This is a genomic window from Streptomyces sp. CB01580, assembly GCF_001905795.1.
GTDB lineage: Bacteria > Actinomycetota > Actinomycetes > Streptomycetales > Streptomycetaceae > Streptomyces.
In genome coordinates this window covers 113,987-169,124 of record NZ_LIXJ01000011.1, presented here as the reverse complement: position 1 = coordinate 169,124, position 55,138 = coordinate 113,987, and the positions used below count along the sequence as shown (strand labels likewise).

The window sequence follows — 55,138 nt, the reverse complement described above, 5'->3', positions numbered from 1 at the left end:
GGAAACGGTACGGACCCACGACGCCTCCGAGCGCCTCCACAACCAGCTTCGCCCGGTCTTCACCGAACACCTCGCTCTCAGCGAGGCGGCGTACCGCGATGCGTGGGAGCGCTTCGAGTACCTGCGCATGATCGCCCAGCAGGACGATGCCGCCCGGTCTGCGACACGTGCTTCATCCGGAAGGAAGGAAGCTACAACCATTACGAGCCCGTCCCCGCCACGTGGCTCAAGCAGGAACTGGACCGCCACGGGGACCTGCACCCGCTACTCGAAACGGGTTTCCTCAACGGCAACGCCCAGCGCCTGCAGACCGCGAAGAACGCGGTCGACACCGAGTTCAACAGGCGCACCTCCGAGAAAAGCTGGCGGTAGGCCATGCACCCCACCTGCTTCACGTGGGCACCGCGCATCCATCTCAGCCGGTGACCAGCCGGGAACGAGCGGCGCGGCCAGGCAGGCCAAAGCGTTGGTGCTCCACTTCGCCCAGGCCCCAGTACAGCGGTAGCGCTACATTCCTCCCGCCACGCCCCAGCCATGCAGGAAGGCGGCGAGAGCGCGGCGCTGTTCTTCCTCGCGGGCGATCTGCTGCGCGAGCACGGCGCGGTCGACGCACGGATCGACAGCGGCGAGGACCAGGCGCCGCAGTTCGTCCGGCTCCAGCGCCTCAACCTCCCACTGCACCGGGCGTTGGGGGTCGAAGCCGTAGCGGGCGGCGAAGGCCGGCCATCTCGGGTCGCCGTGCTTGCCCTCGGCCGACAGCAGCTCGTACTCGATGGTCTGCTCGCGGGTCAGGAGCACCCGGCGGACCTCGCCCCAGCAGTCTGCGGTGCGCCGGACCCAGTCCCGTTCGATGTCCGCGCCGCTCGCATCGAAATCACCGCACCAGAGCAGCGTGGCGCGGCCCTGCCGGGTGGTGCGGCGGCGCACGGCGTCGGCATAGGACTAGGAGGCGAAGCCACGGACGGCCAAGACGTTGGCTGTGCCCCATCCGCAAACCGTGAGCTCTTCCCGAGGAAGTGCTCACGGTTCATACACCACCTGCCTCACCCCTCCCGGGGCACGCAGGTCACGTCATGGCTCATCCGGTCCGGACGCGCTGGGTCAGCGGATCTGCAGCGCGTACAGCGTCTGGTTGAGGTCCTCGATGTCGACGATCGTGGACCACTTGTTCATGGATATGGCCTCGTTGCCCAGCCACATCTCGATGTTGTTGTTGCCGGACGAGACACGCTTCACGTTCGGGAGGTTGGGGGTCACAACGCCCTTGTTGGCATAACACACAGTGCCCTCACCGCCATTGTATGTGACCTTCACGAAGTCGGTCCTATCGCCGCAGTCGGTCTGGTTGATCGCGGCGGCGGTGGAGGCGGGGAGAAGGCCCGTCAGGGCACCCGCCGCCACCACGGTGACGGCAAGACGCGAGAGAGAACGCTTCATAGAGTGGAAGTCCTTTTCCCAATGGAACGGCGCGCAGGACCACACCGACGGAGCAGCCCAACGGCCGTTTCTTGCAAGGTAATTACAGCGGGCTCATTAAATCAGAGGCCACTGTCAGGCCCCGGCCACGGGCGCGTCTCACACCTTGAGCAGAGGGTGCTGCCACGGGTGTGCATTCCGCTGTGATGTCCGTTCCTTCCAGTGGTTCGGACAGGCACTGGTCGGCTTCACGGAGGACGACTTCGGCGAGGGCGCCACGGGCCGCCGCTCTCGGGCAGGGCGGCGTGCCGTCCTCGCGATCTCACGTTGGGTGAGACCCCGCCGTATACGTGCCGAGGCCGGTCGGGTCAGGGTCGGCGTGGTGGGAGTTCCAGAAGCATGGCGTGGAAGAGCGGGGCGTCGGGCAGTCTGGGTCGTAGGTCGCCGAGGGTTTTCCAGCCCCATGTTGCGTAGAGTGCATGGACTTTGGGGTGGTTCTGGTCGACCAGAAGGGTGGCGCGTCGCTCGGGCCGTGGTGCGAGGTGGGCGTCGTGGAGTCGGCGGGCGGTGCCGGTCCTGCGCCAGGGCGTGCGGACCATGAGCTCGCTGAGTGCGTAGGTGCGGGTGCCGGTCTCGGTGACCATGTCGGTGGGGACGTCGGTGAGGAGGCCGCGCCACCAGACGGTGCCCGGGGGAAGTGGTGCTCCGTAGGCGTAGCCGACGGGCTGGTCGTTGTCGTATCCGATGGTGCAGGTCCAGCCGGGTCGGGTCGTCCAGTTGTCGAGGCCTTCGGCGAAGCGGTCGACGGCGCAGAAGGGGTCGGTTCGTGCCGGCTCGGCGTAGACGTCGGCGTAGATGTCCAGGAGAAGGGTGCGCAGGCCGGGGGTGTGGTGGGTGGTGTGGTGGCGGAGTTGTATGTCGGTCACGGCTGGGTGGTCCTCCTATGCGGCGGTGAGGGTGTGGCGGAGTGCGGTGAGCCGGGCGGTGTTGTTCTGGCTGCTGATAGGGGTGGTGTCGATCGTGGCCACGGTTGTGGTGGCCGTGTTGGTGTTGCCCTGGGCGAGTTGGAGTTCGGCGAGCTGGACGGTGCAGTAGGCGCGGCTGCGTCGAAGTTGGGGTTCGAGGAGTGTGAGGGCCTGGGTGGTGGCGGTCTCGGCGTCGATGAGGTGTCCCATGGCCTGGTGGGTGATGGCGGCGAGCCCGTGGAGTTCAGCCGCGGTGAGGAAGTTCAGCCAGCGCGGTGCGGGTTCGGCGGGGTCGATGCAGTCGTAGGCGTTCTGGGCGGCGAGGAGGGCGCGGGCGGCGGCCGGGTGGTTTCCGGTACGGGCGTGGCTGATGGCGAGGCGGGAGTGGAGGAGGGCGGCGTAGCGGGGGTTGTGGCGGGCTTGGCGGGTGGTGAGGGTGGTTTGGCTGATGCGGAGGGCTTCGGGGTGGTGGCCGTGGCGGCGGGCGTGGACGGCGAGGTCGGACCAGGCGCGGGCTTGTGCGAGGGGGTCGGTTGCGAGGGCGGCTCGTTGCAGGGCGACCTGGCCACGGCCGGCGGCAACACCCGGGCCGTCATCACCACCGAGATCCACCTCGGCGACGCCTACCGCTACGGCGGCGACATGGAGACCGCGGACGCGCTCTACCGCGGGGCCCTGGACGCCGCCCGGAGCCAGCACCCGGAACTCGTCGACTTCGCCCTCCAGCACTTCGGCAAGCACCTCATGGAGCAAGGCGACCTTGTGCTGGCGCGCGCCCGCCTGAAGGAAGCGCTGCGACTGCGGATCGCCAAGGGCGACACCGGGCTGATCGAATCCACCCAGGCCGCACTCGACCGCGTCGCCCTGCTGATCGGCCAGGCCAGCGCTGGTGCGGCTGGTGACGCAGAAGCGCCACGATCGCGGTTCCCCAGCGTAGCCGCTCGGTAGCCCCTGCTACGGAGGTGATCGAGCGGTCAAGTAAGGCGGCGATGCTTCACTGGTCGACGGGCCGTCAGAAGTCGTACGGCTTCTTGGTGCTCCAGTTCAGAACGTCGGCCTCGTTCCAGCTGAACTGCGGCTTCTCGCCCTTGGTGTCGACGGAGTAGAAGGGACCGTTGCGACCGTCCGCGCCGCGCAGCGCGATGGCGAACGACTGCGCCGTGTGGTTCTTCGAGCCGTAGTCGAAGAGGTTCACCGCGCTGTATGCCTTGTCTCCGGGCCGGAGCGTGATGTGCTTGTCGCCGCCCGGGTTGTCCTTCTTCGAGTGCGGCAGTGCGGCGCCGTCGACGTCCCCGTCGAGCTTCACGGCCGGGTACGAGGTGACCCAGCATGGCTTGCTGCCCTCGTTCGACGCGGTGACCAGCAGGTGATCGCCCTGCTGACCGGCGAACCGGTGTACTGCGGTGATCAGCATCTCGTCTCCGCGGCACTGCTGGACGCCGCCCGTTGTGCCCATGCTCGCGACCTTCTCCGTCCCGCCCGAGGTGGTCGCCGAGCGCGCCCCCTCCTCGGGGTCACCACCGCTGTTGGCCTGCTCCGCGCCGGCCTTGCCGTCCCCGTCGGACGCGGACCGGCTCTGCGCGGTACCAGCGGTGTGGTCGCCGCCCGCCGCCTTCGAGCCCTCGTCGGCGCCGCCGCAGGCGGTCAGGCCCAGCGCCAGCGCGGCGGTGACGGCGGCCAGGGCGGCGGAACGGGCAGTACGGCGGGCACGGTGCGTGGTCATGATGAAAGCTCCCCCATGGTCTGTCAGGACGCGGCACCTCCCCTGTTCCCGCAGGGCGACCGGCCACATCGGCTGTTGTGCTGCACCCCATGAGATGACGCCAGGGCAGGCATCGTTCACTCAGGTCTGTCCGCATTCGGTAACAAGGCAACTGGGCGCACGCACGCCGGTGTTCACCCCGCGCCCGACAGCGGCGCAGCGCCCCCGGCTACTGCGGCACAGGGAAGGCCACCAGGCGCCCTCGCCCCATGGGGCCACGGCCGCGTCGCTGAGGGGGGCGGCGGGCGGTGGGCGTCCGGCGCACGTGCGACCGGCGTCGCGCGACTGCAGCGTGGTCCCGGCGGGCCGGTGGACCGGCGGGCGCGGCTGTGGACGTCGCGTAGGCGGTGGCCGGGACGGTTTCGGCGTCCGCGATGTCGTGGCCCGCCGCGACCTTGGCGGCGTCGTAGTCGGCCAGGTCTAGTGCCGCTCCCGGCAACGTTTGCCCCGTCGCACCGCCCGGCACGCACGCTCGCGGCGTTGGCCGAAAGCCCACGTAGCCCTTCCCCAAGCTCTCGACTTCGTTCGAGCAGGGGAGACCCCATCCGAGGGCTTTCGGCCGCCTTGCGATCGCACGCACCGGACGCCGCTCCTTCCGGGCAAACCTTGCCGGTCACGGCACTAGGTGGTGGTGCAGCTCGCGGCCGACGGTGGCGCCGATGAGGGCGAGGGTCTTGGCGAAGGTGAGTACGCGGGGGGGCCGGACAGTTCGTAGGTCCTGCCCGCGTGGTCGTCGTCGGTGAGGGCGGCCACCGCGACGTCGGCGATGTCCTCCACGGCGACGAAGGGCTCACGGCCGTCCCGGCGGGGGTCGCGAGCTCGCCGCCGAGGCCGCTGGGAGGAGGAAATCCGGTGCGGAGAAGTCCTGCGAGAACCAGCAATCGGTGTGAGCCACCACGAACGCTTCCCGCCGGACGCCCGGTTGCAGCAGGCTCGTTCCCCCCACGGCCTTCGTACTGGCCAATTGCCTCTTTGGCCGGAGCACAGGATCAGATGAAGGCCGTGTTCACGTCCCCGGAATCCTCGTACGAGCGAGCGCGTTCGGGACATCGTTCGAGGTCAGACAGCTCAGACCCACGCTTGGAAGGTAGGACAAGCTCAGCGGTCGCGCCACCAGCGGGCCCCGGGGCCGAAGACGCCCCGGAGGGTGTTGGTGGCGCAGTGGATCTCCCCCTCGCCGACATGCACACCGATGAGGTCGTCCACGTAGCTCACCCGATAGCCGGTCCTGTGGAAGGCCGCGGTGATCGCCTCGGCGAAGACGTCCTTGCCGTCCACGACCGGGCCGTACGGCTTCGGGGCGACATATCGACCGTCGTTGAGCACGAGCCCGTTGGCTGTGCCGGGAATCTCTGCGACACCGTCCCGCATCGCCTCGAGTTGCTTCTGCTTGGCGTCCTTGGCCGGGCCGTCCTCCATGCCGCGGATCTCTGTATCCAGCATTCCGTAGTCGAGCGACCGGGCCGTGAAGAGGGCCGGGACGCGGATGATCTCGGCGTCGGTCAGACCGGCCTTCGCCCTGAGCACGGCGAGGTTGGTGTCGATCCGTTCGGCGGCCCGCTCGTTGGTGCCGGTGAACTGAGTGTCGGCGAGGAAGGCGTCGACGGTGCGCTGGTCGATGCGCAGGTCGTACGGCCACTCCAGCTTGGGCAGGCCACCGTGCAGGAGTTCGCCGCCATGGCCCTTCTTCTGGACATCACGCAGGAGGGCGAGACCGGCACGCGGGTCCGCGACCACGGCCCGCCAGCCGAGCCGGCTGCCGGGTACCGGAAGGAACTGCACGAACTCGTCGACGTGACCGATGGTCAGCCACGAGGTGTCCAGAGAAATCGGGTCCTGCATGCCCTGGGCGCGCAGGAAGGCGAGCATCTCCGGGGCGGGACCGGTCTTCCCCGGGGCCAGGCCGTCCCCGCCGATCACGACGCGGCCGTGCGGGTTGCCGGGGCTCGGCGGCACCGTTTCCAGGTTGCCCATCGAGTCGTAACTGCTGTTCTCGTTCACGTCGGGGACGTGGGTGATGTGGACGGCGGCCACGTCGTGTCCGGCCAACTCGGTGAAGGCGGTGCGGGCGGCGACGCGGCGGTCGTCGTTGGCCGAGGTGATGAGGACCCGCATACCGTGCGGGCGGCCGTCCGGACCGGGGATCGCGACGTAGCCCGGCTCGAAGATGTCCTGGGCCCAGGTGTCGCCCTTGGTGTCGAGGGCGCGCGAGGGAGACGTCACCCCGCCGTCGGGCAGTGCGGCGTCCAGCTCCCTGACGAAGGCCTCAGTATAGGTGTCGTCCTCGTCGGTCGCGGCTCGCAGCACCTCCTGAACCGGGGCGGTGTTGAGCTGGGTGAGCACTGGGGCCTGACGCAGCCCCAGGTGTGCCGACGCGCTGGCGCCGTCCGCGGTGACGGTGAGCGTGACGCTGGTGCGGCCGTCCCAGTCCGCGGCGTCCCTGATCACGTCGAGGCCCTCGACCCCGAGTTCCACGCCCCGCCGCAGCTCCTGCGCGGTCAGACGGGTCTGCGGGCCGACCGCCTCCCAGCCGAGCGGCGCCGAGCCGCCGGGCCGGTGCACGAAGAGCCGGATCCGATGGGCGTCCTTGGCCGGAATCGTGATCCGTCCGCTCGCGGAGGCAGGGGCACCGGCCCAGGGACGCGTGCGGAACCGGGCGAGGTCGGCCTCGTCGTCTTTCCCGTTGACGATGTCGTCAGCGGCGTCGTTGCAGGCCGCGAGGTCACGGTCGGTCTTGTTCTGGTCCCAGCGGTGGGCGCGGACCAGCTCCGCCCACTCCGCCTCGGCCTTCTCCCTATCGGGCTCCTTCTCCAGCTCGGCCTGCTTCTTGTACAGCGCATCGTCGTTGGCGGCCTCGCGGTCCACGGCCCGCTCGACCAGGGTGTGGGCCCGGTCCCGGCACGCGCCCGCGTCATCGTCGATGTTGGGGAGGAAGAGCAGGTCCGGGCCGGCTTCGGCGGGTTGCTCCGCCTGGAGACCGGCGAGCGGTGTGCCGACGGCCGTGGCGGGAAGGGCCAGACTGAGGAGGCCGGCGCTCACGGCACCGGTCAGCAGAATGCCGCGGGTGTGGTGTCTCATGGCACGCACGCTCACAGGGCGGTGTGTGATCCTTGTCAGGATCCTGTCGGCGGGAGGTCAGGGCAGCTTTGTCGACGTCGAGTGGTTCTGGCTCGGCTTCCTTGCAGGGGCCGCTTCGAGTGACGGTCGAGTGTCTCGGGACAGCTTCGGAAGTCGCCCGAAAATCGGCCGTCGACACAGTGGTTGGGCTGAAAGTCCGGGCCGTGGAAGAGGTCGTGCTCCGGTCGGAAGAACTGTTGGTCCCGGCAATCGCGGACATCGCGGTGCTGTCGGTGAACGTGAACATCGAGATAGTGCGCGTTGAAGCGCAGCGCACGACAGCCGGTGCCGCCTGCCTGGGGTTTGTGGGGCCTGATCGACCCGGATCCACAGCTCCTGCCTGCGGTTTCCCGCCGGCTCGCCGAGCGTCGGCCGACGTGTCGTGCTCCAGTTACGGGTTCGGCGGTTCCGGCGCCGCAACACCGCGTGCGCCCGCCGGACCTTCATGGGACAGATATCCGGCCTCACCCCGCAGGCACGGCCAGCGCGCTGAGCGGCTGCGCTCCACTGTCAAGACGAACGACGAGGGACGGAGGATCGGGAACGGGCTCAAGAGAGTTCGTCACGCGTTCACGGGTGGACAGCCCGCGCTGCTTGTGATGCGGAATGGGAAACGGGAAATAGTCGAAGCGCGGTCTGTCCGGACCTCGCCGTCCTCGACGCGGACGACCGCATCCAACAACGCTCCTGACCAGGCGCGAGAACAGCCGACCACCGGCACCAAGACCCGCGCCCGGGTTCTCCGCACGAACTCGGCATCGAACCCGAGGCATACAGCCCGAAACTCGACGTCGACTTCGCACCCCTTCGCGACCAGGACCTGGCAGCAGAAGCCGACTTCGGTCAAGCCGCCTGCCCCTGGCCGACACCCTGCGCGCCTCTCCCTGGCGACCTTCACGCCCGCCGCCGGTGCGCTGCAGCCCCTGCAATACCAGGACGCGCCGGAGCTGGACAAGGACGACGGCGTCGGGGAGGCCTGAGCGTCAGGAGCTGACAACGGCGGCGAGGTATTTCGCCTGGTGTGTGTCGGCCCGCTTCAGTCAGCGGCCCTGATCGATGACGTCGTGGAGGTACTGCACGGCGAGCCTCTCGCCGTCGCCCGCCTCCGGTAGCAGCGGGAGGGTGAGCCTGAAGACGGCGCCCGCGCCCGGCGCGCTGTGCGCCGTGACGGTGCCGCCATGAGCCTCCGCGAGTTTGCGCACAATCGACAGGCCGAGGCCGCTGCCGCCGGTCTGCCTGCTGCGGGACTTCTCGGCGCGCCAGAAACGCTCGAAGACGTGAGGGAGTTCATCCGGCGCGATGCCCACTCCCGTATCCGCCACGTCGATTCGTACGGAGCCCTCCGTCGCCCTGGCGCACAGGGCCACCGTGCCGCCGCGTGGCGTGTGCCGGATTGCGTTGGAGAGTAGATTGCCGGTCATCTGCCGCAGCCGGACCGGGTCCGCGTCCACGAGCGCGCCTCGTCGGCGGAGACGGTGAGCCGCACCCCGCTCGCATCCGCGTCGGCACGGTGCGCGTGTGCGGTCTGTGCCAGCACGTCCGTGACCGGCACCGGCACCTTCGACAACCGCAGCTCGCCCGCATCGGCCGCCGACAGATCACGCAGGTCGTCGATGATGTGCTGCAGCAGCAGGGCCTCCTCCAGCACGGAGGCCAGCAGTTCCCCGTCGTTGTCGACGACGCCGTCCTCCGCCGCCTCCAGCCAGCCCCGGATGTTGCTCAGCGGCGTGCGCAGCTCGTGCGCGACGTCGCTGACCATCGCCTTGCGGAGCCGCTCCAGTTCCGCGCGCCGTCCGGCCATCGTGTTGAAGGCGACCGACAGCCGGCCGATCTCATCGCCGCCGACCACCCGCACCAGGGCGATCAACCGGCTGCGGGCGCAGATGCTGGAGTACTTCCCCGCTCTGGAGAGGGCCTTCGGCTACAGCACATCCAAGACCGCGCCCATTTTGCTGGCCGGATACCAGACCCCGGCCGCTTTGCGCCGGATCGGCCGGGCCCGGCTGGCCACCTGGCTCAAGAACCACGGCGCCCGCACCCTGAACGTCGCCAAGAGCGCCGCCGACGCCGCTGTCACCGCCGCCGAGGCCCAGTTCACCGTCATCCCCGGGGAGAAGACCGCCGCGAAGATGGTCCACACCCTGGCCAGGGAGGTGATGGCCCTCGACGAGGAGATCGCCCAGACCAACGCCCTCATCGAGGGCCGGTTTCGCGAACATCCCGACGCCGAGGTGATCACCAGCATGCCCGGCATCGGCGACATGCTCGGCGCGGAGTTCATCGCCGCGACCGGCGGCGACATGACGGCCTTCGGCAGCCCCGACCGGCTCGCCGGCGTCGCCGGACTGCCCCCGTCGACGCAGGACGCCGAAGTCGTCGATGCTGTCCGCACCCACGACCATCCCGGCCATGATGCTGGCGACCTTGGCCGCCGGTGAGGCCCCTGCACCGTTCCTCGCACCGGTCAGTCTCACCTTCGCGGCCACCAGCCGCGGCAGACCGCACCGTTCGGCCAGCCGCATCACCGGGACCAGCCTGGCATGCGCGATCAGATTCGTGTCATCGAACACAGCGGAGACCGCTGCCGGAGTGTGGGAAACTTGCATCTACGAGGTGCCTTGCTGATTGTACGTGCTGGAAGCGTCAGAACTCCCATCATCGCAGGTCAGCAGGCACCTCTTCTCGTTCCACATCCACAGGACGCAAGTCACTCGGTGGATCGAGGCTAACGACCTCGCCCACGATTGACAGTGGGAGAAGGAGCGGCGTCTGGGGCCTTCGAATCCAAGGCAGAGGAGGGAGTCGACGCGGAACGTCGGCAACTGACGACAATGCCGGGGGCGGAGGTCCCGGACGCCGCGACGCCGCTGACAATCGTGGGCGAGGTCGTAAGGCTCCAGCGGGAACCGTCCGTATCCCGACAGATGGTCTGACCGTGCTGGAGATCGCCGTGCAAGTACTCCGCACTGCTTCCTGGACAACTGGTCCTGCGACCCTGCCGGACGGCCAGCGCAGGCACGAATGACTACCGCAAGGCCCAAAGAGTAAGAGCGCCGTCACCCACGGTGCCCGCTTCACGGAAAGTGAGCCAGAACCTGAGATTTGACGGCACGGTGCTCGCGTAGTTGCTCTGGTGCGATGATCACTTGGCGGCTTCGCAACCGCGGCACGCCATCCGGCGCGCCCGGCCGCACCGCAGTAGCGAACTGACGGAAGGAATTTGGCGTGCGCAGACTCGTCCACTACATCGCCACCACTCTCGATGGCTTCATCGCGGGTCCGGACGGCGCGGACCCCACCGGACCGAGCGGCTTCTGGCCCATACCGGAGGACTACATCCAGCACCTCGTGGCCGAGTACCCGGAGACGTTGCCCGTCCAGGCCCGGCAGGCACTGTCCGTCACGGCGGGGGGCACACACTTCGACACTGTGCTCGAGGGGCGGCGCAGCTACGAGGTCGGTCTTGCGGCCGGGATCACCGACGCCTATCCCCACCTGCGGCACCTGGTATTTTCCCGGACCCTGGCCGAGAGCCCGGACCCGGCCGTCGAACTGGTCGCCGATGACCCGGTGGCGACCGTGCGAGGGCTCAAGCAGCAGGACGGCAAGGACATCTGGCTGCTCGGCGGCGCCGAGCTGGCGGGCTCCCTGTACACCGAGATCGACACGCTGATCGTCAAGGTCGGACCGCTGACCATCGGCAACGGGATCCCTCTGTTCTCCCGCAAGGCCGCCTTCGAGCCGCGCACCTGGACCCTCACCGACCACACCGTCCTCAAAAGCGGCGCAGTGTTCCTCACCTACACGCGCGTCACCAGCTGAGCCCTCCGGGCGGGCGGCGCTGCGCGAGGCCGGGTGCGGCTCGACGTGCGACTCGAGCAGCCGGTACGCCTGCGCCCGGGAGATACCGAACTCCGCAGCGCAGTACGCCGCCCACGACGGATAACCGAGCGGGTCCCAAACCGGGCGGCATGCGCGACCTGGACCCGGGACGCGAGAACACCCACGGCGCGCCAGACATCCTCCAGCGCCTCCCGCAGCCCAGCCATCACCGCACGGGCCCGCGCCGCGCTCAACGGCGGCAGCACCGGCCCGGCATCACCCCGGTCGCGCCCACCCACACCTCCAGTGCGCGCCGCACCAGCGTGACGGCTATTCCCCGGCGAGGCCCTGACGGGCAGCGTCGATCGCGTCGTCCAAGGCGGCACGCACGGCCACGGGGGCGGACTCGGTGAAGGCGCTGTGTCGGCTCCCGTGGTGAGCCCCGGGGCCCGGGCGCGGCCGCCCCGTCTGATGTGCCGTCTCGGGAGATTGGTGCCGCGTCGGTGGACGTGCAGGGCTGGGTGTGGCCTCGCCGGGCGGAGAGTTGGGTGCACGGGAGTGAGATGACTGCGCACCGACGCTCCTGGGCGTGCCGCACGGCTGGCTCGGTGGTTCTGCCGCCGAAGGGCCCAGGACGATGCCGAACGGCGATGCGTAGCCGCGGATGACACGGTGCGGTGGGTGATTCCTGGCGTCCTGGCGTGGGGCGTGGGCGGGGTGATGCTGCGTCAGAGCCGGTGCCCTCGGGCTACTTCCCTGCGTGGCCTCGCTGCCGGGCGGTCCAGGCAGTGGAGTCCTGGCTGTAGCGGACCAGGAACTGGGCGAACTGGGTCCGATCTGCCGGTTCCCAGTGCGCGGTGATGTGTTCGAAGGTTTCGCGCTGTTCCGTGGCGAACCGGCGGCGCTCGGTTTCTCCGGCGTCGGTGAGTTCCAAGACAGTGCGCCGGCCATCCGCCTGGGAGGCGGCTCGGCGGAGCAGTCCGTCAGTGATGCAGGCGGCGATGGTGCGGCTGGCGACGGGCTGGGTGACGCCCATCTCGGCGGCGATGCCGCCGACCGTCATTTCCCCCGGCGCGTCGGCGACCACATTCAGGACGAGGTTGCGGGTGAGGTCCCCGCGCCCGTTGGAGGTGCGCCGCCGCAGTCGCGACAGCGCGGGCCCGATCTGGTCGAGAAGGGCGCCGCCGCCGGTTTCCGGGTCGCGCGGGGAGGTGTTCATGCGCCCATCCTAAAGGGTTTCACATCGACATGCATATACATGCCGTAAAGCATTTATATAGCTAGTGATATACATTGGAGGAGTCGGGGGTCGTACCCAGGAATGAGGCAAGCCATGTCCGTGACCGCTATCACCGGCGCCCGTGTCTTCGACGGCGAGAAGACACTGGGCGCACCCACCGTGCTCGTCGAGGACGGGCGGATCGCCCTCATCGGCGGCGACGTCCCGGACGGGGCCCAGGTCGTCGACGGCAGCGGGGCGACGCTGCTGCCGGGCCTGATCGACGCTCACGTGCACACCGGCCCCGGCGCGCTCGCGCTGGCGCTGCGCTTTGGGGTCACCACCGAGTTGGAGATGCAGGGCACCAACACCCGCGACAACCGGGCGCACATCACCAGCGACGACGCGCTCGCCGACGTGCGCTCGTCCGGGTTCGGCCTGACCCCGCCCGGTGGGCACCCGGAGGAGCTCTTCGACCGCCTGCCCGCCGATGCCCGCCCCGGGCCGCCGAAGGGTGGTGCGCCCGGCTCCCGCCCGGTCGGCAAGCCCCCCGTGCGGCCGTTCGTGACGACCCCTGAGGAGGCCGTCGCCTTCATCCCGCGACTGGTCGAGTCGGGCTCGGACTACATCAAGTTCATGGTCGACGACGGCAGTGTCGAGGGGCACCCGGGCCTGCCCATGCTCGACCAGGCCACCTTGAACGCGGGGGTCGCCGAGGCCAAGCGGCACGGCATGCTCACCGTCGCCCACGCCCTGACCGTGGATGCCACCCGCATGGCCGTCGAGGCGGGCATCGACGGCCTGGTCCACCTGTTCATGGACCAGCCCCACACCGACGAGATCACCGACCTGATCAAGGACGCCGGGGTGTTCGTCGTCCCCTGCACCGTCCTGAGCGCCTCCATGATGGGCATCACGGGCAGCGCCCTCGCCGACGACCCCCGCGTCGCCTCCCGGCTGGACGCCGACTGGGACGCGGCACTGCGCTCCAGCTTCGACCGCTACCCGCAGGGCCGGCTCGACGACGTCCTGACCAGCGTCAAGGCCCTACACGAGGCCGGCGTCGACGTGCTCGCCGGCACCGACGTCTCCATCGCCCACCCCTCCTTCGGGGGACTGGCGCACGGCGCGAGCGTCCACCACGAACTGCAGTACTTGGTCCAGGCCGGACTGACCCCCATCGATGCGCTGCGCGCGGCGACTAGCACCCCGGCCCGTCGCTTCTCCCTGACCGACCGCGGCCGGATCACCGAGGGCCTGCGCGCCGACCTCCTCCTCGTCGACGGCGACCCGACCATGAACATCACCGACACCCTGAACACGCGCGCCGTCTGGCGCCGCGGCACCCTCCTCACCGAAGCGACCGCCACGTGATGGGCGACAGCAGCCGGATCGACGTCCACGCGCATCTGCCGCGCGGGCAGGCGTGGAACACCCAGGACGCCCTCGGGCCGAGGCTGCGGCATCCGGTCAGTGGCCAGTGCCTTGAGGTGGGCGATACGCCAGGCCAGTACGGGCATCGCGCCAGCGCAGTGGGAGACGATCAGCCGCAGGTTGGGGAGTTCCACGGCGGCAGTCCTCCGGCCGGCACGGGTTCCGGTGCGGTGGGGTGGACGAACACGGGCAGGCCGCGTCGGGCCGCTTCCGTCAGGAGCGGCCTGACGAAGTCGTGTCCCAGGTAGTGCCGCTCCCGGCAACGTTTGCCGTGTCGCACCGGACCGCCGGGTCGGTGCCCCGGCCGGAGGCCCGGCCGGCTGTGACCGAGGCGCTGTCCCGGCTGCTGGGGCGGCCCGTGACGTGCAGGGAGGCCGGGTGGCCGCCCGGCCCGGACAGCGAGCAGGATGTGACGGACATGGGCCGGGCAGACATGGATCCCTCGCGGCGGAAGGTCCTCAAGGGCGGGATGTACACGGCGGCGCTGGTCGTACCCCGAGTCGTCCGCCTCGTCGCCGACGGCGTACAGGTCGCGCATCTCGGCGTCCACCGGGTCGCTCCGGTGCGGGCGAGCACCTGCAAGCGCGGACTGCGGATCCGTCCGACCAGTTCGACGGGCAGGTCCCGCAGCACCCACGCAAGGCGGATGACGTCGTAGCCGATGTCCATGACGATCGTGATGCCCGGATCGCCGGTCTGCCACTGGCCCACCGCGATGAGACGTTCCACCACTCCGCGCAGCTGGGCGGTTCCTTTCACCGAAGCAACAGCCCCGCCGGTCGAACCGGACGACGGCCGACTCGACCGCTGACAGTGACGATTGGTCATGGCAGCGCCTGAAGGCTCAAGGAGATGCCGTGCGCTTCCTGAGGGACACGCACGAAGCCGTCCCCGTGGCCGAAGGCGGCTCGTTTGCTGTGCGTCAGTTCAGCAGGGGCGGATCGAATAGATGGGATCCCACGTCACAGTCCCCGCCTGGTAGGCCGTGAAGGTCCACTGGAAGCTGCCGTCCTGGTTCAAGATGCCCTCACCCTGTTCCACGACGAAACCGGCATCGACCACGGCCTCGACGCCGGCCGCTACGCTCCTGCCATCCGGGGGAGGAACGAGTCAGGCTTCCAGGTAGTACCCGAGTTTCTCGTAACGGCGGGCCGAGATGCCCTCCCGCGTTCCCGCGAAGGCCAAGTTGGACGTTTTTTCGAAAGGATCTCCGAAGACAGTGATGAAATGGGTCAGACCGTCTTCTTCCGGGGGATTTTGGAAGTAGTGCGTGCGGCCACCGAGCCGAATTCGCGCGAAACCGGGAGCATTGAAGAGATGGCCCAGATCGTCAACGAACATATCCATTTTGTTCGCACCTGAGGGGTTACGTTCGGTGAACTCACGTGCGCCAGGGATGTCGTCCCAGTTGTCGATGTGCCAGACGACCAAGGGGTGGAGCAGCACCGGCTCGTAGATCGGCCAGTTCTCGTCAACAATCCTCGGTTCCTGCTCGGTGGTCTCGGTACCGGCGGGGATGTGCAGGAGGACGGGGGCGTCGAAATCGTCGAAGTCGCTGAACAGCACCAGGTGGCCGTCCTGCGGCAGATCAATGTCCAGGACGTCCCTGGGCAGTGCCGCACAGTCGATAGTGGCGAGGTGCGGATGGTCGCTGTCGGGCCACTCCATCCCCTCGGGCAGCCTGGGCAGGCCGCCCGCCATGGCCGCAGGCCGGACGCCTTCCTGCCACGACGACCCGTCGGCCTCGCACAGGCTGATTGAGGGGCGCAGATGTCGTAAGGCCTCTTCGACCACAGCCTCGGGAATGCCCTGTTTGCGCCCGAGTTCATGAATTCTTGTCCGAAGGTTCGCTTCCATGACCGGTACTGTGCCAGGCACCACTGACACAGCAGAGCGCCGCCCGCCGGGCGAAGAAAGAAGACCATCCGACTCTTGCAGCGAGCCCTCGCTCGCGGTCTTCCGCTGCCTCACCACCCCGGTCCCGGGCATCGCGACCTATGGCAACCGCGGCGTGACACACATGACCGCCGCCCTGAACCTGACCGCCGTTCCTCGGCCTGCTCAAGGCCCTGCGCGCGATCAGGCCCCGCGGGGCAGCGCGTCACCACGACCAGCCGCATGCTGGCCGGCCAGCGGATCAAAGAATCCAGCTGCCCGACGGTGATGATGACGGCAGGCGCAGCACCGAGGCCGGGAAGACCACCGCCCTGCTCCACGCCGGACGCGCCTGCAACCTCGCCCATACCCAAAGACGCCCGCTACCGGCCTCATCCGCGCCTCCCCTGGTACCGGTCGCGTACGTACTGCTCCCGCCCGTCGTGAGCACGAAAGCCCTGGCCATGGAGTTCGCCCGCTATCTCGGTATCCCCGTCCCTCCTGCGGCGCAGCTGGCTCTCCAACGTCGCCTTCAGCACCCCCGAACACCTCGTCCAGCGCATCCGGCGCGGCCTACGGCACATCCAGTACCGCAGTCACCTCATAGACGGCTGTCTCACCGAAATCGGCCTGACATCAGACCTGCCCGATCAGCGTCACGACACCACGAGTTCAATCTCAGTAACCACCCCGCAGCGTTACCAGCGATGCATGCCGTGCGACAGACAGGACCGACTGATCCTCGATGGCGCGCTCCGGATGGCCGATCTCGGCCCAGACCGCGTCGAGAGACAGGCCCAGGGTGTCGGCGATCACTGCGATGGCCGGGAAGGCGGGGTGAGTGGCAACCCGACCGTGCCCCCATTCTAATACCGGTAAAGTTAGACCGGGATAGTTATTGGACGTACGTGAGAGGCCCCCATGATTGAGATCCTGAACTCCGCGCGGCTTGAGCGGGCGAGGGACACCGGCACCCTGGTCGGAGACATCCTGCACACGCTGAAGCAGCGCAGCACGGTCGGGACGAACCTGCTGGACATCGACCAGTGGGCCAAGGAGATGATCAACGAGGCGGGCGCGCAGTCCTGCTACGTCGACTACGCGCCTTCCTTCGGGCGCGGCCCGTTCGGGCACTACATCTGCACGGCCGTCAACGACGGAGTGCTCCACGGGCGGCCCCACAACTACACGCTGGCAGACGGGGACCTACTGACCCTCGACCTGGCCGTCGCGAGGGGCGGGGTGGCCGCGGACGCCGCGATCAGTTTCCTGGTGGGCAAGGCCAGGCCAGCGGACAGCGTCGCGATGATCGAGACGACCGAACGTGCACTCGCCGCCGGCATCGTCGCCGCCAAGCCCGGGGCGCGCATCGGCGACCTCTCCCACGCCATCGGCACGGTCCTCAGCAAGGCGGGCTACCCGATCAACACCGAGTTCGGAGGCCATGGCATCGGCTCGACCATGCACCAGGACCCACACGTCGCGAACACCGGACGGCCCGGCCGCGGATACAAGCTGCGCCCCGGACTGCTACTCGCCCTGGAGCCCTGGGTCATGGCCGACACCGCCACACTCGTCACCGACGCCGACGGCTGGACGCTGCGCAGCGCGACGGGCTGCCGGACCGCACACAGCGAGCACACCATCGCCATCACCGACAACGGAGCCGAAATCCTCACCCTGCCCACGCAGGCACGGCCGTAAGAGAGCCCACCCCGCTGCCCCTACGGCCCGATGTCCTGCGCTTCGCGCACAGCACGGTCCTGCCCGGGGAGCGGCCGATGTCGCTGGACGAGCGGCTTCATGGGGCAGCCGCCCGGCCGGTGGTGGTGCCGGAGGCGGTGGTGGTGGATCGGGGGAAGGTGTTCCTGTCGAAGGCGTTCATGGGCACCTGCGAGGCGCTCGGGATCAGCGTGCAGGCCGCACCTGCGTTCGCGCCGACGGCCAAGGGCATCGTGGAACGGACCTTCGGGTCGATCAACACGTTGTTCTGCCAGCACCTGCCCGGGTGCACCGGCTCCGACGTCACCCGCCGCGGCAAGGACGTGGCACGCCAGGCGTGTTACAGCGTCGCCCAGGTGCAGGACCTCCTCGACGAATGGCTCGTGCACTACCACCACCGCGCCCATGAAGGGCTGCGGCATCCGGTGCTGCCGAAGGTCGCGCTGTCGCCGAACCAGATGTGGGCGGCGCTGGTCTCGGTCGCCGGGTACGTGCCGGTTCCCAGCAGGAGCGACTACCTGGAAGTGCTGCCGGTGCGGTGGCAGGCCGTCACCGAGCACGGCATCCGCCTGCACCACCGCACCTACGACCACGATCTCCTCGGCCCGCACCGAGGGCAGGACTCCGGTATGGCGGCCGGGGCGGAAAGCGGGAAGTCCACACCAACCCGGAGGATCGTCAGGGCCTGGTCGACGCCGAGCTCGCCGGCACGGGCCATGAACGGCGGCCACCGAGCGTGGCTCACCCCCGCCCCTCCACCACCCCCGACTCCCAGGCCCAAGCCGCGATCTCCACGCGGTTGCGGGCGGACAGCTTCGTCTGAACATTTCCGAGGTGGGTCTTCACCGTGCCCACCGAGATGGTCAGCTCGTCGGCGATCTCGGCGTTCGTCAGGCCTCGGGCGACCAGGCGCACCAGGTCCTTCTCCCGCTCGGAGAGCGCGGTGTGCGGCTCGCGCGGAGCGGGCGCGGCGCTGTTGAGCTGCCGCAGCAGTCGGACCGTGATCGCCGGGCTCACCAGGGCCTCGCCGGAGGCGGCCGCCCTGATGGCCTCGACGAGCAGGGCGGGGCCCGAGTCCTTGATGAGGAAGCCGGAGGCGCCTTGGGTCAGGGCGCGTTGTACGTACTCGTCGTCGTCGAACGTCGTGACCACCACGACCTTCGGTGGGTTCACCGTCCCGGGGCGCGTCAGTCTGCGCAGCGCCTCCAGGCCGTCCATGCGCGGCATGCGGATGTCCATCAGGACGACGTCCGGGCGGTGGAGCTCGGCGAGTTCCACGGCGTGGACCCCGTCCGTGGCTTCCCCGACGACGTCGATGTCGTCCTGCGCCGCGAGGATCATCGCGAACCCGGCGCGCACCATGGCCTGGTCGTCGGCGATCAGCACCCGGATCGTCACGAAGCCGCCGTCCCTGCCTTGGCCGTCCCTGCCACCGACGCCTCGGCCGTCGATCTCGGGGGCGAGGACAGCAGGGTCCAGGATGCCGACGGCGGTGAACCATCTGCCGCCGAGATGGACGGGCGTGCCGGGGGCATGGATGCCGAGACGTTCGGCTGTCACCGAGCCGAGGGCCACGGCGGGGTACTTGGCGGTGGCCGCATTGAGCCAGGTGCCCTTGGCGACGGTCACTCCGAGTGTGTCGAGCAGGTCGAGCCGGGCGGCTTGCACAGTGATGCCACCGGTGTCGCGTTGGTCGGTCTTGTCCGTACGGTGCACGGTGGCGCCGGAGACCGCTCCCACGGCGGACGCCGAACGCACCGGGCCGATCCGGCGCACCATGTCCACGGAGCTGAGGGGCAGTTCGGTCTTGCCTCCGAACATGTCCTGCCCGGCGGTGACGGTGAGCAGATTGGTTCCGACCTTGGAGATCTGGGCGTTGATCTGTGCCTGGCTGCCGGCGGTGATGGCGGCGATCCCGATGGAGATGCCCAGGGCGGACAGGCAGGCGCGGAGCGGACGTCCGCGGACGCCGACCAGTCCGACCCGGATGACATCGCCCGGACGCAGCCGGGCGGGTTGCGGCAGTGGGTCCGGGCTGGTGGCTTGGTGCGGTGGTGTGATGGTGGTGCTCACCTCTCCCCCCTTGCGGTGTCCGGCTGTGTGGGCGATGAGGGCGAGGGCTCAGGTGTCTCGGGCGGTCCGCTGTCGTAGCGGATGCGGCCGTCGAGGATCTCGATCCGGCGGGGCAGTGAGCGGGCGATGTCCTGGTCGTGGGTGATGACGGCGATCGTGGTGCCCTCGCTGTGCAATTCGTGCAGCAGGTCCATCACTTGTGCACCGGAGCGGGAATCCAGTGCTCCGGTGGGCTCGTCGGCCAGCACGATCGAGGGCCTGCCCACCAGAGCACGTGCGATGGCTACGCGTTGGCGTTCACCGCCGGAGAGTGTTGTGAGCCGGTGGCTGAGGCCGACGCGATGCAGCGCTTCAGCGGCCAGTGCGCGGCGCTTACGGCGTGCGACGCCGTGGTACAGCAGGCTGGTGGCCTCGTTCTCACCGCGCTCAGGTGCGGGGTGAGGAAGAACTGCTGGAAGACGAAGCCGATCCATCGGGAGCGCACCGCCGACAGATCGCGGTCGGCAAGCGCGGCGGCATCGTGGCCCAGGATCCGGACCTGGCCGGTGGAGGGCCGGCCCAGGGTTCCCATGAGCTGTAGCAAGGTGGACTTGCCCGATCCGGACGGGCCGACCACGGCCAGCAGCTCGCCGGGCCGCACCCGCAGGTTGACCTCTCGCAGCGCGTGAACGCCCCCCGGGTAGGACTTGCCGACTCCCTCGAGCGAGATGACGGGGATCACGAGGAGGGCACCTGCACTTTCATACCGTCGCGCAGGCCGCGGCCGGAGACCTCCACCTTGCCGTCGGCGAAGGCGCCGAGGGTGACGGGGACCAGGTGGGTGGAGCCATCGTCGCCCACCGCTTGGACGGCGTAGGTGCCCTGGATGGTGGCCAGAAGCGCCGTCACGGGGACAGCGAGCACATCTTTGTGCCGCTCGCTGGTGAACAGCACCGTCACCGGTGCGCCATCGAGCTTGCCCGCCTTGGCTGGGTCGTCGAGGGTGACCCTCACTTTGATCGTCGCCTTGTCGGTGGCGGAGCTGGCGTCACCGCCCCCTGCGCCGCCCCCCCTCGCCGGGGTCGCTGGGCGCGGTGGCGACGGTGCCGACGCTGCTGATGTGCCCGCTGGCGGTCGCTTCTCCAGGGCTCGGGGCTCGGCCTCTCCATCGTCCGCTCCATCGCCCACGCACACAGCGGAACGGTCACCGCCCGCCCCAACCTCGACGGCGGCCTGGAGATCCACGTCAGCCTGCCGAAGCTCCCCGCCGGGCGAGAGGGACAGCGCGTGGAGGGACACACGCTGCCGCCGGCCGAGCGCGAAAAGCGCCTGTGTGAGTCGGAATCCCGCCGCAGGCTGACGCAACGTGCGGGCCGGTTCCGGGACTTCTCATCGAGTTACAGGACGGTGCGGACTGCGGCCTCGAAGTAAAAGATGTGGGCGGCGCCGACGAGATCCTGTGCGCCGTCCGCATGGCCCGCGATGACCGCCTCCAGCAGCGGCTGATGCGGGGGCGACGTCGTCGATTCCAGCGGGCTCCTGGCAGCGGCTTCACATGTCCACAGCCCCCAGTTCGGCAGCTCTGACCGAGGGCGGTCGAGCACGGGATTCTCATTCTTCGGCCGGCACCCAGAGGCCCTCGACGACATCGATCCTCCAGGAGACACGAAGCCCCCGGCTCGCCGGGGGCGGAAAGGTGCCTTGCTCGGGTTGAAGGGGGGTTGGTGACGTGGTGCGAGGTGGGGCGTCATTTGCATGGCCCTCTGTAGGGACCGTGAGTGCGAAAGACGGTGTCCGCCGGGCGGGCACGGTGTCGCCGCAGGCGCCCGCCGTGCGGGATCTGCCGTGAAGGTTCGGTGAACTCTCCCGCCCCGCAGGATCAGGCTTTTCCGCAGGTCAGAGCCGGTGTCCCCTTGGGGAATGATCAGTGTAGCGAAGGTTCAGCCGGGCAACGCCTGGCGGTATTGCGTGCGGGGTGTTGCCTTCGGGGACGGGCGCCGTCCGGCCCGAACGTCGTTGAAGGACGCCCAGGAGCAGGCCGGTCTCCCGCCCGGGGTGTGGACGGGGCTGGGACTCGCAGCTCTCGGTCCCACCGCGGGCTCGGTGGTGGCGGAGCGGCAGGCGCAGCTGCTGTTCGGCGAAGGCAGGCACCCGGACGCCGACCGCCTGGAGCGCAAGCGCCTCGACGACGGCGCCGGCCCGGAGACGGGCGCGGCCGCCGGGGAACTGTCCGAGTCCGGTGGACAGGGCGACACCGGGCCGCGGGGATGTTGTGGCTGATCCCCCGGGGCCCATGGTGTGTTCGGGCGCGGGATCAGACATGCGAGGCTTACTGGCGTGCGAACCCATACCTTCTTGCTGACCGTGGCGGTAACGCTTGTAGCGGTGCCCGGCATCGCCGGATGTGCCGCTGAGAGTGCCACATCCGGCTCTGACGATTCCGACATCCAATATACAAACCTGCCCGTCTCGGGGGTGCCGGATTACCAGCTCGGCAGGCCGTACACACCGCCCGCCGGGGTGACCATCGTGGAGCGGGACAGCACTGCGCACCCGGCGAAGGGCAAGTACAACATCTGCTACGTCAATGGGTTCCAGACCCAGCCAGAAGAAGCTGGCCTGTGGAAGTCGAAGTACCCGGCCGCGATCCTGCGGGATTCCACCGGTAACCCTGTGTCCGACCCGGGCTGGCCGGATGAAATGCTCCTCGATACCACGACCACAGCGAAGCGCGCCACGATCACGAAGGTGTTGACGAAGTCGATCGCACGTTGCGCCGACCGCGGGTTCGACGCCGTGGAATTCGACAATCTCGACTCGTGGACCCGGTCGCACGGGGCATTGACACGGTCCGGAAACCTCGCACTGGCGAAGTCGCTCGTGCGGATCGCGCACCGCGACGGGCTCGCCGCCGGACAGAAGAACACCCCTCAACTCGGTACCTCCGGCCAGAAGAGCACCGGATTCGACTTCGTCGTCGCCGAGGAGTGCGTCAAGTATCAGGAGTGCGACGCGTACACGAAGGCGTACGGCAAGCACGTAATCGACATCGAGTACTCGGACAACATCGGACGGAGGTGGTCCTCGGTGTGCGCGCTGAAGAGTCGCCCAGCGATGACGATCCTGCGCGACCGCAACCTGGTGCCCCCGACGAAGAAGGCCTACGTCTTCGAGCACTGCTGACGCATTTGGCTGGGCTTGCATACTTCGGTCCATTCGTGTGCGCGGCCTCCCCGCCACTCCACCCAAAGAGGGTCGTCCAGGACCGTCTCCGGGTCGGCAGTCCCCGCCGCTTCCAGGACCACGACGAGATCGCGGTTCAGCGAGAGGGTGGCGGCGACGCCGATGGCAGCGAGAGCAGTGATACGGGTGTACTTCACGGTGTTCCCCCGGAAGTAGCGCGGTGCATGTGGTCGGAAGTATTTGCATCTCGCACGGAGTCACAGGCGGTCCTCCGCGACGTCTTCGTTCCGTCACAGGCGCATTGACCGGGCGGTCCGCCAAGGCGGGCGTCACCGCAAGGTCACCAGCCTGGCCCGCCGGGAACGCGCGCCGACTCAGCTCGCGCATCGCGCAGGCCTGCCGCCCGACTGCTTCCGCGATGCCCTGGTCGATGTGCCGGTCCGTCAGGGTTGCCTGGTGAGCGGTGAGCGCCTGATGAAAGCCGGGCGATGCCGTCTCCCGCGTCCTCACCGGGCCCACGGCGACATCGGTCGGGGCCACCAGAGCAACGTCGACCGGCTCGGGTACGGCGCCGGGCGGCAGGGTCCGCAGGGTCCGCAGGGTCCGCAGGGCGCGAACGATGATGCGGCCCGCTGCCTTGTTGGCGATCTCGATGACCCGAGTCTGCTCCAGGCGGGCCTTCGTCGCCCACGCCGACGACTCCGGGCACGCGGTGAGCCGGCCGGAGTCCAGGTCGAAGCCGACGGCCGCGACGTGCCCGGCCAGCGTGCGCTCGTTGGTGCCGGTGAACTGGGTGTCGGCGAGGAAGGCGTGACAGTGCGCTGGTCGATACGCCCGTCGTACGGCCACTCCAGCTTGGGCGGGCCACCGTGCAGGAGTTCGCCGCCATGGCCCTTCTTCTGGACGTCGCGCAGGAGGGCGAGACCGGCACGCGGGTCCGCGACACCACGGCCCGCCAGCCGAGCCGGCTGCCGACGTCTGGGCCCGGCGCCAGCGATTCGCCGACATCCGCGTCACGCGGAAGTGCCGGGCCACCTCGCGATCGCTGGCACCATCCTTGATCATTTCCGCGGCGGCCAGCCGGACTTGCTCACGGCGGGCACGCTCCTCGGCGGTCAGCCCGCCCCCATCGGGATACCTCATCCTTCCGGCATATCGAACCCCGACATCGCCCGTTACTCGGCCCCCACCCCCAGCCTTTGAGATCTCTAAAGCGTGAGCATCGCCGCGGCGACCTCATCGGCGGCTGCGTCGGGGATCGCGGTCGCGGCCTGTTCGAGCACGAGCAGCCGCGCATCAGGGATCTCGCGCGCGAGCGCCTCGCCGTTGCCGAGCGGGAAGAACGCGTTGCGCCGGCCGTGCACCACCAGCGTCGGCAGCGTGAGGCCGGGCAGGCGCTCGCGCCAGCGCGGCGTGCAGTCGAGCAGCTCGACGGATCAGCCGGCACCGACCGATCGGCGATTCTTCACGTTCTCCGTGAAGGGGCGGGATCGGTCCATCGGCGATGGCCTTACCGGTCGCTGGGCCCCCGTGCGAGCCGGATCCTGCGCTCATCGGGCCGGCTGCAACCGCTGGCTTCAGTGCCTTGTCTTCAGTTCCGGCCACACCATGGTGATCAGTGGCTCCTGCTGGCCAGCAAGGCGACGCGCTTCCAGCAGATCGGAGCCCACGGCAGTAGCAGGGCCTCTGTGGACGGCCGGCGCACTCCCCTGATGACGAATCACTGTCGGTGGGTCGTGCCAGAATCACGTCTCGACTCCGGATTACGCGGGAAGGCGAGACAGTTCATGCTGATACCAGCGGTTTTGGTGGCGGAGACTGTGGCGTGGCAATCGGGGGACGGGCTTGTGCCGCGGATGCCTGGAGCGGGGTTAGTCGGCCTGTTGAATGGCGGGCACGTCGAAGTCTTCGCGCTCGCCGGGGTGGCGAAGGGGGAAGTACGGGCCTGCGCGCGCATTCCGGTTCCTAACACCCAGGAGGTAAGTGACTTCACATTGTCCTGGGCGATCGCGCCCGATGCCTCGTTCGCCGTGTTCGGAATGCCGGAGGGGGTCGTCGCGGTCGGGGCCGATGGAGTCGAGCGCTGGGTTCGCCAGCAGGGGACGTCGGACGAGGACTTGGTCCACCGGTCGTGCGCAGTGAGCCGGGACGGAAAATATGTATGGGCACTCGTCGTGGATGACGAAGACCCCGACGACGGCGATATGTGGGCGGTGCTGGATTCGGCGACGGGCGAGGTGATCGCTCAAACCGCGTTGGACGGCATGACCGAGTACTACGCCACCCAATCCCTGCACCCGGATGGTGTGCACGTCCTGCTCTCCATCGGTGAGGGGCAGAACGGCTGCTACACGTACTGGAGCCGACTTCCTGAGGAAGCGGACGGCGAGAACGTCGACGAGGACGAAGGCCGGCCGCCGCTGCTCAACTATGACGGCCTCGCGGACAACAAGCAGGTCCTGCTCGACATATCGCCTGACGGCGGGGAGTTCCTGACGGCCGGATTCAACAAGGATCTGCGTCGGCACCACTTCCCCGATGGCGAGGTCCTGACGACCCTGGCCCGGAACCGCGTACCGCTCAGTTCGCCCAAGGACGACGGTTGGGTGACCTGGGAGGGCGGATATCTGACGGCGAACACCTGCTTGGTCGTCTCGTCCTGTGGGGACGAAAGCCTGCCGCAGCCCTCCCAGCACTGGGTCTACCAACTGTCCTCGGACGAGCTACAAGGTCCCGTGCTCTATCCCTCGTCGGACAACCGTAGCGTGGTGCGCTGCCTCGGCGACGGGACCTGGCTCACCACGGACGCGGAGGGAACAGGCTTGCTGCGCTGGCGCTTGTGACCCGTACACGTGGTGCAGCGCGATCAGCGCGGCGACGAGAAGCCCGATCTTCACCACGCCGTACGGGTGCTCGCCCAATCACTTCGCCGGTCGCCCCGTTGATCAGGGCGGACCAGGTTCGTCCGCCTTGGACGTACGTCACCCGTGACGCTCGTTACTGCTGCTCTGATAGTGGCAGCGGCTACCGAGAGCGTTCCATCGTGTCCGGAAAATACCGCGTACTTCTTCAGCGAGCCTCCGGCTCCGACGTCACCCGCCGCGGTAAGGACGTGGCACACCAGGCGTGTTACAGCGTCGCCCAGTTGCAGGACCTCCTCGACGAATGGCTTGTGCACTACCACCACCGTCCGCATCAGGGGCTGTGGCATCCTATGCTGCCGAAGATCGCGCTGTCCCCGAACGAGATATGGGCGGCCCTGGTCGCCGTCGCCGGATACGTGCCCGTGCCGTTGACCGGCAGTGACTATCTGGAGCTGCTGCCAGTGCGGTGGCAGGCCATCACCGAGCACGGCATCCGTCTCCACCACCGCACCTACGACCACGACCTCCTCGGCCCGCACCTGGGACAGGACTCCGGTATGGCGGCCCGCGGTGGGAAATGGGAGGTCCACACCAACCCGCACGACGTCCGCCAGATCTGGGTCCGCCTCCCCGACCTTGGGCTGACCGAGATCCCGTGGATCCACCGGGAGCATGCCCACCAACCGTTCAACGACCGCACCTGGCAGTACCTGCAGACGATCACCACACGCCACGCGGACCACGACCGGTACGAGGCCGGCCTCGCCGAAGCCCTCGATCAATTGATGCGCCGGGCAAAAGCCGGAACAGCCACCCCTACCGAGCAGTACCTCCTCGCCCGCCACGCCACCGCCCGCACTCCCCCACCAGCGCCCGGGCCCGTGTCCGAGAATCAGGCACAGGAACTGGACACAGCAGCCACAGGAACGGAAGACGACAGCCTCGACAACCTCGACCAGGCCCCCCAAGACGAGACCCCCTGCCGGTCCGGCCGTGCCGGTGGCCGGGTACGGGCTCTACGACGCCCAGGAAGAAGCCCTCAAGTGGTGTGAACCATCACGACCCCCTCGGCGGGACCCTCACGACGGCAGGCACGGGCGGACAGGGCAGAGACGGCGAAAGCACGCCCGCCGGCGACGGTGCAGGCAGGGCGTGCCGGTGACGACCTGTCAGGGCTGGCAGCGCTTCGCCACCACTTCTCCCCCACAGCCACCCGCTCCCGGGGAACCGGAACGCAGCGTGGAGGAACGCCTCGCCTACCACTCTGCGTTCGTTACCGTCCGCACCCCGGTCATCGACACCCTGACCACCGGCGTGCGCACACTGATGGTCCTGGGACGCCGCCAGCAGACCACCGCACGGCCCTCGCTGATCGCCACAGGGCTGGCAGCGGCCGTGAAGACCACCGCGCTGCTCCACGTGGGGCGCGCCTGTCACCTCGCCCACACCCAGCAGCACCCGCCGGCCGCCAACACGCATGCACCGGTGCCGGTCGCCTACGTCCTGGTACCGCCAGCGGCGACAGCAAAAGCACTGGCAGGCGAGTTCGCCCGCTACCTGGGCATCCCCGTCACCACCCGCATGCCCCAGGCCCAGATCATCGACGCCGTCTGCCACACCTACAACCGTGCGGGTGTGCGTCTGGTACTCATCGACGAGATCCACCGGCTCAATCCGCGCACCACGACCGGCGCGGAAACCACCGGCCTGCTCAAAGACCTCACCGAACGCATCAGGGCGACGTTCGTGTACGCGGGCATCGACGTGGCCACGACCGCCTTGTTCAGCGGGGTACGCGGGGCACAACTCGCCGGGCGGGCCTCCCTCGTGGAATGCGGGGCGTTCCCGGCACGGCTCGGCACACCCGAACCCTTCAGAGAACTGATCGCGGGAGTAGAGGCCGCACTCGATCTCCGGGCGCACCGGGCCGGGACACTTTCCCGCCACGCCGCCTACCTCCGCCAAAGGACCGCGGTCCGGATCGGGAGCCTCACCCGGCTGATCCCGCAAGCCGCGATCACGAGCATCCTCGACGGCACCGAACGCATCACCAAGACGTCCCTGGACCAGATCCGCCTGGACCACCTCGCAGAAACCCACCGCCGCCCCGCCACGAACGGGTTCCGCGCACCCCGTCGGTAGAACCCCTCCCTTTCTTTTCTGCCCAGCGGTCGACACAGAAGGCTGTGACCAGGGAAGGCACACCTGGGCCTTAAGGAGTTGACGCTATCTGAGGAACGCCAAGGTGATCTCAACGAAGAAGAGACATCCCCAGACCAGCAGGCCCACGCCCCCCGCGAACCCGCGCTCACACGGTCTCAACCAATCCCGGATACCCCCAGCACACACCCCTCCCCGTACCTCAACTACACCCCCAGGAAACGACAACGGCGAGGGCGCTGTCCATGCCAATGACGGTCTCGGCTCCGCCGGGCAGTAGATCGCGCGGCCGGTACAAGTCCCTCAGCTGCGTCTCGGTGACGGCGTCGGCGATCGGCTTCGTGGCGTGCCGGGCCATGGTTTCTTCGAACGGCACGTCCAGGTAGTAGCCGTGGGTCGGGCCGCGGTGGTCGGCGCGCAGCCGTGCGAGCATGTCGCCGTAGTGGTCGGCGCAGAGGATGCCTTCCAGGACGACGTGGTACCCGGCGTCCAGGGCGTAGCGGGCTGTCAGGTCGATCAGGCCGATGTTGGCCGCGCCGGGGAGGTCGCGTTCGCGGAGCATGGTGCGGCGGAGGTTGTCCTGGCCGACCAGCGCCAGGCCGCGGCCGAACCGCTCGCGGAGGCCGGCCGCGATGGACGACTTGCCCGAGGCACTGTTGCCGCGCAGGACGACCAGCCGAGTTTCTTCGGTGCCCACCATCACGCCGGTCACGTTACCGACGGCCTGGCGCCGCCGAGAGCGCGTTTCGGGGATGCTGGAGCCGACGTCCGGGGCCCGAGGACGTCACCGCCGCGTAGTTTTCACCTCCGAGGGCTTCATAGAAGTGGCGTACCAGGTTCGTGTGGGTCTCTGTGGACATGCTTGCCTCTCAGGGGTGTTGGGCCGACGGGCCGGCTGTGGTCCGGCGTTCCGTGGCGGCCCGGCGTTCCGTGGCGGCCCGGCGGGCCTGCCCGGGCCGCCACGAATATGAATGGTGCGGAAGGCTTCAACCGCTGGTGTCCGTGCTGGACGGTCGCGTCGGCCGGATCAGCCCCGGTGGCCCCAGTCCAGGCGGTCGGCCAGCCCCACTGCGGTGAAGGCGGCCGCCAGATCGTCGCGGCCCTCGGTGAAGTGGGCCCAACTGTCGTAGTGGACGGGCACCACGCGGCGGGCGCCGAGAAGCTGGGCAGCCTCGGCAGCCTGGGCGCTGTCGAAGACGATGCACTGGCCGTCGAAGAGAACGGGGAAGCGGGGTGCGCCCGCGAAGAGGACGGCGGTGTCCACAGGGCCGAACCGTTCGGCGATCTGCCTGACCAGATCGAGCGAGGCATTGTCGCCACTGACGTAGACGGTGGGCAGGCCGGCGCCGGTCAAGATGAAGCCGACGACCTCGCCGACGAACGGTTCGACCTCCTCGCGTGCCCCGGGCCCATGAATGGCCGGCACGCCGGTCACAGTGATCGTGCCGCCGCCCGGGCGGTCCAGCTCGACGAACTCCCAGTCGGCCAGCCCCTGGGCCTTGCCCCCGAGACGCTGGCCGCCGCCGGGGGTGGTGAGGGTGAGCGGGACGTCGGCGAGCACTGCGCGTCCGGAGTCGTCGAGGTTGTCGGCGTGCTCGTCGTGGGAAAGCAGGACTACGTCGATGGGGCCGAGGTCGGCCGGGCCGACGGTGGAGGGCTGGGTCTTGGTCAGGGTCGGGCCGGCCGAGGGGTAGTCGCCAGGGCCGTCGAAGGTCGGGTCGGTCAAAAAGCGCAAGCCGCCGTACTCGAAGAGGGCGGTCGGGCCGCCGAAGACGCGGACGGGGAACTGCTCGGTCGCTGCGGTAGAAGAAGACATATCGAGCCTCACGGATGGTTGCAATTAAACCGTGAGGTCACCGTAGCCAGACCTCACGGACAAGCGCAAATCAAACCGTGAGGATCATGGATGAGTAGACCTTGTACCATGATGACTATGGAAGAGATCGTGGCCCCCGAATCCGGCCTGCCACCCGCACCGGGCGCGGAGCAGTACCCCGCTCTCGCCCTCGCCAACAGCGCCATCGCACTGCCCGGAGGGCACTACATCGACCAGCTCGGTACCCCCGCGGGGGCGAACGAGTGGCTGACCGAACGCGGTCTCGCCCCAGTCGAGATCGGGATGCGGGACATGTGTGCGACACAGCTGCGCTCCCTGCGCGAGCAGATCAGGGCGCTGCTCGCCTCCCGCGTCGACGGGCTGCCCGCCCTCCCCACCGCCCTGGGCGCCGTCAATGACGCGCTGACCAGAGTTCCCACCGCCCCGCTGCTGCAGTGGGACGACAAGACCGGCCCCTACCGCGCCGCTCCGCACCCCACCACGCAGATCGTCGACCACGCACTCGCGACCCTCGCCTCCGACGCCGCCGACCTGCTCACCTCCCCCGACGCCGAACGCCTCACCGCCTGCGGCTCCCCGCCCTGCAACCGCTACCTGCTCCGACACGGCCGCCGCCACTGGTGCTCCACCCGCTGCGGCGACCGCGCCCGCGCCGCCCGCGCCTACGCCCGCCGCACCACCTCCCAATGACGCACCCAGCGACCACCAGCCCTGAACCGAAAGACGCCTAGTACTGCAATCACAGTTACTGGTAGGGCAGTTGTGAGTTCTGCCGGTGAGTGTGGTTGTGTTCTGCCGTGTCTGTGGATCTTGGGGTGGGGCAGGTCGAGGCCTGGCAGGGGATGCTGTCCGGGCTGCATGAACGGTTCGCTGGGCGTTTCGCCAGGTCCGAGCCTCGGGCGCGTGCCCTGACGTATATGGCGGGGTTGATCTCCGCTGGAGCGGAAAAACGGGTGGACGCTGGCAGAGCGTGCGGGTGAGGGGCATCCGATCGGGATGCAGCGTCTTTTGGGCGAGGCGGACTGGGACGTGGACGGTGTCCGTGACGACGTGCGGGACTTCGTCGTGGAGACCATCGGTGCCAGGGACGGGATCCTGATCGGTGATGACACCGGCTTCCTGAAGAAGGGCACGGGGTCGGCGGGCGTCCAGCGGCAGTACACCGGGACGGCGGGCAGGACGGAGAACTCCCAGGTCGGCACGTTCCTGGCGTATGCGTCGGCGAAGGGCCGGGCGCTGATCGACCGGGAGCTGTATCTGCCGAAGTCCTGGACGGACGACCGTGAGCGGTGCCGTGCGGCCGGCATCCCGGACGAGGTGCCGTTCGCGACGAAGAACGAGCACTTCCGGTGGATGCTGCAGCGTGCGATCGATGCCGGGGTGCCGTTCGCGTGGGTGACCGCGGACGAGGCGTACGGGCAGGTCAAGCACCTGCGTGTGTGGCTGGAACAGCGCGGGGTCGGCTACGTGCTGGCCACCAGGGTCAACGACACCGTGACCACGACCGGCTGGCGTGAGGACCGGGTGGACGAGCTGGTCGCCGCCTTGCCCCGGCAGGCATGGAAGCGCCTGTCCGGGGGCCCCGGCTCCCACGGCGAGCGCGTCTACGACTGGGCCCGGGTGGCGATCCGCCCCGTGTGGGAGGACGGTGCCGGCCACTGGGTCCTGGCCCGTCGCTCGGTCAAAGACCCCACCGACATCGCCCACTACGTCTGCTACGGCCCCGTCGCCACCCGCCTGAAGGACCTCGTCAAGGTCGCCGCGGCCAGGTGGGCCATCGAGGAATGCTTCCAGAGCGCGAAGCAGGAATGCGGCCTGGACGACTACCAGGTCCGCCGCTATCCCGGCTGGCACCGCCACATGAGCCTGGCCATGGCCGCCCACGCCTGCCTGACCGTCCTGCGAGCCCGCGAGCTGGAAAAGGGGGATGCGGTTTAGGGCAAACCGCCCTGATTCCCCTGTCCGTCGCGGAGATCCACCGCCTCATCGGCCTGGTCCTCTGCCCGCACCGCCTCACGCCACAGCACCATCTGCGCTGGTCATGGTGGAGACGCCTCAGCCAGACCCGGGCCCGCCCCGGCCACTACAAACACCGAGGCCACATCCTGCAACTGTGATTGCAGTACTAGCCCCATAAGGATAGATCTGCAACCGTCGCCTCCCTGATGGGGCAGTTCCAAGGGGTGCCCGACCAGTGGGCCACGTTCCGCGCACGGGCAGTGCGTGCGACTGCGGTCCGACGCCCGACGGCCGGGCCCAGTTGCCGGCCGGTATGCCCCCTGCGTTCCCGAGAGTCTGTGGCCGCCCCCCGTGGAGGGGCGGGTCTTCGACACACTGGCGGTGCAGGCCGGCTCTGGCAGCACCCTGGAGGCACCATGGGCACCACGGCACGCAGCGCCCGCGCCAACAAGGACCGGTCCAGGCCGGGCTATCGCTCGCCCAGCAGCTCGTTCAGCTCGGCCGCGCTGCGCGGCGCCTCGTCCAGCCAGGCGCGTCCGGTTGCCGCCAGTTCGGCCGGCTCGGCCCCTTCCAGCTTCCGCCAGCCCCGCGGACCCACCGCCCGGTCGACGCTGGACTGCACGGTGGGGCGCAGCCAGAGGCAGTCGTCGGCGGTGACCAGGTGGACGGTGCTGCGCATCAGGATGAGGCGGACGGCGGACCGGTCGAGCAGCTGGACGGAGAGGTCGTCCGGGGCGAAGTCCCGGATACGGGTCCACAGTCCGACGTAGGGGGCCTGCGGGGCCTGCGCCTGAAGGCCGGTCAGGTGCTCGATCACGGCGTGCGTCGGGACCGGCGCGCGTTCCAGGAGCCGTTGGCGGGCCAGGAAGGCCCGGTTCGGCGCACGCCGGGAGAGCGTGGCCGGGTGCGGGGTCCAGGTGATCGCCATGATGTGCGGTCCTTCGGCGGAAAAGCGGGGGCGGCGCGGGGACACCGCGCGTACCGGCCGACCGTAGGCGGTATCCAGAACAGCCGCGGTCCTCTTTCCGGGCTCCGCGTCTCTCGTTCGTTCCTGGACCGATCGCCGAACCGGCTCAGCGACGCTCCTCGCATGACGGGACCTGAGCTGATTCCACCGTGCATGAAGACGATCGCAGCCGTCACGACGGCGGCGAGGCACCGGACGCCGACGGTCGCGCCAGCACCGACGGGCGCTGCGGCGCCTACAGGGCAGGCTGCGGGTGGCGGTACGGTGCCGGGTTCATTCACCCTCCGTGATCGTTCTGCACCCCGGCCCCTGCGCCCCGGGAACCAGTGCGCTCCGGCTCCGGGGCGCAGCCGTTCCAGCTGGCGTCAGCTCAGTCGGCCGCCACCTGAGGGCGCTTCCCGGCGACAGTCGGGGGGCTGGACCGATGACATTTGCGTGCAGGCGAGGCCCCGGGCCGGGCACGGCTCGGGGCTTCGGCCCCCACTCCGGAGTCAGCCGTCACTCACAGCACGCCCTTCACGGAAAAGAGCTCGCACGTTCACTGTCGCGCTCGATCTACCAGCGCATGCCGACCTCATCGAGGCCTGCTCGGCGTTGTACGGGAAGTTTCGCGGCGCGTTTGCGGACGTTGTCGAGCTATGTGGCGTGCTGGACCACCACCGGCCCCGTCATCACCGTCCTGACGGCCTGTCGGGGCCGAGCCCGCATCCACCCTGCTCTGCGTGCTTCCGAGGCACTCGCAGATGCTCCTCGCGGGTGTGGAACTGCCGTGCCGCCGCGAGGTTGGCCGCCCATTTGGCGTCCTGCGTCCGTTTCACCGGCGCCTCGTGTTCCTCGGCCGGTGTGATCTCGAGGGTGTTCTCCAGGATCCACTGCTGCAGGGGCAGGAGCTGTTCCCACCCGTACCGCTGCCCGTTCACCCAGCGTCCGAGTTCCTCGCCCTGGACAACAACGTCGCCCGCAGCCGTGGGGAGTGCGCCGCGGCCACATGGAGGCGACAGCGCTCGGCAACGAGGACTCACCTCGTCTCCTGCGCACAGGCAGGCCCCGAACAATTGTCAAGAGTTGTGGATCGAGTCCTTCGCGTCGGTGACGCTGTCGCTCGGGTCGAGGAGGTAGGCGCCCGTCGCGACGCCTTGCAGGATGCTGTCGGCGGTTACCTCAGCGGTCAGGCTGGTGGAATCCAGGACGTGGGCCTCGTAGGCGCCCAGGTTGCCGAACTGGCCGTGCAGTGAGCGAATCGGCTCGGGGTCGGTCAAAACATCGCCGGCCCGGCTCGTTGCCCGTTCCAGTGTGGTGTGCTGGTCCGGCCGAAGGATGACGTAGCTCAGCGGCAGGGCCCGCTCCTGGGCGGTCACGCGGAAGAGGTCGATGAACCAGGGCCCGACGATGCCGTCGCAGATCACCTGGTAGCCGCCGTCGGCGTAGCCGAACGCTGCCGATACCAGTGCCTGCAGGACTACCTGGTTCTGTTGATGTGCTTCGGGCAGGTAAGGCGCGATCCAACCCTGCTTGATATAGCTCCAGAAGTCGTCGCTGTGCAGGTGGACGCTGGGAGTCAGGTGATCGGCCAGCAGTTGCGCCACGGTGCTCTTGCCAGCCCCGGGCGGGCCGGTCAGGACGATCACCTGACCGCGGCGAGGGTGCGTCCGAGAGAGGAACGGCGGGTTCATGCCGCCACCGTGTCACGTTCGACCAGCACACCGCTTTCGAATTTGGCTCCGGCGCGAACAAGGGGCACCAGGTGGACGCCGGTGATCGCACGCCAGCGGGCCTGAGCGGACTCGACGAGCTTGAGCACCATCGCGAGCGCGGCGGCGGGGCTGCCGGCCCCGCGGGTGACCTCGGCCTCTCGCCGTCCACGTCACTGCGGGCCAGGCTGGTGACGCGCCGGCCTTCGAGGCGGGGCGACCGGACCCGTCCCGTCGTCCGGCGGCGCATCCGGACAGGTAAGCCTGGTCACCCTCATGATTCGTGCCAGGCCTCGCCAACCCGTTGACCTCAGGGCAGTACGATCCTAATATCATCCGTACACCAATGATTGATGTACGGATCAATTGCGCGGTGCCTCGCATTCCCTCTGCCTCGACGTCTTGTCCCCCTCCCCCACGTCAGCCTCAGGAGCCCGTATGCCCACATTCCCTTCTCCCGCCCATATCGTCGTCGTGGGCGGCGGTATCGGCGGCCTGGCCGCAGCTCTGGCCATCGCCCGCGCCGGCCGCAACGTCACACTCGTGGAACGGGCAGCCCGGTTCGGTGAGATCGGGGCGGGCCTCCAGCTCGCCCCGAACGCCTCATTCGCTCTTGAAGAGCTGGGGGTTCTCGCCACTGTTCAGCGCACCGCGGTCGCCCCGCCGCGTCTGGTGATGATGGACGCGTTGTCAGGGGACCAGATCACCGCTCTCGATCTCCGCAGCGTCGAGTACAAAGAGCGGTTCACGCATCCCTACCTCGTCACGCACCGCACCGACCTGCACGCAGCCCTGCTGGCTGCCTGCCAAGAACACCCCGCGATCACACTTCGCACGGGACACACCGTCACCCGCGCCGACCAGGATTCCTCGGGCGTGCGACTGCGCTTCGCCGAGTCGTCGGAGGTGCTGAGCGCCGACGCGGTCGTCGCCGCGGACGGACTCCGTTCGAGCCTGCGCCAGGCGCTGGTGGGTGACGGGGATCCGATCTGCTCCCGGTACGTGGCCTACCGGGGAGCGTTGCCCACCGGGAGGATGACCGGCCGGATGTCGCAGCACGCCGCCTCGGAAGCAGTGATGGTGTGGGCCGGTCCGCGCATGCACCTGGTGCAGTACCCGGTCCGCCGTGGAGAGCTGTACAACCAGGTCGCCGTCTTCGAGAGCGACAACTACACGCCGGACTCCGACGACTGGGGAACGGAGGCCGAGCTCGAGGCGCGTTTCGGCAAGGCGTGCCAGGCCGTGCGCGACTCGCTGCCTCTGGTCTCCCGCGAACGACGCTGGCCGTTGTACGACCGGCTGCCGATCGACAACTGGGTCCACGGCCGCATCGTGCTCCTCGGCGACGCCGCCCACCCCATGCTGCAGTACCTGGCTCAAGGGGCCTGTCAGGCGTTGGAGGACGCCGTCGCCCTGGGACGGTCGCTGACCCGGTTCCCCGACGCGGCGGATGCGTTCACGGCGTACGCCGCACAGCGCCGGGAACGTGCGGCACGGATTCAGACCAACGCGCGCCGCTTCGGCGAGATCTGCCACTTGGACGGTATGGGAGCGACGCTGCGCAACGTCCTGCTCTCGTCCCGCACACCCGAGGATTTCGACGACGTCTCCTGGGTGTGGACTCCGGCCCCGGCTGCCGTCGCCGCCTCGTGAGCCCCGATCAGGATCACCGTGAGGATTTCATGAACGACGAACTCGCCTACAAGGCACTGAAGGGCCTGGGGGCCGCGCCGCTGTGGCGGTTCTACGGGAACCTCTTCCCCGCCGAGCCCCACAGCCGTGCCGTGCCCTACCGGTGGAGTTGGCAGGAGCTACGGCCCCACCTGCTCCACTTCTCCAGGACGCTCTCTCTCGACGAGGCCGAACGGCGAGTTCTCATGCTCGTCAACCCTGGTCTGACCGCTCCGCCGGCCACCGTCAACACGCTGTATGCGGGTCTGCAGATCATCCTTCCCGGAGAGACCGCGCAGGCACACCGGCACACCTCCAACGCCTTCCGCTTCATCTTGGAGGGCAGCGGTGCCTGGACGACGGTCGACGGTGAACGCGTCTTCATGGCCCCGGGCGACCTGCTGCTCACGCCGGGCTGGCACTGGCACGACCACACCCATGAGGGCGACGCGCCGATGATCTGGCTGGACGCTCTCGACTACCCGCTCGTCAATGCGCTGGAGGCGGGCTTCTACGAGCAGTACCCACAGCGCCTGCAGCCGGTGACCCGTCCCGACGACGCGGGCAGCCGCCAGTTCCTGCACGGCAGGCTCACCCCTGCCTGGCTCTCCCAGGACGGGCCCAACTCCCCCGTCACCCGCTACACCTGGGAGGAAACCGGCCGCGCTCTGGACGCGATCGCCGACACGGCCGAGGGCAGCGACGTGGACGGCGTCGTCCTGGAGTACACCAATCCCTGGACGGGCGGCCCGGTGATGCCCACCATCGGCTGCCGCATCCAGCGGCTGCGCCCGGGCTTCGACGGAGTCGGCCGCAAGCAGACGACATCGACCATTTTCAGCGTCGTACGCGGCGAAGGCTCCACGATCGTCGACGGGGTCCGCTTCGACTGGTCCGAGAACGACACGTTCGCCGTCCCCGGCTGGGCCTCCTATCGCCACCTCAACACCTCGTCCTCCCGCGACGCGGTTCTCTTCTCCTACAGCGACGAACCGGTCATGCGGTCGCTCGGCCTCTACCGCACCGAAAGCGCCGACCCCGGCGCCTGACCCCTCCACCTCGAACACCTCACAAGGAGGTCCTCATGCGCCTGGCGCTGTTCAACAAGGGACGGATCGGCCTCGTCGACGGGGACGAACTCGTCGACGTGACCGACCAGTTCGCCACGTACGATCCCCACTCCCCCGCCGGTGCGCTCCAGCAGCACATCGAGATCGCCGCCCGCGCCGGCACGGCTCCGCGCGTCGACCTCACCGCATGTGCCCGCGTACCGCTCTGCGAAGCCACCCTCGAAGCTCCGTTGCCGCGCCCCGGCAAGATCGTCGGTGCGCCGGTCAACTACCTCGATCACAAGGCCGAGATGGCGTACACCACCTCGGTCGCCGACCTCGGCGTGTTCCTCAAGGCGAACTCCTCCGTCATCGGACCTGGCCAGGACATCCTCCTGCCCTACTCCGACAAGCGCACCGACCAGGAAGGCGAGCTGGGTGTCGTCATCGGGCGCACCGCCTCCCACGTCGGCGTCGACGAGGCACTCGATCACGTCTTCGGCTACACGTGCGTGCTGGACATCACGGTCCGTTCCGGCGAGGACCGCTCCACCCGGAAGTCGTTCGACACGTTCACCCCTATCGGCCCTTGGATCGTCACCGCGGACGAGATTCCCGACCCCGACTCCCTCGATCTGCGCTGCGACGTCGGGGGTACCACCCGTCAGCGAACCAACACGGCGCACCTGATCTTCGGTGTACGGGAGCTGATCGCGTACACCTCGTCCGTGATGACGCTGTATCCCGGTGACGTGATCGCGACGGGCACTCCGGCCGGCGTCGGACCGCTCAGCCACGGAGACCGCGTCGTCGTGGAGATCGAGCGCGTGGGTCGCCTGGAGGTGGGTGTCGACGGCAGCAGGGCCACCTCCTACGAGCAGCGACCGGGCCGTCGGAGCCGCTGACCCGGCGGCGCGTGCCGCAGTGGTGCCGCCTGACCATAGACTCACGGGCAAGCCGCTCGCCCCATCAGGCGGCACCACCCAGCAGCAAGGCATACGGAGCATCGTGGCGCGCGCACTCGACCTGGAGAACTACATCGGACATCTGATCCGGCGTGCGGAGCAGGTGCACACGGCGTTGTGGAGCCGACACGTCTCTCGCGGGATCACCTCCCAGCAGTTCTCCGTCCTCAACGCCCTCGGCCGCGAACCCGGCATCGACCAGCGCACGCTCGCACACCTCACGTCCCTGGACCGGTCCACAGTCAACCTGATCGTCCGCCGTCTGACCGATCAGCAGTATGTCAGCCAGGTGCGGGACGAGAAGGACCGCCGACGCACCCTGCTGAGGCTGACCGACGAGGGAGCCGAACTGCTGAGCTCCCTGATCCCCCCCGCCGAAGAGATCAACGAACAGCTCCTGCAGTCCCTCCCCGCTGATCAGCGGTCTCTGGCCGTTGACATTCTCCGTCGCATCGCACTCATGGGTGATGAACTGAACACCGGCGAGCGTTAGCGCACACCGGGGGGCCAGAGCCATTGACCGGATGAGGAGTCCCGCCGTGCCCCACGAACACACCACCGTCACACCACCGCGGCACCGCCACAAGCGTCCCCGTCCGGGCCCGGCAACCGGCACGGGCCCCGTCATCTGGCGTGCCCTGCAGATCCTCGGCGCGTTCTCCGCACAGCGCCCGCGTCTGACCCTGAGCGAACTGGCCCGCAAAGTGGACATGCCGGTCTCCACCGTGCACCGCATGCTGGGAGACCTTCTCGCCTGGGGCGCGCTGGAGCGCGACGAGCAGGGGCACTATCGTGTCGGGCTCCGTCTGTGGGAGGTCGCCTCCCTGGCGCCGCGCGGCCAGGGGCTGCGCGAGCGCGCTCTGCCCTACCTGGAGGATCTCTGCCAGATGACCCGCGAGAACGTACAACTGGCCGTACGGGAAGGCAAGGACGTCGTTTTCGTCGAGCGCATCGGCGGCAGCAGAGCGGTTCCCACGCTGACGCGCGTCGGTGGGCGTCTGGCCATCACGGCCACCGGGGCGGGACTGGTCCTGCTCGCCCATGCCCCCACCTCGGTTCAGAATGAAGCACTGGCCCGCCCCCTCTCCCGTCACACGCCCTTCACCCTGACGGACACGACACAGATCAGACGGGCCCTCGCGCAAGTACACGCTTGTGGTTACGCCGTGAGCGACCGCCAACTGTCACTCGACACGCTCTCGGTCGCGGCGCCGGTCGTGGGCGTCACCGGGGAGATCGAAGCCGCGGTGTCCGTCGTCGTACGACACGGGTCCATGCCCACGGGGGCACTGGCAGACCTCGTCCGTACCAGTTGTCGCGCCATCTCGCGAGCACTCCACACATCCGTCCCCTGACCGGCACGTGCCGGAAACCATTCGTTTCCCGGCATGCGGAAACGGGCCTGGCCACCTCTCCCAACGACTCGGAACATGTCTGCACCGACGGCTGAAAACAGACTGCCTCGCGTGTCGCTCTTCAGGCCTCGTCGGCTACACCGCAGTCGACAACGGAGTGCTGCCATGCCCATCTTCTACGTTTGCCCCGCCTCTCGGTCGGCCGCCCGATGAGCGCCACCTTGCGGGAGGCCCTGGACAAGGGGCCCATGAGCCGTTTCCAGTGGAGCGCGATCGCGGTCTGTGTGCTCCTCAACACGCTCGACGGATTCGACGTACTGGTCATGTCCTTCACCGGCAAGACCGTTTCCGGCGAGTGGCACCTCACACCCGGCCACCTCGGGGTCCTCCTCAGCAGCGGCCTGGCCGGAATGGCCCTGGGCGCGCTTCTCGTCGCCCCCAGGGCGGACCGGGTCGGCCGACGACCCATCATCCTGGCCGGACTGGCCGTGGCCGCCCTCGGCATGCTGCTCTCGTCGACCAGCCAGAACTGGCAGCAGTTGGCGGCGCTCCGGCTCGTGACGGGCGTGGGTATCGGCGCGGTCCTGGCATGCAGCAACGTGATCGCCGGTGAGTTCGCCTCACAGCGCTGGCGCGGGCTCGCGGTCAGCCTCAACTCGACGGGATACGCCGTCGGCGCCACGGTGGGCGGCCTCTCGTCCGTGTTCCTCATCGACCACTACGGCTGGCGGTCGGTCTTCCTCACCGGCGGGCTCGCCACGCTCGCCATCCTCCCGCTCGTCTACTGGTGCCTGCCCGAATCCATCGACTTCCTCGTCACCAGAAGGCCTGCGAACGCACTGCAGAGGGTCAACTCCCTTGCGCGGCGTATGGGGCACGCCGAGCTCGACGCTCTTCCGGCCACCACTGCGGGCGACACCTCGCAGACCGGTTTCCGTGCCCTGCTCGTCCGCGGACTGCGAGGACCGACCCTGGTGATGTGGGGTGCGTTCTTCCTGGTGATGGCCGCCTTCTACTTCGTCACCAGCTGGACCCCAACGCTTCTGGTGGAAGCCGGCATGTCCTCGACCCAAGGGCTGACCGGCGGCACGCTTCTCAACCTGGGAGGAATCTTCGGAACGGCTCTCCTGGGTGTGCTGGCCGCACGGTACGCGCTGATCAGCGTGCTGCGGAGTTATCTCTTCGCGGCCGCAGTCCTGATCGTCGCCTTCGCTGCCTCCACCAGCCTGCTGACCCTCGCCTTCTGCCTGGGCGCCGTCATCGGCGTCGCCGTCAACGGATGCATCGCGGGACTCTACGCCCTCACGCCGGGCGTGTACTCGACGAAACTGCGTGCGACCGGTGTCGGAGCGGCCATCAGCGTCGGGCGGGTCGGAGCCATCCTCGCGCCTTCCGTCGCAGGGTGGTTGCTGGACGCCGGGTGGGCACCGCGGTCCTTGTACGTCGCCACCGGTGCGGTCTTCGCCGCGGCGAGCCTGCTCCTGTTCGCCATGCGAGCAAAGCGGCCCACGTCCGAAGTGGCGAGCACGGCGGAACCCGCGCCGTCCGGGGCGTAGGCCGACTGTGAACGGCTGCCGCCGTCCGTTCAGGGCCGACGCGTCTCAGGACGAGGCCGGAGCGGAAGGGCGGCAGGTGCCTTTCCGTCGAGCACGGCCGTGATCACCAGGCGGGCGTGGCGCAGAGCTCGGTGGCGATCACGAACGAGGTGGTCACTATCGGCACTGCCATGGTCGGCGGCATCACCGCGTACGTGACCTGACCGTGCGCCATGCCATCACGGATCTGCCGACCATGGTTGAGGTACTTCGCCTGTCGTGCCGTCAGGACTCCCGCATCGGCGCCCCGCTCGATGAGAGGGGCGGGCATGCTCAACGGCCGTCGCTGCGGCATGCCTCGTTCCAGAAATGGCGGACGAAGGCGATGACGCCCCACCCGATCAGGACGTTGACCAGCGCCCCGGATCCGTGGAACAGGGGGGTGAAGAGGCTGGACCCGGTCTCCCCTTCGATCGAGTCGTCACCGACCAGCAGGGCCAGCGGGTAGAGCACGAAGACCAGCACCAGGACATCACTCGGGAAGGAGATGGTGGTCATCAGTGAATCGGCGGCCTCGGGCCGCCCGGCGATCTCATGGACCAGGGCAGCGGCCGTGACCAGGCCGACGTAGCCGACGGCGATGAGGCGGACCTTGCTCCAGGTTCCGGGCTTGTTCCAGAGCGCGGCCTTGATCCAGGGTCTGGGCTTGTTCGATGAACCGGGCTTGCTCATGAGGGTCGTCCTTCGCGCAGTGGTTCCGGGAGGGGGCGGAGGGCCCGCGTCCCTGGGGCGGGGACACGGGCCCTCCCGCACTCATTATTGAACACGTTCATTTTCTGTGTGGCGCGCGGGTTCCACATGGCGTGCGTGCCGACGTGCCATTGCTCAACGAGGTGCAGTCGGTCCGCGACCACAGTGCCGGACAGGGGGTGCTCAATATCCGCCGGCGCGGCCTTGAGGGTGACCGCGGTGACGTCCGCAGCGCCGGCCGAGACGTAGGCGACGGAGGTGGGGCCGCGCTCGCGGAGTTCCACACCGACGGCCCTGGGTTCGGAGAACCTACCGCGATATGGCGGACGCGTTAAGGGAGCTCCGGGGAGGACGCAGAGGACGACGCGTACGCGGCATATCAACACGTTCAAACTCTGCTCGACCTCTCCGGTCGCAGCACTAGCGAAGGCCGCGCGGCTCGTCGCGGGTGCGCTGGAGACGGGCCGCCTCTGACGAGGCGTCACCTGGGCAGCTTGGCGGTGCGTTCGGGGTCGGCGGCGGTGACGTAGCGCATGCCGGTCTTCTCCGTGATCCCGAAGAGCCTCATCAGCCGGAGTCGACCGGCGGTTTCGGCGACTTCGTCGAGGAGTTCAGGGCGACACTCTGGAAGACGGGCTGAGGCCGGGACTCCCCCTCGTCATGACTCAGCGGGCCTTCGGCCGGTCGAACCACATCGTCGCCACCGCCGGCGCCAAGCCGGCCCAGAAGAACACAAGCGGGACCATGCGCTGCGTCCAGGGGATCAAGATGATCAGCAGCGCACAGAGCATGGCCCACGCTGCTTGGCCGAGGACGACACGGGGCCAGGCCCAACGCCGGATGAGCGAGTGCAGGTTGACCCGGATACCGGCACGCAGACGGCGGTACCGCAGCAGGGCGCCCAGGGCCCAGACGGCCGCCATGGGGACGAGGTCCCACAGCCGCTGGCCAAGACCCAGCGGCAGCTCCCGCTGGGTCCCTCCGTCCGTCGCAAACAGGTCGATGCCCACAGCGGCGAGGGCCAGGCAGAGCAGGGCCAGCCAGCGGACGCCGCGCAGCAGGCGGTAGGAGGCCTCGTCCAGGCCGCGCTGCATCGGTGCGGAGCCGGGGGCGGAGGCCAGCGCGTCGGCGTACAAGGTGGCGGCCTCCGTCGCCTTGACGCCGGGGGCGGTCGCCGCGTTCTTCGTCCGCCGGGCCAGGGCATCCTGGTGCTGCGGGTCGAGTCGGAGGATGGCCTCGTCCATCTGGTCGGCGACGCTCCGGTCGGCTCCCATGTCTGCGATCAGCCGCGCCACCTCGTAGGCGTACACCTCCTCGGGACCCAGCCGGATGGCCTGCTGGGCTATCAGGCCGGCCTCCCGCAGGGCGGCCTCGAAGTCCTCGCGCCTGATCTGGCCGCCGTTCGCCTGTCCGGAGCTGATACCCCTGATGCGCCACAGCCAGTTGGCGAGCAGTGCGTAGCTGTACCAGTAGTCGGGGGCCAGGCGGATCGCCTCGCGAAGCACGCCCTCCGTCTCCGGGAAGCGGCCCCCTGCGCGCAGGGCGCGCGCATGCATGAGGAGCGCCCCGACGTTCTCGGCGTCCAGGGCCAGCGCCCGTCCGGTCGCTTCCAGTGCCTTCGCGCCGTTCTCCTCGTCCCCGAGATGGCTCCGGGCGAGTTCGACCCAGGCCCGGATGTCCTCGGGGTCCTCCGCGAGCCGTCGGGCCAGCAGCTCCCTGGCCTCCTCGTACCGCTCGAGATTGATGAGCAGGTTGGCCCGTTCCACGGCAGGGGGCAGGGGTGTGGTCACAGCTTGCGCCTCTTCTTCAAGTACCTCACGAGGTCGTCGTACATGCCGCCCTCGTTGGCGAACATCGCCACGTTGCGCGCGGAGGCGAACCAAGGTTCAGCGGACGGCACGACATCGTTGGCGGCGGCCAGCAGGTCCTTCATGCCGATCATCCGTACGGTTCCGGTGCTCACCGAGTCCAGCAGTGCCCGCTCGGCCGCCGCCTCGCAGACATGGGCGAGGTCCGCGCCGGACAGACCGTCGGTGATCTTGACCAGTTTGCTCAGGTCGACGTTCTCGATGGGCCGGTCCCGCAGGTGGTAGCGGAGGATCGCCTCCCGGGCGGGTCCGTCGGGCGGGAGGACGAGGATCGTCCTGTCCAGGCGGCCGGGACGGCGCAGGGCGTTGTCCACGTCCCAGGGCACGTTGGTGGCGGCCAGCACGAAAACCCCCTGGTTCGCCGCCGAGTCGATGCCGTCCAACTCGCTGAGCAGTTGGTTGACCACGTTGCGCATGCCGCTGTGCGCGGTGCGGCTTCGCTTGGCGCCAAGCGCGTCCAGCTCGTCCAGGAAGACCACGCAGGGCGCCTGGCGGCGAGCGGTCTCGAAGATCTCGTGCATGTTGCGCTCGGAGTTGCCGATCCACATGTCGAGCACGTCGTTCACGGACACGGACAGAAACGCTGCGCCGAGTTCGCCGGCCACCGCCCGCGCGATGAACGTCTTGCCGCAGCCGGGCGGGCCGTACAGCAGCAGCCCGCCGCGAAGACTCTTGCCGTACAGCTTGCGCAGTTCAGGGTTGCGCAGCGGGGTGAGGAAGGCGGCGTCCAGTCGGTCCTTCACATCCTGCATGCCGCCGACGTCGGCCAGCCGTACGGTGCTGGGCCCCTCCACGTCCCACACGTCGGCACCCGCGGAGTCGTCCTGCCCGTCCGCGCGGACCGGTGTCTCGGCGAACCGCGGCGGCACGGCGTCCCCGACCTGTTCCTGAGCAGCTTTCCAGTCGAACCCGGCCTGCGGGCGCGGGGGTTGTGCCGGAGACGGGGGCGGTGTGCCCATCGCCCGGGCCATCAGGTCCCTGGCCTGGGCGTCGCCCGGCGCGTGCTGAAGGGCCACGGCCGCCTCCGCGACGGCCTCGTCGGACCGGCCCGCCTCCAGCAGGAGCTGGGCCAGGTGGAGCCGCAGAGGTACGTCGGCGGGAGCGGCGGCAACTGCGGTACGCAGACTACGTATGAGAGGAGGGTCGTCCAGCATGATCGACAGCCTAATGCCGCCGTACGACACCTCATGGGGCGCCCAGCGTCCGTCTGCCCAGCCAGTCCGCGCCGTCGAATCATCGGACGGTGGCGGGCGCGCGAGCCGGACCGAGCGCCGCGCGCCTGCTCTTCCAGGGCGGCGACCCGCTCGGGAGGGTGGTCCCTCGACACCAGGCCGGCCGAGCGTCTTCCGGCGTCGGCGGCCAGCAGCCGCACGATGGTCTCGGCCGACCGGTCCCACCGCCGACCAGCGCCGACGGTACCGGGCCGGTGGGCAGCGAGCAGCCGGTCGTGCAGGTGCGCATCCACGTCGGCGGCCCGCGGCCATGCCCGTATTCGCTCGGTGAGCGGAAGGCCGGCCGTAGCGTCTACTGCGGCTAATCGATGCACTCGGCATGCGCTGGTAAACGGGCGCGGCTCCACGATCTGGGGGCCCTGGGCCCGGCCGGGCCCGGGCAAGCCGAGCGACCTGGCCGCAGTGGTGCTGCGGGTCGAACCCACAGAGACTCCGATGGTCGAGGATCGCCCGAGGGGCAGGATCGTCGCCGCAGTGGTGCTGCGGGACAAGTCATGGCCTGCCGCGCTCATGACCGGCGCAGCCTCAGACCCGGGCACCGCCGCTGCCGCACGTCTCGCTCGCCGCGGGGCACACGCGTACGGCCTGGGTCCCGAACGGGTCTTCGAGGCCGGCAACCCGAGGTGATCGCGTCTCCGTTCCGGGTGAGGCAACGAATCTTGTCGGTCATCCTGTCCCGCCCGCCTTCCAGCGTTTCCACCGTGTCCGGGGTGATGGAGGGCATGTGGATACTCCGCGGCTCATTCAGGCACGGCAGGACGCTCCGGATCAGCCTGGTCGGGATACCGACATCCGGCAAGCCGCGTATCTGCTGCACGCGGTCGACCAGATGCTCGTCGTGGTCGCCCCCGTTGGACAAGCGTTGCGGTTCGATCAGTCCCCGTTCCTCGTAGTAGCGGAGCAGCCGAACGGGGGTGTCCGTGCGCGCCGCTGTCTCGCCGGTCCTCATCTGCCCTGGGGGCGGATGATGACCTCGCTGCCCAGCGGAATGTATCCAGCCGCGAGGAAGGCCCGAAGGGATCGCGCGTTACCCGGGGCGACTGCGGCGAAGACCGGCTCACCGGCGGGGACCCGGGCGAGCGCGTCACGCAGCAGGGAGCGCCCCAGTCCGGCTCCACCACTCCCGGGGTGGTCGAGTTCGACGCTTGTCTCACGTCGGCCGGCCAGCCCGTCGGCGAGGGTGACGAGACCGCGTTCGTCTCCGTAGACACAGACGTCGGCACGCAACGCCCGAGCGTGACGAACACGGGGGTGGTCAGCAAGGTCGAGACGTTCGGGCAGACGGCCAGGCCCCGGCGCGCCACGCGCGACGAGTATCACGTCGACACTGTCGATCCACCCCTCGCGACCTGCGAGGTACCGCAGGAAGTCGGGGGCCATGGAAGCCCCGTAGCCGTCGGCTCCATGAGCCCGGACGTCGGAAGAGGACAGAGCGGTGGCGATCACGGCGTGCCCGGTGAAGGCGACCGAGCACTCCAAGCCGCCCGGCAGAGGGGGAAGAACGGTTGTGCCTCCGTCCGCGGGCGGGAAGCGTCCGTCGGCGGCATTGAGGAACATGCCCAGCAGCGGGTGAGACTCGGCCATGACCGTCCACTCTACGAGGGGCTGTTCGCCATGGCGGCGGAAAGCGTCGAACTGGACGGTCGCGCGGGACGGTTGCCTCACTCGCAGGCTGGACGCGTCTGGGCCGTTCTTCCTACGGGTTGTCGGATGTCTCGGGCGCCGTACCGTACGGACTTTTCGAGAAAGGCGAAGTTCATGGTCGTGCCGCCCTGCTGCGGCTTGTCCGCCTTGTGACCGAAGACCCGGTAGCCGGTGTCGAGGCAGTACGAGGTCAGCCGTGGGTTGCTCGCCAGGCAGTCGAGGCGGGGCTGGATACGGCCCGGCCCCGCCACACGGCGTTCCGCGGCCCGCAGGAGCCTTCGCCCGGTACCCGGCGGAACGGTACCGTGGTCCACCATCAACCGGTGCACATAGCCGGCGGTTGGCAGTTGGCAGTTGGCAGTCGGCGGTTGGCGGTTGGCGGTTGGCGCCCCAGGCGTCCGGGCCCACCAGCACGCCGCCGGGGCCCGAACAGTTCGACGTTCCGGGGAGGTCGAGGTTCCCGGAACCTTCGACGCAGTGGTATTCGTCGCCCCGGTCCTCGATCTGTCGACGGATCACTTTGGCGGCACGCACGGGCGCGGCGTTCCACTCACAGGTGGAAGTTGATCGGGGGCCCTGCTCAGCTGTCGAACCAGACGACGAGTCTGATCGCCTCGCTCCCGTGCAGTCCCGCGAGAGTGCGCATGACTGTCCAGACGGGCTTCCACTGCCCGTCCGGGCGGACGACGTCTTTGCGTCTGAGGCGACCTGTACGAAATAGCCGGTCGCCGTCGAGCCATTCGGTGCCTTCGGGGAAGTGGAGGCCGGCCCGGTCGGCGACGTCCGGGGGGCAACCGGAGAGATCGAGGAACGCTTGCGGGGCCCCCAAGTGCCGGCTGTACAGCTGCCAGCTGCCATCGGCACTGCGGCGGTACTCGTGCACGTAGGGGTCCGGCTGCAAGGACAGCACGTCCCAGTCGGCCTTCTCGACCTCTGCCCAGCTGATGGAGGTGGGGCTGTGCCCCTCGTGGTCCTCATACAGATCACGGACGCGCTTCGACACATCGGGGGGAAGGCCGCGGGCGGCTGCGAGCGGCTCGAACGCCCTATCGTTGGTGATCCCGAAATCGTTGCGGACCCCGAAGAGACATCCGAAGGCGTCGTAGTCCCGTGCGTCGTACAGGTGATCCAGGTTGATGGCGGCATGCCAGCAGGAGTCGTTCTCGTAGTCGCGATAGCCTCGGCGGCATTCGATGAAGCCGTGTATGTCACACCCCATGCAGACCATCTTCGTGGTTCAGGACAGGTGCCCGCCACCCCAAAATGAGCGGATGGCAGCCGCTTGCCGCACGGTCGGCCGATGAGACGGTCGTCCGGGCCTTCACTTGTGTCCAAGGGTCTTGGCGGCGTCACCCTGCTTTCTGGCGGCGTGACACCGGGGCGGGGGAAGCGCCTGTCGGTGACGGGGGGAAGCTTCGCGCGAGTCGGTTACCGGGCTCCCTCGTACGGATGCTCCCTGTCCGCCGATGAACCGCGGCCACGGTCGGGGCCGTCGGTGAGGGCATGCAGATCGACGAGCAGCACATCGCCGAGCTGGGGCTCGTGGTCCTGGACATCACCGCCGCGGACAAGGACACCCTCCGCACGGTGATGGATGTCCTCCAGCAGTGGTGGGCGACCTCAGGCATCGCGCCGGTGCGGCGATTCCGTGCCCCGGCGGCATTTCCTGCTCGTGTGGGCATCGATCGCGCCGGCCGACGGGCTCGCACCCGGGCAGGCCGAGCAGCCAGGAGCGGCGGTGCCGTGCTGGGCGATGTGTACGCGGGCAGGGTGCGGGCGGTTCCTCGAAGGCGAGCGCCCGGGTTCGGTCACCACGCCCCACAAGCTCAGCTCCCTGGGAACCAGGCGCGCCACGGTCCTCCTCCCGGTCTTCCGGCGACTACGTCCACTTCCCGCTCGTGGCGATCGACTTCAGCTGCTGTATGGTCAGCGCGGGTGTCTGTCGTGTGGCCTTCGCGTTCTGAGATCCAGAGTTGAACGCGGACACCACGACCCGGAGGCCGTCCGTACGGATGGTGTCGACGGTCCACATCACCACGCCCGCGCCGCCCTTCTCGCCCGGGCCCTGACGCGTGACGACCTTTGTCCCGTCCGGCAGCACCTCCGCCCCGGCCTCGAACAGCTCCCCCTCCACGTCTGACGCGTTCGGCTGCACGTTGATCTGCACCAGGCTCGCGCCCTTGCCGTCATTCACGACGACGTATGCATATCGATCGTCACCGCGCTCGGAGACCACCTTCGCGGACACGGGCAGCAGCGACTTGAGCTTCCTCAGGATCGCCTGGCCGTCCTGCCCCTGCGCCGACGGCTGCCGTACCGGCTCCGGGGCCGCCTTCCCCAGAGCGTTCATCACGGGCCGCCACTCGTCGGAGGTGACGAGGCTCTTCAACTGCCCAACAGTGAGCGGGGGCTCGGCCCTTGAAACAGCGGCACCCTTCTCTGCGGGCGCGTTCCACTCACTGGCATCGACCGTGTATCCGTCGGGGGTCACGAGATAGGCGTGCCACCACTTGGTGTCCACGCGCTTGTCAGGGTATTCGTACCCGCGCAACACCATCAGGCGCGAACCGTCGGCAAGCGTCTCATTCCGGCAGGAGTCGTACAGCACGAAGGTCTTGTCGGGGCATTCGAGCTGCTGTTCCGCCTCCGTGCCGTCCGGGTCGATGGCACCGACGCTCACGCCGATCGCAGCTTTGCCCCCGCCATCGTCGAAGACGAGGTGCGCCGATGGCCCGAACCGGTCGGCCGTACCGCGCCCTGCCCGCCCGCTGATCCTCCCCTCCGGCAGCAGTCCCTCCAACTTCTCGATCACCTGCTGCGCCGAGAGCTGCGGCCCCTTGCCGGGCGACGACTTCGTCGAAGGGCCGGTCTCCTGAACCTTCGGCTGCGCGGCCACGCCCGCCCCGCCGCGCCCCGAGCCGCCGCCGAACGCCCCTGTGGTGTACGACGTCCCGAACCCCACGACGGCGAGCGCCGCGACGCTGCCGGTCACGGCCGCGACCCGCCTGCGCCGCAACCTCCGCCTGCCGCGCACGACGCCGCCGTCCACCAGCGGGCGCCCCTCCACGGTGAAGACCTCCCCGGTGCGGCGTAGCGCGTCACCGAGCCCGCCTTCGAAGGCGTCCAGGTCCTTCTGCGTTCCAGACATGCCAAACCACCACCATTTCTCGTCATCGTCAGTCGGGCTGATCAGTGCGCGGCGAACTCTCCGATGGTGTCGCCCAGTTGCTCCCTCAGCCGGGCGAGCGCACGGGTGCTGCGGGTACGTACGGCTGCGGAGCTGACGTTGAGGACGTCCGCAGTCTCCGTGACGGACCGGTCCTCCCAATACCGCAGCACGACCACCGCCCGGTCCTTCGCCGGCAGCTTCCGCAGCGCGTCCAGGAGCATGAGCCGCAGCGAGGCATCACCCTGCGCGGCCGTCTCCGAGACCTCGGGAATCTCGTCGCTCGGCCACTCTCCCGCCGAACGCCGCCGCTGGTGCGCCAGAAAGACTCGCACAAGAACGGTCTGCGCGTACGCCGCCGGATTGCCGAGCTTCGACGACCTACCCCACACCACATACATCCGCCCCAGCGTCTCCTGCACCAGATCCTCGGCGAGATAGGTGTCGCCGCTGGTCAACAGGCACGCCGAACGGAAGAGATGCCCCATGCGGGCCGCCGCGAACTCCCGGAAGGCGCTCTCCTGGGACCGTCTCATCCGCCACCCTCCCCCTTGCCTCGTCGCCTACACCCTTTAGATGCGGTGGGGGCGGCGGAATGTTTCACCCGAGTCGCTTTCTCCGGGGTCGGGCCTCGTCCCCAGCCGGAGCTGGTCGTCGGCGTCCTCGTCGAACACCTGGAGAGCACTGCCGCGTGATCGGATTCGCGGCCGGGCTCACCGATCGCTCAGGAAGGCGACGAAGCGACCGAAGACCTTGTCCCCAGCGCGATCGCCGGCGAGCTGCGAGCACAGCGCAGGGAAATCAGTCCCGGCCTCGCCCTCGACGGTCCACCTGGCAAGGCTGCTGTGCCCGTCACGGATGCGCACTTCGTCGACCCACCGGTCGAGGCCGTCGCCCATCGAGTAGACGAAGAAATGTGCGTCCTCCATAGCTGGGGCCAGCAGGTCGATGAGCCGGTGGAAATTGCGCATATCGATGTAGCAGACGTCCGACAGCTGCTCCCAGCAGAGGTAGTCCGCCTCCGGCGGGCCCAGATCGAACTCCCATCCTCTCCCGTGGCCCCCCTGGTTGAGCAGATGGATGGGCCAGACCTGCCCAGGCAGCTCGGTGGCCACCACCGAGAGCGTCTCCTCGACCAAGGACCGCCACCCGGGGCGCACTCGGGCGAACGTCCGATGCTGGTCGGGCCACGGCGACACCTGCGCAAAACGCAACCGGAACCGCCCGAACCAGCGATCGTCGCGCCCCGTGACGAACGTCTCCGACGGTTCCACCGGATGGGGCCCTCTCATGCGCTGAGCATAATGGGGGCTTGAGAAGGGGCCTCTTCGAGCACCCCGAGTTGCCGCAGCCGTCACACACTGCCCGAACCGCGATTCTCGACAATTGCTCGTCCCTGCGCGCTGATCGCGGTGTGCTGTTGACGCCGGAGGCCCAGGACGTGGCTGCGGTTCTTCCACTGTCCGGGACAAGAGCCCTGTCCGCGGTTGCGTTCAAGTCCGTGTCCTGCGGATGGTGTTCGACGGCGGCACGCCTCCGAACTGTTCGCCCGACGCATCGTTCACAACCTGGCAGATCACCGAACCCCGAGGATGGCACTTCGTCTCGTTGCATGGCGGGGACCTTGCCGTCCGGTCCCGCTCCGGCGGTTCGGCCTCCCCGGCCGGTTCGGCCGGGCTGGTCGTGGGGAGTGCTCGGGCCGTCGCTGCGAAGCGCGGGCGCGGGCCGTGTCCGGGGTCTGGGCGGAAGTGGGTCCGGACAGGAGATGCCGCGGGGCGCGGCGGGGTCGGTGTCCCAGTGGGCAAGCTGCCGGCACTCACTCCGGACCGGCCGCTGCGCCCGACACGGTGGCGCGATCGGCTGGTGAGTCTCGACCCGGCGGACCGAGCAGGGGGAATTCGGTTGCGGTCGTGCTGGGCGGGAGGAAGGCTCCTACCGCTCCGAACATCCCAAGCGCTTCCGAAACTGGACTTCCCGATGAGAAACGTCATGGTCAGCACTCGTTACGGTCAGGTCCGCGGTCACCTCCACGACGGCATAGCGTCCTTTCTGGGCATCCCTTACGCGGCACCGCCGTTCGGCGTGAACCGGATGCGTCCGCCCCGTACCTCCGAGCCGTGGAGCGGGGTGCGCGACGCGCTCGTCCACGGCCCGAGCGCACCGCAACCGGGCTACGCCCCTGCCATGGCCGGCCTTCTCACGGAGGCCGGCCCCCAGGGCGAGGACTGCCTCAACCTCAATGTCTGGACGCCTTCGCCGCACCAGTCCGGCGAAGGGCTACCCGTCATGGTGTGGATCCATGGCGGCGCCTTCCGCAACGGGTCCGGCTCGCTGCCCACCTACGACGGCTCCGTCCTCGCCCGTGACGGCGTCATCTGCGTCACCCTGAACTACCGGCTGGGCGCGGAGGGCTTCCTCCTGCTGCCCGACGGCACCGCCAACCTCGGTCTCATGGACCAGATCGCCGCGCTGGAGTGGGTGCGCGACAACATCGCCGCGTTCGGCGGCGACCCCGGCAACGTGACCGTCTTCGGGCAGTCCGCCGGAGCGATCAGCATCACCGCGCTCATGGCGATGCCCCGGGCCGAGGGCCTGTTCCGGCGGGCCATCACTCAGAGCGGGGCCGGACATCACGCGCACACGCCCGAGACCGCGCGCCGCATCACCGAACGTCTGGCCGCACTCGTCGGCGCCGAGTGCACCGTTGAAGCCCTCGCCGCCGTCCCGCCGCAGGACCTGGCCGCAGCCAACAGCCGACTCGCTCAGGAGATCGCCCGCAGTACCGATCCGGGCCAGTGGGGCGAGTCCGCAGGAGGCGGCACGACCGTCCTGCCGGTGGCCGGGACCGCGACGCTGCCCGAGCGCCCCGTCGACGCCATCGCCGCCGGTGCGGGCCGCCAGCTGGATCTGCTCACCGGCGTCACCGCTGAGGAGTTCCGCCTGTTCCTGGTACCGCTCGGCATGGCCGACCGCATCGACGACGGCTTCCTGCACGGCTTCCTCAACGCTCTCGGGCTGGAGCCCGTGGCCGCGCGGGCCGTCTACGCCGAGGCCCGACCGCAGGCCAGTGCCGCCGACCTGTTCTCGGCAGTGATGACCGACCACGGCTACCGTCTGCCGGCAATCCGTATCGCAGAGGCCCGCGCCGCCCACGGCGCGGACACCTACTTCTACGAATTCACCCAACCTTCCCCGGCCCTGGACGGTTCCCTCGGCGCCTGCCACATGGCCGAACTCGGCCCCGTCTTCGGGAACCCGCACGACCCGCTGACGGACACGTCGGCCCATCCGCTGCTGTCCGAACGGATACGCGGCGCCTGGACCTCCTTCGCCCACCACGGCCGTCCCACCGACGGCCACCTGCCGCCCTGGCCCGCCTACCTGCCCGGCCGGTCCGTCATGTTCCTGGACGCCACCGCACCCGCCGTCCATCAAGACCCCGCCCGGCCCGAACGACTCCTGTGGGACGGCCTGCGCTGACCGAAACGTCGGAGACCGGCGCAGGGCCGCTGCCCGGCACCCCACGCCGTCCCCCGTGTGACGCCCCTCCTCCCGGCGCCCCATGCTCGCCGACAAAGAACCGGTCCACAGGGCCGGATGCGCCGAGCCGGGAGGCCCGGGGCGGTCAGTCGTCCTCCGCGTAGGGGGTCGCCTCCTCCCCGGTCCGGTGGCCGTACTGCTTGCGCCGCGGGCTGGAGCTCGGATCGGTGGCCGCGGCGACGTCCAGCAGCGATCCCCGGGTCACCGGGTCACCCCCACGGCACCTCCACCGATCGGTGGTATCGCCACCCGAGCCCGGACCACCGCGGCGCGTGCGTGGCAAGCCGTACCCGGTATTCCTCCCAGTCCCGCCCGTCGGCCGGCGACCATCCGATCTCCGCGATGCCAGGGAGCCGCGGCAGCGTCATGTACTGCACCTCCTCGAACGTCGCCACCCGCTCCGTCCACAGCGCGGACTCGGCGCCGTGCACCTGGCTCTCGGCGACGCCGGGGATGTAGGTGGCCGGGTCCCAGGTGTAGCCGTCCTGGACGTCGGTGTAGCCGGCCCAGTCGTGCCCGTACGGCGTGTCGGCGTCGTACTTCATGTCGAAGTACGCCTTCTTGCTGGGCGAGAGCACGAGCTTGGCGCCCTGTGCCAGCGCGCCCTGTGCCTTTGCGGCGTTGGCCCAGAACTGGACGACGGTGCTGGGGGCGATGTCGGCGAGGCCGACCTCCTCCCAGCCGACCATCTGCTTGCCGAGGCCGTGCACGGTCTGCTGGGCGCGGCTGATGAAGGAGCGGTAGTCCTCGGGTTCGGTCACCAGCGCCTCGTCGCCGCCGATGTGCAGGTAGGGGCCGGGGGTGAGGTCGGCGAGTTCGCCGAGGACGTCGCCGATGAACCGGTAGGTGAGGTCCTTGTCGATGCACAGCGAGTTGGGGATGCCTGTCTCGCCTGTGTAGAGCGGCGGTGCTACGCCGTCGCAGGTGAGTTCGGCGTAGCTGGCCTGGGCCGCGTTGACGTGGGCGGGCATGTCGATCTCGGGGATCACCATGATGTGGCGTTCCGCGGCGTGGCGGACGATGTCGGCGTACTCCCGTTGGGTGAAGTAGCCGCCGGGGCCGCCGCCGACCTCGGTGGAGCCGCCGTAGGTGGCCAGGCGGGGCCAGCTCTTGATCTCCAGGCGCCAGCCCTGGCTGTCGCTGAGGTGCAGGTGGAGGCGGTTGATCTTGTACAGAGCGAGGATGTCGATATAGCGCTTCACCTCGTCGGCGGTGAAGAAGTGCCGGGCCACGTCGAGCATGGACCCGCGCCAGGGGAACCTCGGGGCGTCGTCGATGTGCAGGGGGGAGATGGTCCACGGACCGGCGTGCGGGGTGGCGGACTCCGCCGCGGCGGGAAGCAACTGTCGCAGTGTCTGCGTCGCGTGGAAGAGGCCGGCCGGCTCGGCGGCGCGCAGGTGGACGCCGCCGTGGGTGACGTCGAGGCGGTAACCCTCGGCAGAGGGGGTCTCGTCGTCGGCGGCCAGGGTGATGGCCTGCGGGGCGGTGCCGGAGGTGACCACCGGGACGGCATATCCCGTGGCCCGGCGCAGCCAGGTGGCCAGGTACTCGGCCGTGCGGCGGGCCTCGTGGGCCCGGTGGCGCACCGCGACGGCGGTGTTGGCGGTGATCTCGAACGGCCGGCCGCCGGTCATCTGCAGCGAGCGGGGTTTGGGGATGAGCGCGGGCGCGGGCGGTGTGACGGGGGTGGTGCGGGCGGGGGCCGCGGCGGCGGTGGAGGTGAGGTGGGCGGCACCGGCGAGGCCGACGGCGCCGGCGAGGAGGATGCTGCGGCGACGGGGGCTGTGCTGCATCGTTCGTTCTCCTCTCAGGCCAGGGTGAGGTGGGGTTCGAGGGTCACCTCGAAGAGGCGGTCCCAGGGCAGTTCGATGTGGATGTCGGTGACGTCGGCGAGCTTGGCGGTGCGGGTGGTCGCGCCTCGGCGGCCGAGGAGGAGGTGGTGGCCGGCGAAGTGGTCGGTGAAGTACTGGCGGGTCACCGGGGCGAGGCGGTCTTGGACCCAGCCGTCGAAGAACGTCTTCTGCTCGGCCGTCAGGTTCATGGGGGTCCACCCCCTGGACGTGGCCTCCGCGTAGGCGGCCCTCTGGATGACGTTCTTCCAGTGGTCGTCCTTCACGAACCGGTAGAGCAGGTACTCCGCGTGCGCCCGGCCCGGCCCGGTCAGCGCCGGTACCCCCAGTCCGCTGGTCGAGCGGTGCAGGAACGCCCAGCGGGCGGTGGCATGGGCCAGGGCCAGACCGAGGGCGTTGCCGCCGGTGTTCCAGCCGGAGTACGACAGCAGCGCGGCCAGGTCTACTCGCTGTTCCAACTCGGCCACC

Annotated in this window: 53 protein-coding genes and 10 pseudogenes (1 of these 63 only partly in view); 23 read left to right on the top strand and 40 right to left on the bottom strand. The window is 69.1% G+C overall.

Annotated features, from left to right (window positions below; translation table 11 throughout):
• Positions 1-507: 507 nt before the first annotated feature.
• From AMK22_RS18175 to AMK22_RS18160, 4 genes are all read right to left on the bottom strand, one after another.
• Positions 508-927 (bottom strand): hypothetical protein, encoded by a 420-nt coding sequence (locus AMK22_RS18175; protein WP_242434028.1) that lies wholly within the window; start codon positions 925-927, stop codon positions 508-510.
• Positions 928-1,101: 174 nt separating this feature from the next.
• The gene (locus tag AMK22_RS18170) at positions 1,102-1,437 is read right to left on the bottom strand and encodes a beta/gamma crystallin domain-containing protein (RefSeq protein ID WP_073786281.1); all 336 of its coding nucleotides are present in this window, start codon (positions 1,435-1,437) and stop codon (positions 1,102-1,104) included.
• A 347-nt stretch (positions 1,438-1,784) separates the two neighbouring features.
• Entirely contained in the window at positions 1,785-2,342 is a 558-nt protein-coding gene (locus tag AMK22_RS18165; protein WP_073786279.1) for a hypothetical protein, read from the bottom strand.
• Between the two features lie 15 nt (positions 2,343-2,357).
• Positions 2,358-2,993 carry a hypothetical protein gene (locus tag AMK22_RS18160; protein WP_073786277.1) on the bottom strand — a complete coding sequence of 212 codons (636 nt, stop codon included), beginning with the start codon at positions 2,991-2,993 and terminating at the stop codon, positions 2,358-2,360.
• Here AMK22_RS18160 and AMK22_RS18155 point away from each other — a divergent pair.
• Positions 2,931-3,329: a hypothetical protein gene (locus AMK22_RS18155; protein ID WP_073786256.1), complete on the top strand. Its 399-nt coding sequence runs from the start codon at positions 2,931-2,933 to the stop codon at positions 3,327-3,329. The genes AMK22_RS18160 and AMK22_RS18155 overlap by 63 nt on opposite strands.
• A gap of 64 nt (positions 3,330-3,393) precedes the next feature.
• Here the strand turns inward: AMK22_RS18155 and AMK22_RS18150 are convergent, their stop codons facing one another.
• From AMK22_RS18150 to AMK22_RS37585, 3 genes and pseudogenes are all read right to left on the bottom strand, one after another.
• Positions 3,394-4,104, bottom strand: a complete 711-nt coding sequence (locus AMK22_RS18150) for a DUF4232 domain-containing protein (protein ID WP_073786240.1) — start codon at positions 4,102-4,104, stop codon at positions 3,394-3,396.
• A gap of 1,137 nt (positions 4,105-5,241) precedes the next feature.
• A complete protein-coding gene (locus AMK22_RS18145) occupies positions 5,242-7,221 on the bottom strand; it encodes a protein-arginine deiminase family protein (RefSeq protein WP_073786238.1) in 1,980 nt (659 codons plus the stop codon).
• Positions 7,222-8,300: 1,079 nt separating this feature from the next.
• A pseudogene (locus AMK22_RS37585) lies at positions 8,301-9,115 on the bottom strand (HAMP domain-containing sensor histidine kinase); the annotation flags it as partial.
• A gap of 28 nt (positions 9,116-9,143) precedes the next feature.
• On the opposite strand from AMK22_RS37585, the gene AMK22_RS42070 reads away from it, so the two are divergent.
• A complete protein-coding gene (locus tag AMK22_RS42070) occupies positions 9,144-9,698 on the top strand; it encodes a transposase (protein ID WP_073786231.1) in 555 nt (184 codons plus the stop codon).
• Here the strand turns inward: AMK22_RS42070 and AMK22_RS42355 are convergent.
• Positions 9,609-9,866 (bottom strand): annotated as a pseudogene (locus AMK22_RS42355) (IS1380 family transposase); the annotation flags it as partial. The gene AMK22_RS42070 and the pseudogene AMK22_RS42355 overlap by 90 nt on opposite strands.
• 619 nt (positions 9,867-10,485) lie before the next feature.
• On the opposite strand from AMK22_RS42355, the gene AMK22_RS18125 reads away from it, so the two are divergent.
• Positions 10,486-11,082, top strand: a complete 597-nt coding sequence (locus AMK22_RS18125) for a dihydrofolate reductase family protein (RefSeq protein ID WP_073786229.1) — start codon at positions 10,486-10,488, stop codon at positions 11,080-11,082.
• A gap of 748 nt (positions 11,083-11,830) precedes the next feature.
• Here AMK22_RS18125 and AMK22_RS18120 read toward each other — a convergent pair.
• Entirely contained in the window at positions 11,831-12,301 is a 471-nt protein-coding gene (locus AMK22_RS18120; RefSeq protein ID WP_073786227.1) for a MarR family winged helix-turn-helix transcriptional regulator, read from the bottom strand.
• A 114-nt stretch (positions 12,302-12,415) separates the two neighbouring features.
• Here AMK22_RS18120 and AMK22_RS18115 point away from each other — a divergent pair, with 114 nt between their 5' ends.
• Positions 12,416-13,675, top strand: a complete 1,260-nt coding sequence (locus AMK22_RS18115) for an amidohydrolase family protein (protein ID WP_073786226.1) — start codon at positions 12,416-12,418, stop codon at positions 13,673-13,675.
• 273 nt (positions 13,676-13,948) lie between these two features.
• On the opposite strand, the gene AMK22_RS42350 is transcribed toward AMK22_RS18115, so the two are convergent.
• Entirely contained in the window at positions 13,949-14,563 is a 615-nt protein-coding gene (locus tag AMK22_RS42350) for a transposase (protein WP_424863793.1), read from the bottom strand.
• A 282-nt stretch (positions 14,564-14,845) separates the two neighbouring features.
• The gene (locus tag AMK22_RS18105) at positions 14,846-15,592 is read right to left on the bottom strand and encodes a DUF1963 domain-containing protein (RefSeq protein ID WP_158072060.1); all 747 of its coding nucleotides are present in this window, start codon (positions 15,590-15,592) and stop codon (positions 14,846-14,848) included.
• Positions 15,593-16,105: 513 nt separating this feature from the next.
• On the opposite strand from AMK22_RS18105, the pseudogene AMK22_RS40970 reads away from it, so the two are divergent.
• Positions 16,106-16,246 (top strand): annotated as a pseudogene (locus AMK22_RS40970) (IS630 family transposase); the annotation flags it as partial.
• A gap of 42 nt (positions 16,247-16,288) precedes the next feature.
• Here AMK22_RS40970 and AMK22_RS40115 read toward each other — a convergent pair.
• A complete protein-coding gene (locus AMK22_RS40115; RefSeq protein ID WP_199883264.1) occupies positions 16,289-16,426 on the bottom strand; it encodes a hypothetical protein in 138 nt (45 codons plus the stop codon).
• A gap of 105 nt (positions 16,427-16,531) precedes the next feature.
• On the opposite strand from AMK22_RS40115, the gene map reads away from it, so the two are divergent.
• Positions 16,532-17,314, top strand: coding sequence for a type I methionyl aminopeptidase (gene map, locus AMK22_RS18090; RefSeq protein ID WP_073786224.1), 783 nt, complete (start codon positions 16,532-16,534; stop codon positions 17,312-17,314).
• Positions 17,315-17,411: 97 nt separating this feature from the next.
• Here map and AMK22_RS42065 read toward each other — a convergent pair whose 3' ends face one another.
• The 5 genes and pseudogenes from AMK22_RS42065 to AMK22_RS18070 all read right to left on the bottom strand — a co-directional run bounded on the left by AMK22_RS42065 (position 17,412) and on the right by AMK22_RS18070 (position 20,398).
• Positions 17,412-17,594: a hypothetical protein gene (locus AMK22_RS42065; RefSeq protein ID WP_338014171.1), complete on the bottom strand. Its 183-nt coding sequence runs from the start codon at positions 17,592-17,594 to the stop codon at positions 17,412-17,414.
• Between the two features lie 479 nt (positions 17,595-18,073).
• Entirely contained in the window at positions 18,074-18,730 is a 657-nt protein-coding gene (locus AMK22_RS40965) for a response regulator transcription factor (RefSeq protein ID WP_274535428.1), read from the bottom strand.
• A gap of 45 nt (positions 18,731-18,775) precedes the next feature.
• A pseudogene (locus AMK22_RS40960) lies at positions 18,776-19,405 on the bottom strand (ABC transporter permease); the annotation flags it as partial.
• Positions 19,402-20,126: pseudogene (locus AMK22_RS41810) on the bottom strand (ABC transporter ATP-binding protein). The pseudogenes AMK22_RS41810 and AMK22_RS40960, both read right to left, overlap by 4 nt.
• Positions 20,123-20,398, bottom strand: a complete 276-nt coding sequence (locus AMK22_RS18070; protein ID WP_073786215.1) for a hypothetical protein — start codon at positions 20,396-20,398, stop codon at positions 20,123-20,125. Before AMK22_RS18070 ends, AMK22_RS41810 begins: the two are co-directional and overlap by 4 nt.
• A 132-nt stretch (positions 20,399-20,530) precedes the next feature.
• Between AMK22_RS18070 and AMK22_RS40950 the strand changes: the two are divergent.
• Positions 20,531-20,662, top strand: a pseudogene (locus AMK22_RS40950) (ATP-binding protein); the annotation flags it as partial.
• A 119-nt stretch (positions 20,663-20,781) separates the two neighbouring features.
• Here AMK22_RS40950 and AMK22_RS18065 read toward each other — a convergent pair.
• On the bottom strand, positions 20,782-20,988 hold the full coding sequence (locus AMK22_RS18065; RefSeq protein WP_073786213.1) for a hypothetical protein: 207 nt from the start codon (positions 20,986-20,988) through the stop codon (positions 20,782-20,784).
• Between the two features lie 316 nt (positions 20,989-21,304).
• Here AMK22_RS18065 and AMK22_RS18060 point away from each other — a divergent pair, with 316 nt between their 5' ends.
• A complete protein-coding gene (locus tag AMK22_RS18060; RefSeq protein WP_384417031.1) occupies positions 21,305-21,664 on the top strand; it encodes a relaxase domain-containing protein in 360 nt (119 codons plus the stop codon).
• Positions 21,665-21,769: 105 nt separating this feature from the next.
• A complete protein-coding gene (locus AMK22_RS18055; protein WP_199883252.1) occupies positions 21,770-22,567 on the top strand; it encodes an endo alpha-1,4 polygalactosaminidase in 798 nt (265 codons plus the stop codon).
• On the opposite strand, the gene AMK22_RS18050 is transcribed toward AMK22_RS18055, so the two are convergent.
• The 3 genes and pseudogenes from AMK22_RS18050 to AMK22_RS18035 all read right to left on the bottom strand — a co-directional run bounded on the left by AMK22_RS18050 (position 22,546) and on the right by AMK22_RS18035 (position 23,934).
• Entirely contained in the window at positions 22,546-22,764 is a 219-nt protein-coding gene (locus AMK22_RS18050) for a hypothetical protein (protein WP_073786208.1), read from the bottom strand. The two genes, AMK22_RS18055 and AMK22_RS18050, sit on opposite strands and share 22 nt — an antisense overlap.
• 784 nt (positions 22,765-23,548) lie before the next feature.
• A pseudogene (locus tag AMK22_RS42060) lies at positions 23,549-23,710 on the bottom strand (helix-turn-helix domain-containing protein); the annotation flags it as partial.
• 65 nt (positions 23,711-23,775) lie between these two features.
• Entirely contained in the window at positions 23,776-23,934 is a 159-nt protein-coding gene (locus tag AMK22_RS18035) for a hypothetical protein (protein ID WP_242434027.1), read from the bottom strand.
• 420 nt (positions 23,935-24,354) lie between these two features.
• Between AMK22_RS18035 and AMK22_RS18030 the strand changes: the two genes are divergently transcribed.
• From AMK22_RS18030 to AMK22_RS18020, 3 genes are all read left to right on the top strand, one after another.
• Positions 24,355-25,410, top strand: coding sequence for a hypothetical protein (locus tag AMK22_RS18030; RefSeq protein WP_073786206.1), 1,056 nt, complete (start codon positions 24,355-24,357; stop codon positions 25,408-25,410).
• Positions 25,411-25,610: 200 nt separating this feature from the next.
• Complete coding sequence (locus AMK22_RS18025; protein ID WP_199883251.1) at positions 25,611-26,483, top strand: Mu transposase C-terminal domain-containing protein; 873 nt, start codon at positions 25,611-25,613, stop codon at positions 26,481-26,483.
• A 106-nt stretch (positions 26,484-26,589) separates the two neighbouring features.
• Positions 26,590-27,573: a TniB family NTP-binding protein gene (locus tag AMK22_RS18020; RefSeq protein WP_073786432.1), complete on the top strand. Its 984-nt coding sequence runs from the start codon at positions 26,590-26,592 to the stop codon at positions 27,571-27,573.
• Positions 27,574-27,793: 220 nt separating this feature from the next.
• Here the strand turns inward: AMK22_RS18020 and AMK22_RS18015 are convergent, their stop codons facing one another.
• Both AMK22_RS18015 and AMK22_RS18010 read right to left on the bottom strand, forming a co-directional pair.
• Positions 27,794-28,291 (bottom strand): kinase, encoded by a 498-nt coding sequence (locus AMK22_RS18015; protein ID WP_199883259.1) that lies wholly within the window; start codon positions 28,289-28,291, stop codon positions 27,794-27,796.
• 327 nt (positions 28,292-28,618) lie between these two features.
• Positions 28,619-29,407, bottom strand: coding sequence for an MBL fold metallo-hydrolase (locus tag AMK22_RS18010; protein WP_073786199.1), 789 nt, complete (start codon positions 29,405-29,407; stop codon positions 28,619-28,621).
• Between the two features lie 117 nt (positions 29,408-29,524).
• Here AMK22_RS18010 and AMK22_RS18005 point away from each other — a divergent pair, with 117 nt between their 5' ends.
• Positions 29,525-30,118, top strand: a complete 594-nt coding sequence (locus AMK22_RS18005; protein WP_073786197.1) for a CGNR zinc finger domain-containing protein — start codon at positions 29,525-29,527, stop codon at positions 30,116-30,118.
• 107 nt (positions 30,119-30,225) lie between these two features.
• A pseudogene (locus tag AMK22_RS18000) lies at positions 30,226-31,366 on the top strand (IS701 family transposase).
• Between the two features lie 490 nt (positions 31,367-31,856).
• Here the strand turns inward: AMK22_RS18000 and AMK22_RS17995 are convergent.
• The 4 genes and pseudogenes from AMK22_RS17995 to AMK22_RS40945 form a co-directional block, all read right to left on the bottom strand.
• On the bottom strand, positions 31,857-32,315 hold the full coding sequence (locus AMK22_RS17995) for a DNA glycosylase AlkZ-like family protein (RefSeq protein WP_073786195.1): 459 nt from the start codon (positions 32,313-32,315) through the stop codon (positions 31,857-31,859).
• Between the two features lie 710 nt (positions 32,316-33,025).
• Positions 33,026-33,274 (bottom strand): hypothetical protein, encoded by a 249-nt coding sequence (locus tag AMK22_RS17990; protein WP_073786193.1) that lies wholly within the window; start codon positions 33,272-33,274, stop codon positions 33,026-33,028.
• A gap of 138 nt (positions 33,275-33,412) precedes the next feature.
• Complete coding sequence (locus AMK22_RS17985) at positions 33,413-34,027, bottom strand: AAA family ATPase (protein WP_073786191.1); 615 nt, start codon at positions 34,025-34,027, stop codon at positions 33,413-33,415.
• Positions 34,024-34,200: pseudogene (locus AMK22_RS40945) on the bottom strand (IS256 family transposase); the annotation flags it as partial. The pseudogene AMK22_RS40945 and the gene AMK22_RS17985, both read right to left, overlap by 4 nt.
• Before the next feature lie 283 nt (positions 34,201-34,483).
• Between AMK22_RS40945 and AMK22_RS17975 the strand changes: the two are divergent.
• From AMK22_RS17975 to AMK22_RS17950, 6 genes are all read left to right on the top strand, one after another.
• On the top strand, positions 34,484-35,698 hold the full coding sequence (locus AMK22_RS17975; RefSeq protein WP_073786187.1) for an FAD-dependent monooxygenase: 1,215 nt from the start codon (positions 34,484-34,486) through the stop codon (positions 35,696-35,698).
• 29 nt (positions 35,699-35,727) lie between these two features.
• On the top strand, positions 35,728-36,765 hold the full coding sequence (locus AMK22_RS17970) for a cupin domain-containing protein (protein ID WP_073786431.1): 1,038 nt from the start codon (positions 35,728-35,730) through the stop codon (positions 36,763-36,765).
• A gap of 35 nt (positions 36,766-36,800) precedes the next feature.
• A complete protein-coding gene (locus AMK22_RS17965) occupies positions 36,801-37,670 on the top strand; it encodes a fumarylacetoacetate hydrolase family protein (RefSeq protein WP_073786185.1) in 870 nt (289 codons plus the stop codon).
• Between the two features lie 103 nt (positions 37,671-37,773).
• Positions 37,774-38,223, top strand: a complete 450-nt coding sequence (locus tag AMK22_RS17960) for a MarR family winged helix-turn-helix transcriptional regulator (RefSeq protein ID WP_073786184.1) — start codon at positions 37,774-37,776, stop codon at positions 38,221-38,223.
• A 46-nt stretch (positions 38,224-38,269) separates the two neighbouring features.
• On the top strand, positions 38,270-39,085 hold the full coding sequence (locus AMK22_RS17955; protein WP_199883249.1) for an IclR family transcriptional regulator: 816 nt from the start codon (positions 38,270-38,272) through the stop codon (positions 39,083-39,085).
• A gap of 209 nt (positions 39,086-39,294) precedes the next feature.
• Positions 39,295-40,641, top strand: a complete 1,347-nt coding sequence (locus tag AMK22_RS17950) for an MFS transporter (protein WP_073786427.1) — start codon at positions 39,295-39,297, stop codon at positions 40,639-40,641.
• A 103-nt stretch (positions 40,642-40,744) separates the two neighbouring features.
• On the opposite strand, the gene AMK22_RS17945 is transcribed toward AMK22_RS17950, so the two are convergent.
• The 8 genes from AMK22_RS17945 to AMK22_RS17910 form a co-directional block, all read right to left on the bottom strand.
• Positions 40,745-40,951 carry a hypothetical protein gene (locus AMK22_RS17945; protein WP_242434026.1) on the bottom strand — a complete coding sequence of 69 codons (207 nt, stop codon included), beginning with the start codon at positions 40,949-40,951 and terminating at the stop codon, positions 40,745-40,747.
• A gap of 2 nt (positions 40,952-40,953) precedes the next feature.
• The gene (locus AMK22_RS17940) at positions 40,954-41,352 is read right to left on the bottom strand and encodes a hypothetical protein (RefSeq protein ID WP_242434025.1); all 399 of its coding nucleotides are present in this window, start codon (positions 41,350-41,352) and stop codon (positions 40,954-40,956) included.
• 683 nt (positions 41,353-42,035) lie between these two features.
• Positions 42,036-43,160, bottom strand: coding sequence for a tetratricopeptide repeat protein (locus AMK22_RS17935; protein WP_073786183.1), 1,125 nt, complete (start codon positions 43,158-43,160; stop codon positions 42,036-42,038).
• On the bottom strand, positions 43,157-44,392 hold the full coding sequence (locus AMK22_RS17930) for an ATP-binding protein (protein WP_073786182.1): 1,236 nt from the start codon (positions 44,390-44,392) through the stop codon (positions 43,157-43,159). Before AMK22_RS17930 ends, AMK22_RS17935 begins: the two co-directional genes overlap by 4 nt.
• A 586-nt stretch (positions 44,393-44,978) precedes the next feature.
• Positions 44,979-45,419, bottom strand: a complete 441-nt coding sequence (locus AMK22_RS17925) for a MerR family transcriptional regulator (RefSeq protein ID WP_073786181.1) — start codon at positions 45,417-45,419, stop codon at positions 44,979-44,981.
• Positions 45,416-46,054 (bottom strand): hypothetical protein, encoded by a 639-nt coding sequence (locus AMK22_RS17920; RefSeq protein WP_073786180.1) that lies wholly within the window; start codon positions 46,052-46,054, stop codon positions 45,416-45,418. Before AMK22_RS17920 ends, AMK22_RS17925 begins: the two co-directional genes overlap by 4 nt.
• Positions 46,055-46,131: 77 nt before the next feature.
• Positions 46,132-46,365 (bottom strand): hypothetical protein, encoded by a 234-nt coding sequence (locus AMK22_RS17915; protein ID WP_073786179.1) that lies wholly within the window; start codon positions 46,363-46,365, stop codon positions 46,132-46,134.
• A 329-nt stretch (positions 46,366-46,694) separates the two neighbouring features.
• Positions 46,695-47,333, bottom strand: coding sequence for a hypothetical protein (locus tag AMK22_RS17910; protein ID WP_073786424.1), 639 nt, complete (start codon positions 47,331-47,333; stop codon positions 46,695-46,697).
• A gap of 284 nt (positions 47,334-47,617) precedes the next feature.
• Here AMK22_RS17910 and AMK22_RS40940 point away from each other — a divergent pair, with 284 nt between their 5' ends.
• Positions 47,618-48,091 (top strand): DUF6207 family protein, encoded by a 474-nt coding sequence (locus AMK22_RS40940; protein WP_073786178.1) that lies wholly within the window; start codon positions 47,618-47,620, stop codon positions 48,089-48,091.
• On the opposite strand, the gene AMK22_RS17900 is transcribed toward AMK22_RS40940, so the two are convergent.
• The 3 genes from AMK22_RS17900 to AMK22_RS17890 all read right to left on the bottom strand — a co-directional run bounded on the left by AMK22_RS17900 (position 47,994) and on the right by AMK22_RS17890 (position 50,572).
• A complete protein-coding gene (locus AMK22_RS17900) occupies positions 47,994-49,262 on the bottom strand; it encodes a hypothetical protein (RefSeq protein WP_073786177.1) in 1,269 nt (422 codons plus the stop codon). The genes AMK22_RS40940 and AMK22_RS17900 overlap by 98 nt on opposite strands.
• A 41-nt stretch (positions 49,263-49,303) precedes the next feature.
• Positions 49,304-49,816, bottom strand: a complete 513-nt coding sequence (locus tag AMK22_RS17895; protein WP_073786176.1) for a SigE family RNA polymerase sigma factor — start codon at positions 49,814-49,816, stop codon at positions 49,304-49,306.
• A gap of 177 nt (positions 49,817-49,993) precedes the next feature.
• Positions 49,994-50,572, bottom strand: a complete 579-nt coding sequence (locus AMK22_RS17890; RefSeq protein ID WP_242434024.1) for a hypothetical protein — start codon at positions 50,570-50,572, stop codon at positions 49,994-49,996.
• A gap of 220 nt (positions 50,573-50,792) precedes the next feature.
• Between AMK22_RS17890 and AMK22_RS42345 the strand changes: the two are divergent.
• Positions 50,793-50,903: pseudogene (locus tag AMK22_RS42345) on the top strand (hypothetical protein); the annotation flags it as partial.
• Between the two features lie 366 nt (positions 50,904-51,269).
• Positions 51,270-52,760, top strand: a complete 1,491-nt coding sequence (locus AMK22_RS17885) for a carboxylesterase/lipase family protein (protein WP_107430580.1) — start codon at positions 51,270-51,272, stop codon at positions 52,758-52,760.
• 269 nt (positions 52,761-53,029) lie between these two features.
• On the opposite strand, the gene AMK22_RS17880 is transcribed toward AMK22_RS17885, so the two are convergent.
• Positions 53,030-54,613, bottom strand: coding sequence for a beta-N-acetylhexosaminidase (locus AMK22_RS17880; protein ID WP_073786174.1), 1,584 nt, complete (start codon positions 54,611-54,613; stop codon positions 53,030-53,032).
• 14 nt (positions 54,614-54,627) lie between these two features.
• Positions 54,628-55,138, bottom strand: the 3' portion of a protein-coding gene (locus tag AMK22_RS17875; protein ID WP_073786173.1) for a DUF4127 family protein. 1,133 nt of this gene lie beyond the right edge of the window; the window shows 511 of its 1,644 coding nt (coding positions 1,134-1,644); its start codon lies beyond the right edge, outside the window; its stop codon occupies positions 54,628-54,630.

Excerpts from the sequence above, each read along its gene's own strand:
- AMK22_RS17895 (WP_073786176.1), bottom strand. The coding sequence starts at position 49,816 with ATGAGACGGTCCCAGGAGAGCGCCTTCCGGGAGTTCGCGGCGGCCCGC.
- AMK22_RS18010 (WP_073786199.1), bottom strand. The coding sequence starts at position 29,407 with ATGTCTTCTTCTACCGCAGCGACCGAGCAGTTCCCCGTCCGCGTCTTC.
- AMK22_RS17900 (WP_073786177.1), bottom strand. The coding sequence starts at position 49,262 with ATGTCTGGAACGCAGAAGGACCTGGACGCCTTCGAAGGCGGGCTCGGT.
- AMK22_RS18150 (WP_073786240.1), bottom strand. The coding sequence starts at position 4,104 with ATGACCACGCACCGTGCCCGCCGTACTGCCCGTTCCGCCGCCCTGGCC.
- AMK22_RS18060 (WP_384417031.1), top strand. The coding sequence starts at position 21,305 with ATGATCAGTGTAGCGAAGGTTCAGCCGGGCAACGCCTGGCGGTATTGC.
- AMK22_RS17940 (WP_242434025.1), bottom strand. The coding sequence starts at position 41,352 with ATGAGCAAGCCCGGTTCATCGAACAAGCCCAGACCCTGGATCAAGGCC.
- map (WP_073786224.1), top strand. The coding sequence starts at position 16,532 with ATGATTGAGATCCTGAACTCCGCGCGGCTTGAGCGGGCGAGGGACACC.
- AMK22_RS18015 (WP_199883259.1), bottom strand. The coding sequence starts at position 28,291 with ATGGTGGGCACCGAAGAAACTCGGCTGGTCGTCCTGCGCGGCAACAGT.
- AMK22_RS18145 (WP_073786238.1), bottom strand. The coding sequence starts at position 7,221 with ATGAGACACCACACCCGCGGCATTCTGCTGACCGGTGCCGTGAGCGCC.
- AMK22_RS18105 (WP_158072060.1), bottom strand. The coding sequence starts at position 15,592 with ATGGAAGCGAACCTTCGGACAAGAATTCATGAACTCGGGCGCAAACAG.
- AMK22_RS17945 (WP_242434026.1), bottom strand. The coding sequence starts at position 40,951 with ATGCCCGCCCCTCTCATCGAGCGGGGCGCCGATGCGGGAGTCCTGACG.
- AMK22_RS17920 (WP_073786180.1), bottom strand. The coding sequence starts at position 46,054 with ATGGCCGAGTCTCACCCGCTGCTGGGCATGTTCCTCAATGCCGCCGAC.
- AMK22_RS18030 (WP_073786206.1), top strand. The coding sequence starts at position 24,355 with ATGCTGATACCAGCGGTTTTGGTGGCGGAGACTGTGGCGTGGCAATCG.
- AMK22_RS17995 (WP_073786195.1), bottom strand. The coding sequence starts at position 32,315 with ATGGCGATCACCTGGACCCCGCACCCGGCCACGCTCTCCCGGCGTGCG.
- AMK22_RS17890 (WP_242434024.1), bottom strand. The coding sequence starts at position 50,572 with ATGAGAGGGCCCCATCCGGTGGAACCGTCGGAGACGTTCGTCACGGGG.
- AMK22_RS17965 (WP_073786185.1), top strand. The coding sequence starts at position 36,801 with ATGCGCCTGGCGCTGTTCAACAAGGGACGGATCGGCCTCGTCGACGGG.
- AMK22_RS17930 (WP_073786182.1), bottom strand. The coding sequence starts at position 44,392 with ATGCTGGACGACCCTCCTCTCATACGTAGTCTGCGTACCGCAGTTGCC.
- AMK22_RS17985 (WP_073786191.1), bottom strand. The coding sequence starts at position 34,027 with ATGAACCCGCCGTTCCTCTCTCGGACGCACCCTCGCCGCGGTCAGGTG.
- AMK22_RS18120 (WP_073786227.1), bottom strand. The coding sequence starts at position 12,301 with ATGAACACCTCCCCGCGCGACCCGGAAACCGGCGGCGGCGCCCTTCTC.
- AMK22_RS17975 (WP_073786187.1), top strand. The coding sequence starts at position 34,484 with ATGCCCACATTCCCTTCTCCCGCCCATATCGTCGTCGTGGGCGGCGGT.
- AMK22_RS17950 (WP_073786427.1), top strand. The coding sequence starts at position 39,295 with ATGAGCGCCACCTTGCGGGAGGCCCTGGACAAGGGGCCCATGAGCCGT.
- AMK22_RS18115 (WP_073786226.1), top strand. The coding sequence starts at position 12,416 with ATGTCCGTGACCGCTATCACCGGCGCCCGTGTCTTCGACGGCGAGAAG.
- AMK22_RS17910 (WP_073786424.1), bottom strand. The coding sequence starts at position 47,333 with ATGGGGTGTGACATACACGGCTTCATCGAATGCCGCCGAGGCTATCGC.
- AMK22_RS42350 (WP_424863793.1), bottom strand. The coding sequence starts at position 14,563 with ATGACCAATCGTCACTGTCAGCGGTCGAGTCGGCCGTCGTCCGGTTCG.
- AMK22_RS17925 (WP_073786181.1), bottom strand. The coding sequence starts at position 45,419 with ATGAGGACCGGCGAGACAGCGGCGCGCACGGACACCCCCGTTCGGCTG.
- AMK22_RS42070 (WP_073786231.1), top strand. The coding sequence starts at position 9,144 with ATGCTGGAGTACTTCCCCGCTCTGGAGAGGGCCTTCGGCTACAGCACA.
- AMK22_RS40940 (WP_073786178.1), top strand. The coding sequence starts at position 47,618 with ATGCAGATCGACGAGCAGCACATCGCCGAGCTGGGGCTCGTGGTCCTG.
- AMK22_RS18170 (WP_073786281.1), bottom strand. The coding sequence starts at position 1,437 with ATGAAGCGTTCTCTCTCGCGTCTTGCCGTCACCGTGGTGGCGGCGGGT.
- AMK22_RS18005 (WP_073786197.1), top strand. The coding sequence starts at position 29,525 with ATGGAAGAGATCGTGGCCCCCGAATCCGGCCTGCCACCCGCACCGGGC.
- AMK22_RS17880 (WP_073786174.1), bottom strand. The coding sequence starts at position 54,613 with ATGCAGCACAGCCCCCGTCGCCGCAGCATCCTCCTCGCCGGCGCCGTC.
- AMK22_RS17970 (WP_073786431.1), top strand. The coding sequence starts at position 35,728 with ATGAACGACGAACTCGCCTACAAGGCACTGAAGGGCCTGGGGGCCGCG.
- AMK22_RS17885 (WP_107430580.1), top strand. The coding sequence starts at position 51,270 with ATGGTCAGCACTCGTTACGGTCAGGTCCGCGGTCACCTCCACGACGGC.